Raw genomic sequence first — 57,671 nt, forward strand, 5'->3', positions numbered from 1 at the left:
CCTTTTTTATGATATTCGCATCCGTTTTATCATTGAAAGGCAAAAATCCTTGACTTTCATTCAATTTTGTTAAAATCGTAATGGCATCATTTGGTATTTCTTTATACGCTTTTTTATTTGGACTTAAAATAAGTTTTCCGTCATTTCGAATTTCCGATATTCTGGCATGAACTTTTTCACCGCAATGAATATCGGAATCTGCATCTTTCATGAGTATCAATCCATGATACAGATTTTCAATAGCCACAAATGCTCCAATTTCCGGATTAATTTGATAAACATAACCTTCTACCCATTCTCCGACTTTATGAGTGGAACCAACCTTTAATAACGGATATATCTTCATCGTGGCACATAGGCGATCACTTTTATCAGTGTAAAGATTCACAAGATAATCTCGCCCCTTTTGAACCTTAAGGGTTTGTTCATTATAAGGTAATAAAAGGTCCTTCTCCAGGCCCCAATCTAAAAACGCTCCAACTTTTGTGATATCCACCACTTTCAGTGCAGCAAATTCGCCTAATTGAATTTTAGGGCGACGCGTTGTTGAAATGAAGCGATCCTGGGAATCCCGATATACAAAAACCTCCATCTCGTCATTTACCCGAGCCGTCTTGGGGACTTCTTTTTCCGGTAGCAATATCGCATTCATTTCATCATTTCCATCAGATAAATAGGCTCCAATGGCTGTAATCCGTTCTATTTTCAGTGTTTGTACTTTACCAACTTCTATCATTTTACTTAACCTCTTTTATTTTAGTAAACCAGTAGAACCCTCTAACATGAGCCTCACCTGGGTTTCACATACAATCGCCAAGTAAGAGTAAAAAGAGGGCGCGTTCATCACACACCCCCATCTTCACACATTATTTCATGTTTTTTAATTCTCTGCGATTTTGTTCAATTTTTTCATTCATTTCCTTGAGTTGCAGCTGAAAACTATACAATAGTTTATCGGTATAATTTTGCGTCCCAGATTTTAATGCTTTCGCACTGGCATTGGCATTTCTCAATATTTCATTTGCCTGCGTTGTTGCCGTTTTTGTTATCTCATTTGTATCAATTAATTCCTTAAGACGCTTATCCGCTTCTGCTTTTATATGATCGGCTTCGCTTTGAGCGGTAAAAAGAATCTTTTTTCTTTCGGCAACTATTTTTTTTGCTTCTGCTAATTCTTCCGGCATTGAATCACGAATTTCATCAATAATTTCTATTAGTTCTTCAGGATCTATCAAAGCTTTGCTTGAAAAGGGCAGTGTATTCCCCTTTTCCACAACTTCTTCTAATTCTGCTAATAAGTCAATTACCCTCATTTTATACATCCCTCCTCATATTTCTTTTGCAACGCAATTTCAACTTTTGGGGGGAGAAAATCAGATACGTCCCCCTGAAATTTAACAAGCTCTTTTACTAATGTCGAGCTTAAATAAGAATGCTTATTGCTTGATATCATAAATAATGTTTCAATATCATTATCAAGATGCTTATTTGTTAATGCCATTTGAAATTCGTATTCAAAATCTAAAAAGGCGCGAAGCCCCTTGACAATAATATTGGTGTTTCTTGATCTAACATAATCGATGAGGAGGCCGTCATAAGAATCGACTTCAACATTGCCCACTCCTCCGATACAATCATTAATTAACTGTACCCGTTCCTCACAGGTGAAAAGATAATCTTTACTGCTGTTAACCATAACACAAACAATCACCTTATCAAATATTTTGGTTGCTCTTTCAATCATGTCAAGATGACCTTTTGTTATGGGATCAAAGCTCCCTGGATAAACTGCAATTTTCTCACTCATAATTCTCCCCAGCATAATAACTAACTGTTGTGATGCCATATTTTTTTGATTTGTAACACATTAAATTCTTTTTTTCTATTGGCATTATAACAGATTTTTTCGATTCTATCACTAACTTTCCATTTCCCGAAAGAATTTCTTTTTCAGAAATCGTTTCTATAAAGCTTATTGTTTCTTCGCCTTGAGCATATGGAGGATCCATAAAAATAATATCACAGTTCACTTTATTTTTATATAACCATTCCAAACCTTTTTCCGCAGATAAATTAAATACTTTTGCCCTGGTTTCATAACCGGTTAAGGCCAGGTTTTTTTTTATAATCTGAATACTATCCCCCGACAGATCAAAAAAATAAGCGGTTTCCACTCCACGGCTTAAGGCTTCAATTCCCATTGCTCCTGTTCCTGCAAAAAGATCCACAAAAACTTTTGCTTCTCGCACCTCACTCTGAAGACTGTTGAAAATTGCGCCTTTTACTTTATCTGTTGTTGGTCGTATTTTTTCTCCTGGAAAACTCATTAATTTTTTTCCACGCTTTTCTCCTGCTATTACCCGCATTTTCCCTCCTAAGTAAACGATACCTCATCAATATCCTGATAAAAGGATTGCAGCACTTCATTGCGAAAGTTCATCATCTCTTTTTCGTTTGATTGAAAAATCATATCAGCGATTATTTTTGTATTTTTTATTAAAGTAAGCTCTTCCATTGGGTTAAGCAACCCTAGTTTCGGAAGCCCGTGCTGTTTAAATCCGAAATAATCCCCTGGTCCCCTTAAACGAAAATCTTCATCCGCAATTTTTTTTCCGCTGCTGTTATTTACAATAACCTTCATCCGAGATAAAGTCTCTTTGCTTTTTGAATTTGTAACAAGGAAACAATAGGATTGATGTTTACCACGGCCAACTCGACCGCGAAGCTGATGGAGTTGTGAAAGACCAAAACGATCAGCGCTGAGTATCACCATGGCACTTACATTAGGAACATCGATACCGACTTCAATGATACTAGTAGCCACCAAACAATCAATTTCTCCCTGATTAAAGGCCTTGATGATTGATTCCTTATCGTCATTTTTCAAACGTCCATGCAGACAGCCAATCTGGTATTTCGGATTCATTTTCTTTTTCAACTCATTGTATACCGTCTCGGTATCCCGTACTTCCTCCATTTCTTCTGAAGCCTCTATAAATGGACAAATGACAAAGGTTTGTCGACCTTTAATCATTTCATCTTCTAAAAAAGCGACTATTTTATGGAGCGAAGCTTCATCATAACAATATGTTTTTATAGGTTTTCGGCCTTTTGGCAATTCATCAATATAGGAAACACTCAAATCGCCATATAAAATCAGAGACAATGTTCTTGGAATAGGGGTTGCGCTCATCACCATGGTATGGGGTAAATTTCCTTTTAATGAAAGCTGACTTCTTTGTTTAACACCAAAGCGATGTTGTTCATCCGTAATCACCATACCCAGGTTATAATACTCTAGCGATTCTTGAATAAGAGCGTGAGTCCCTATAATGATGGAGACTGCTCCTTTAGCGACCCGATCAAGAATCTCTTTTTTTTCTTTTGCCTTGATACTCCCAGTAACGACTTCAACACTGATACCCATGTTAACCAACAATTCTTTAAAGTTTCTTCCATGCTGTTGGGCTAAAATTTCGGTTGGCGCCATATAAGCCGTTTGGTAGCCATTTTGTGCCATTAAACAGGCAGCAATAATTGCAATAATGGTTTTTCCTGAGCCAACGTCGCCCTGAACCAATCGATTCATTACCTGTCCACTTTTTATATCTGCGATCATGTCGTCAATCACAGCTCGTTGACTCTTTGTTAGTTCATAAGGCAGATTATTCATCAAAATGTTGATTCCCTCAAATGAGGTGATGATGATATCTGAAACCTTTTTCCCCCAGGAATTTGACATGATTCCCATATTTATTTTAAGCGCCTCATTAAATTTCAACCGCTCGATCCCTCGTAATACTTCATCTGCCCTTTTGGGAAAATGAATGGCTTTCAAAGCAGCTTTCAAATCCAGCAGGTTTTCTGATCTTCGAATCGATTCGGGAAGATGATCCGCAATTTCCAAGTCATCACTAAAAATCTGAGTTAAGATTTTGGGAATTGTATTATTGGGAATTCCTGAAATATGCGAATAAACCGGTGTTAACTCAAAGAAACTTCCCGGATTATTCACTGATACAAACTGCGGGTTCATTATTTTCATCATGGCACCCGCAGTTTTGATTTTCCCATAAAAGTAGTATTCCTGATATTCATGTAAGGTATTTTTTAAATACGGCTGATTAAAGAACACCGCCGCAATTTTTTTATCTTCCCACAATAGCGATAATGTAAAAATTGAAAGGTTTCCACGAATGCGCTGAACTCGACCTTTATTTAAAACTTGAGCCTTAATGGAGACCTCGGACTCTTCATAAATGTTATCTGTAGATCCTAAAACATTACGATCGATATATTTTCTGGGATAAAAACTCAAAAGATCTCCAATCGTTTTTATGCCATGTTTTTCCAAGGCTTCTTTTCGTTTTGGTCCAACACCTTTTATGTTAATGAGTGAATCTTCCCACTTCATGACAGCATCCCCATTTCAATGTGCAACGATCAATACTACTCTACTGAGACAATATAATAATACAGAGGTTGTCCTCCGTAATGAATTTCAACGTCACAATCTTCAAAAACTTCGGTAAGTTCATCGGCTAAAGCATTTGCTTCTTCTTTTGGGGTATCCTTCCCGTAATAAATAGAAATAAGTTCACTGTCCTCGTTGACCATCGAAGTTAATAAATCTCTTGTCACTTTTTGGATACTTTTTCCTGTGAATTTAATCTCACCATTAGTTATTCCAATTACATCTGACTTTTTAATTTTCAATCCATTGATTTTCGTATCTCTAACAGCATAGGTTACTTCTCCGGTTGCCACATTTTCAATTGCTGCTGTCATCGCCTCACGATTCTCTGCTGCCTGAGCTTCTGGCGAAAATGCCAACATCGAGGCAATACATTGTGGAATCGATTTTGATGGGATTACAATAACTTGCTTGTCTGATATTTCACTCGCTTGTTTTGCCGCCATAATAATATTGCTGTTGTTCGGAAAAATAAAAATTGTTTCGGCATTTAATTGATCCACTTCATTTAAAAAATCCTGGGTACTCGGATTCATTGTCTGTCCGCCGGAAATAACCTGCGTGACTCCCAGATCTTTAAAAAGTTTTGTTAATCCATCACCAGGCGAAACGGCAATGAAGCCGTATGGTTTTGGGATCGTTTCTGTTTTTGTTCCTTTATCTTCAAATTGCTCCCGCATATTATCTATTTTTAATCGGGTTAAACTGCCCAGGCTTCCAGCCCGCTCCAGAGCAAGACCGGGATGATCCGTATGTAAATGGACTTTGACAATCTCATCATCCTTAATAACTAAAACACAATCGCCCAGGGTATTAAAGTATTCTCTTAACTCATCATCATTCACTTCTAAAGCATTTTTGATAATGAACTCGGTACAATAACCAAAGGTTATGTCTTCAGCTTTCATGTAAGAATCATCCACAAATTTATCAAGACTGCCTGAATTGATTTCAATCTCAACTCCGAGTTCTTCATTTATTAATGCTTTCAGAGCACCTTCCACGATACAAATAAGACCTTGTCCACCAGCATCGACTACGCCTGCTTCTTTTAACACCGGCAGCATTTCCGGAGTTTTTTGCAAGGTTGCTTTTCCATGGTTGATCACATCCAACAAATATGTTTCCAGCCCATCATAGTCATTTATTTTCGCCATCGCAAACTCGCCCATTTCCCGGGCAACGGTAAGGATCGTGCCTTCCGTTGGTTTCATAACGGCCTTATATGCCACGTCTGCTGCCAATTTAATGGCATTTCCCAACAATCCCACATCCAGGTAGTCCTGACCTTTACAGCCTTCTGCAAAGCCGCGAAGCAGCTGCGATAGAATAACGCCTGAATTTCCTCGAGCGCCAATAAGAGCCCCTGATGATGCCGTTTTAGCTACGCTATAGACATTTAAAATTTCTATTTTATCAAATTCTGATACTGAATGGTTAAAGGTTAATGACATATTAGTTCCGGTATCTCCATCTGGAACTGGAAAAACATTGAGCTCGTCCACAATTCTCTTGTTGATTTCTAAATTCTTTGCACCATACCGGAACATTTTTACTAGCATCTCTCCGTCAATTGTCTGAGTTTTCATTCTGTCCTCCATTTATACGCGCACGCTTACGACATTTACACTGATTCGTCTTACCTTCAATGATGTTTGTTTTTCAACCTGATATTTCACATTAGAAATAATATTTTCTGCAACCACCGATATTTTTATGGCATATTCAATAATCACATAAAGATCGATAATTAGATGATCCTCTTCAATCTTAACGCCTACCCCTTTGTTTGCCTGATCCCCTGAGAGAATTTCGATCAAACCATCCTTGCCCCGTTTGTGGGCCATTCCAACTAAACCATAACACTCCATCGCCGCATTTCCGGCAATATCTGCAATGGCCTTTCGCGTAATATCAATGTATCCTAGATCATTAATTATTTTCATCGAATTTACTCCTTTGTTTTTTCTTTCTCTATTTTACATAATTATCTTCATGAAGTCAAAAATTCTATTGCTTTATTTTTATTTTTCATGATATAATACATTTTGTTTTATAAAAGGTAAGCGTAAGGGAGGTTATGTCATGGCTAAAGAATGTTTTGTATGTAAAAAAACCGTTGTTTCTGGCAATCAGGTCAGTCATTCAAATAAGCACAGTAAACGAGTTTGGAAACCCAATCTGCAGAGAGTAAAAGTTGTAGTTGAAGGTACGCCACTTCGAGTCAGTGTTTGTACACGTTGTTTAAGATCCGGAAAAGTTGAACGAGCTTAGGCTCCTTCATTTTCGGTAAGATAGTGAAAGAGTCTTTTTATGAGGCTCTTTTTTCTTTATCTAATAAACGCTTCAATCTTCAGATATAATAACCAGCAGCAGCCCCTTTTCAAAGGCGATTTTTTGTTCCTGATGAATGACAACATTACTGATTCCATAAGGCTTATTCATCGTCATTCGTCCATTAACGATCGGGTATTCAAAACCACTAATATTTATTTCCTCAACATCTCCCCCAATGGGCAATAAAGAAACCACTGTTCCGATGGGAAATTCAAAAGTTTCATTTTCTTTGATTAAAAATATAATGTTTTTCTCGTTGACGATCTTTCCTTTTATTCCGACATCCAGAAAGCACGTCAATAAAAAAATATTCCCTAAACTATGATCCAGCCGAGATCCCAGCGCACCTAAAATGGTCACTTCTGAGGCGCCCATTTTGATGGCGTGATTAATGGCAAGTTCGGTGTCTGTTTTGTCTTTTCTAACCGGATAACGTTCGTATTTAACATTTCGATAAAATGCTGTTGTTTCCCGACTGATGGAATCCATATCACCTAAAATAATATCTGGCATGATATTGAGTTTTTTTGCAAAATTCGCTCCACCATCGGCACAAATAATGTACGGCTGATTAATTTTTTTTATATACGCTTCGTAAAATTCCAGACTGGTATAGTCTCCATTTGTAAAAATAATCACATTCATCTGAATTGGTCCTTCTTTATTTCCTCCAGCAAACTCACATAATGTTCGTATCGAACTGAACTGATACTGCCGTTTGTTACTGCTTTTTTTACAATACACCCTGGTTCTTCATTATGAAGGCAACTTTTAAATCGACATTCTCCTCTTGGAAAGTCAGGAAAATAATCTCTTAGTTCTTCCGGTTTGATCATCTCTGATAATTTGTATGATGAAAATCCCGGCGTATCAAGTAAATAACCACCATTTTTTGTCTCCAGCAGTTCAACATGACGAGTTGTATGCTTTCCTCTTTTTAGTTTCATACTGAGGGCGCCCGTTTCCATGGTCTGATCCGCACACAGATAGTTTGCCATCGTTGACTTCCCAACACCTGATGGTCCTGCCATAAAAGCTGTTTTACCGCCTATTTCCCGGATGATTTCATCCATTGCCGCTAAATCATCGTTACTGAAAAAGAATAGCTTATAAGGGGTTTTTTCGTATATTTCTCTTAATGTCCCTTCCTCATCAGCACTTATTAAATCTCGTTTAGTAAAACAAATGACTGGTTCCACATTCTGAATTTCCGAACTGATTAACAGCATATCTAAAAGCAAAAGATTTGGTTTTGGATTTTTCATTGAAAAAACAATGAGGCCAATGTCAACATTGGCCACAGGAGGTCTTATAAATATATTTTTTCTTGGGAGAATGGATTCAATCATCCATTCTCCCGGGTTATCCGATTGAATCATCACTTCATCACCAACAGTTGGAATGATTTTTTGATGTCTTAATACGCCTCTTGCCTTACATTCCAAAACTTCATCGGATATCTGAGTTTTTACATAATAAAATCCGCCGATTCCCTTTATTATTTTTCCAATCACGCTTTTGTCTGATATCAAGTATCAAACCTCCTTGTTTTTAAAAATCAATATAACTGGTACCAACGCTGGTACCATCAATAAACACTTCATAAATTTCTCGACCAACTCCCTCTGCATTCACAGAGAAGGTGTCATCTGACATATTTGTTCCTTCATATATCGTTTTTTCACTTTTATCATCAGCATACAAGACAACCTTGACTTTGACCGATTTTGTCGGTTTTGTTTTGATATAATCACTTAAGCTAATACTTATTTTCTGAGTTGATATTTTTCCACTGCTCTCAACAAGTGCTACATCCGAACCAGAAACTGCCTGGGTTCCATCACTTGGCGATTGTCTGATCACCATTCCCTGAGCATACTGGGTACTTGTTTCATAGGTTATTGTTCCCATTGTTAATCCGGCATTGGTAAGGCTGCTTTTGGCATCCGCTTCAGTTTGACCAATCACGCTCGGTACCGTTACAAGATTTTCACCTTTACTCACAGAAATGGTCACTTTTGTGCCTTCATTAGCCGTTGTATTTCCGGTTGGACTCATTTGAAATACAATATCCGCGTTATAGTTGCTGTTGTATTCTCTTTTTATTTCACCAACAACAAAATTTGCTGTTTCAATCGCTTTAACGGCTTCAGATTCGCTCATTCCGATGACACTCGGTACTGTTCCGGTTTTGACACCAAGGCTCACCGTTACTTTTACCGTTTTCCCCGTTTTTATTGCTGTTGCACTCTCGGGATTTTGGCTGATCACCAGCCCTGCCGCAACATCGGTATTGTAAACTTCTTTTTCATCTTCGAGCGTTAAGCCGACTTTTTGAAGTGCTGCCGTCGCCTCGGCTACTGTTTTACCTTTGATATCCGGTACAGAAACTGTTTTTGCCGAAAAAAACGTATAGGCAACGGCTCCCAAAGCAATTAGAGCAACAGCCGCTAAAACTGAAAACAAAATAATCTTGCGTTTCTTTTTTCGTTTAGCTGTTTCTTCAGGTGTTTCATAATAATAGTCATCATCATCTTCGTCTTCATCCTGATGGACCGCTTCATGACTTCCTGTATTCTCGACCTGAAACAATCCTTCGCGAATAATATGAGTGTCATTCCCCCCGTTCATCAGGGTTTTTCCGTCTCCACCACCGGCATTTGAGTTTTCCAAAATTGTTTCCAGATCTTCCATGAGTTCATCTGCATTTTGATACCGATCATCCGGTTTTTTCATGGTGAGCTTTAACACAATTTGATTTACACTTTCAGGTATGCTCGGTTCTAATTCTTTTGGCGGAACAATCTGTTCCTGAATATGTTTAATGGCAATCGTTACGGTATTTTCTTCATCAAACGGAAGCTTTCCAGTTAATAATTCATAGTACAAAATTCCCAATGAATAGAGATCTGACCGTTCATCAACAAATCCCCCTCGGGCTTGTTCAGGTGAAATGTAATGCACCGATCCCATGGTTTGATTCGTCATGGTTACCGTTGAACTGGTAATGGCTCTGGCTATGCCAAAATCTGCCACTTTCGGGACTAAATCACGTGTTAGTAAGATATTGTGCGGCTTGATATCACGATGAATAATTTTATTTTCGTGGGCACATCGAAGCGCATTTGATATATCCATCACAAATCGTGTTGCTTCGACATAGTCTAAGCGGCCCTTTTTTACGAGGTATTGCTTGAGCGTAATGCCATCCACGAATTCCATAATGATATAATAAATATTATCTTGAACCCCAACATCATATATTCCCACAATATTAGGATGTGACAAACAGGCAACGGCCTGGGATTCTCGATCAAATTTTTTAATAAACTGTTCGTTTTCAGTGTATTCTTCTCGGAGTACTTTCACCGCTACGTAACGGTTTAGTTTAAGATCCCGAGCCTTATAAACGTAGGCCATTCCGCCTCGTCCAATGAGCTCCACAATTTCATATCGTTTTCCTAAGGTTCTACTGAGCATCTGGCACTCCTTCCAAAGGCTTGAATAACACAACGGTTATGTTATCTCTGCCCCCATTTATATTTGCTAAATCGATCAGTTTTTTGGCCGCATCTTCTAAATTATTTTCAATCACGATAGCCCTCATATTAGTATCCGAAACCATATTAAAAAGACCGTCTGAACATATCAGGTATGTTGCATCTGGATTAATTTCATAACGATAAAAATCAACATTGACCGAATTATCTGTTCCCAAGGCTCGGGTAATCACATTTTTCTGCGGATGAATTTCTGCCTCTGCCTGGGTTATCTTGCCTTCATCCACCAAGATTTGCACCAATGAATGGTCTTTTGTTAAACGAATTATTTCATCATTTGTTATGCAATAGGCGCGACTGTCGCCGACGTGACAAATACATAAAAAATTGCCATCGACAATGCACATCGTTAAAGTTGTTGCCATCCCTAAACGGGCGGGCTCGTCATCTCCAATTTTTTTCAATTCTATATTGATGTCCTTCACAAAAGACATCATTTCTTCCGGATCAAAATAATTGCGGATCCTGGATAAATTACTTTTTATAAAATCAACTGCGGTTTTACTTGCAATTTCTCCGCTGCGATGTCCGCCTAAACCGTCCGCTACTGCAAAAACATAAGAAATTCGATCAACATTTTTTATCGTTGCTGCCAAATAGGCATCTTGATTTACCTTCCTTAATGACCCAACATTGGATCCATAGGCACATTTCATAAACTCACCTTATCCTCACATCTTTTTTTTCGAAGCTGACCACAAGCCGCATCAATTTCTCTCCCCATTTTTCGTCTCATGGTAACATTTATTCCCCGTTTTTCCAACTCTTTAAAAAAATAGTTCAACCGGCTGCTTTCTTTATAAGCAACTTCTTCAATTTCATTTAAGCCAATAAGATTTAAGTGATTTTGAGAACCTTTCAGTAGTTTTACCAGTCCATCAATATCTTCATCCCGGTCATTATATCCATCCATTACTGCATATTCATAAGTGATTCGCCGTCCTGTTTTCTCAAAATACTCCTGACAAGCAGAAATCAATGTGTCCAATTTATATTTATTTGCAATCGGCATTATTTCTTTACGACGTTCCTGAAATACGGAATGAAGAGAAATAGCTAGATTTATCTGAAGATTTTCTTGTGCTAATGCCTTAATTCCCGGCACGATCCCACAGGTGGACAGACTAATTTTTCTTTGGCCAATCCCAAAACCATCATTGGCAATATGAATAAATTTAAGAACCTCCTCATAGTTTTCAAGTGGTTCGCCTATTCCCATGATCACAATATTTGATATCCGAAGATCATCGTTTTTTTCCACTAAAAAAATCTGATCCAATATTTCGCCGGCAGTCAGATCGCGAATCTTGCCGCCTTTTGTTGATGCACAAAATTTGCAGCCCATATTGCATCCAACCTGTGTTGATACGCAAAGTGATGCCCCATGCTGGTAATGCATTAAAACTGTTTCGATGTATTGTTTATCAAAAAGTTCAATTAGAAATTTCTTTGTGCCGTCATGGTGATCTTCCTGTATCTGTGCAATTCTACCATGAGTCAATTGAAAATCTTTTGATAATTTCTCTCTAAGCTGATTTGAAAAATTCGTCATTTCATTAAAAGCTTCACTTCTTTTTTCATAAAGCCATTGGAACAGCTGATCTCCACGATACTTTGCCTCTTTACGATCAACCATCAGGGTTTCACATTCTTTTAGATCTTTTCCGAAAATATTTTCCTTCATGTTTTGCCCCCCAAACTTCTGACGAAGTATTATCTTCAATGAGCTTTCTTTACATAGACTAATCTATTATATCAAAAAAACTGCTTTTATACAATTTTTTCAAATTTTTTTCTCTTTAAATTGCTATGGTATAAAAATCATTGTTTTATAACAACCGACAATAAAGACGATTTACGCGTTTCACTGTGGTTCCAGCCAGTCTATCCCTGAGTGTTTCGTTTGACAACTGACTTTGTCAAAATTAAATATAAAAGCTGCATTATTTCTAAGGCAGCTTCAAAGTTTTGCAAGAACTCATTTTTATTTTTTTAGCAAACACATAAAGAATGCATCACTGCCGTCCATTAATGGACTGGTATAGGTATAAACCCTGTCATTTTTATCTGGAATCACTTTAAGTTCCGGAAACTTCAGTAAAAGTTTATTTATTTGATTTTCATTTTCGTCTTTGTTTATTGTGCAAGTTGAATACAAAAGTTCTCCGCCCGGTTTTAAATAATTAACCGCGTTTTCTAAAAGTGTGCTTTGAATTTTTACTAAGTCTTTTCTTCCCTCTTTGGTGCCATGATACTTTATTTCGGGTTTTCGTCTAATGACGCCTAACCCGGTACAAGGAACATCCAGTAAAATTTTATCAAAAGATTCTTTATCTCTCGCCAAAAATTCACAGCCATCTTGTTCTTCCAATAAGATATTCGAACAATCCAATCGCCTCATTGCCTGTCTGATCAATTTCAAGCGATTGGGAAAGATATCCCGGCCAATAATTTCACCTTCATTGTTCATCAGTTGGCTAAGATAGGTCGTTTTTCCGCCAGGTGCTGCGCACATATCCAAAACCCTTTGGCCAGGCTTAGGATTGAGACGTTCAACCGTCAATAAAGCGGCCTGATCTTGAATTACAAAAAATCCTTCTTTGTATAAAAAGGTGTCTTCTATATTGTTTTCGAACACTCCCAAATTATTTAGATGAATTGCCTGTGGTGACAACGTCCCGGGAACCGCTTCAACACCAAGTTTTTCGAAATTTTCTATTAAATCTTGTCGGGATGTCTTTAATGTATTACACCTAATCGTAAACGGCGGTTTTTCATTAAGCAGTGGTATGATCGCTTCTGCCTCTAGTTTTCCATAGGTCTCATAGTATTTATGTACGATCCAAAGCGGTACTGAATAACGAACCGATAAGGCTTCCTTTTCATTTTTCCAGTTTTCAAACTTAAATTCTTTGCCATCCTTCTCAATTTTTCTCATGATATTTCTCAAAACACCATTAATAAATCCCTTCGCTTGTGGCTGAACCGCAGCTGCCAAATTAACCGATTCATTGACGATGGCATAATTGGGTATCTTATCTAGAAAATATAGTTGATAAATGGCTATTCTCAGAATTTCACTGACTTCCTTGTGAAGTTTATTCACCGGTCTGCTGCTATGCTGTTTAATAATATAATCTAAATAAATTTGATTTTGAAGGCACCCGTAAACAAGATTAAGGAAAAGGCGTCGATCCTCATCCTTCATTGGATTCTCAGACAATGTCTTTTTAATTTCAAGATTTGAATAAGCGCCATCATAATTAATTTTCAGTAGAGTTTCTAATGCTTGTTGTCGAATATTCATCAATCCCTTGAACCTCTTAGTATTATTAATCGTAACAGCGTTAATAAAGACATTAGCGCGGCTGCAACATAAGTCAAGGCGGCGGCTCGCAATACTTTTTTTACGCCCACTTCTTCCCCCGGCAGAATCAGATGATTATCCGTCAGGGCTGCAATCGCTCTTCTGCTGGCATTAAATTCTACTGGCAAGGTGATGACGCTAAATAACAGCGCGAGTGAAAAAAGAATAATTCCAAAGTCCATGAACGCCATTCCCCATGATGTCTGTGCAAAGAAAAATCCCAGAAAAAACAAAGGCCAGGCCAGATTTGAAGCAAATCCGGTAATTGGAACCATAAAGCTTCTGAAACGAAGCGGCCAATATCCTTCTTTGTCCTGAATCGCATGTCCTGTTTCATGGGCTGCCACTCCGACGGCGGCAATGCTCGCCTGTTGGCCAACCCCCTGAGATAAACGCATCACTTTACTCCTTGGATCATAATGATCCGTTAAATTACCCGCTACATTCTCAATACCAATCATACTAAGTCCATTACTATTTAATAATGTTCGAGCCGCTTCAGCACCGGTAACACCAGTTTTGGTTGCAACTTTACTGTATGCTTTGTAAGCACTACTTACCTGATATTGGGCAAAAGCAGCTAAAATCACTCCTGGAATAAGTATTAAAAATGTCCAATCAAATGGTATAAAATACATCTGTTATCCTCCTAGTATTAAGGGTCGTTTATAATTTCATAATGTCAATTATTGTATCATGGTTTTCTAAAGAACTTCTTAGTCTATTTTAAAATTGTTCCAATTTGCATGGATTTCCCACGAAGAAAAACGGTTGACTTCATTCTTTTTTTTCCTGGCGCTTGTATATCACCGATTATTAATGCTCCATCTTTTGTCTTGACAATCATTCCTTCTTTATCATTGGCCATCAGCACAGTTCCTGGTGTTTCTTCACCTTCCCAAGTCATTATCTTTGGAGAAAAGCATTTTATTTTTTCTTCTTTATAAAACACGTAAGCACCAGGATGCGGATCTGTTCCATTTATTAATGACAAAATAGCTGAACTTGTTTCGTTCCAATTAATGTGTCCGGTATCCTTCTGTATTTTGTCCGCATAACTAGCCTGTTCTTCATTCTGGGGAATCGGTTGTGCCTTGCCTGTTATTAAATCTTCCAGCGTGATCATTAACAACTCAGCCCCGGCTGTAGATAATGCCTCATGCAGAGCTTCATAAGTTGTTGTTTCCGTAATTGGACATTCTGCTTTGGCTATCATATCACCAGTGTCCATTCCCTCACTCATTTGCATGATGGTTACTCCTGATTTTGGCTCACCATCAATGATAGCCCGTTGAATGGGTGCCGCGCCGCGATATTTAGGCAGCAGCGAACCATGGATGTTCAAAGAACCATAGGGGGGCATTTCCAGAATTTCTTTTGATAAAAGCTGTCCATAAGCAGCGACAATAAAAACATCCGCCTGATAGGTTTTCAATTGCTCAACAAATTCCTGCTCTTTAATCTTTTCCGGCTGTAAAACCGGAATGCCAAGCTCCACAGCTTTTGCTTTTAATGGTAGGATTTCTATTTTTTTTCCTCTTTTATTCGGTCGATCTGGTTGACACACAACGGCGGCCACCTCGTAGCCGGACAAAACCAATTTTTCCAGAGCCGGAACCCCAAAATCTGTTGTTCCCATAAAAACAATTTTTAAATTTTTCATTCTATTACGTGATCAATAAATAAAATGCCATCAAGATGATCTAGTTCATGGCATACTGCTCGGGCCAACAAGTCTGAACAGCTCAGTTGAAAAATTTTGCCTTCAATATCAGTCGCTTCCACAACCAATGATTGCGGACGAGAGACTTTTCCAGAACGTTCAGGTAAACTTAAACAGGCCTCTTCATCAATCACTTCGCCATCTGTTGAAAGAATGCTTGGATTGATAAATGCGACCGGGCCATCCCCGACATCAATCACAACGATTCTTTTTAAAATACCGACCTGCGGCGCTGCCAAACCAACCCCATCAGCAGATTTCATCGTTTCAATCATATCTTCACTTAAAGTTCTTATTTTTTCATTAACGTCTTGAATGACCTTTGATTTTTTTCTAAGAATTGGGTCATCATCGATCCTTATTTGTCTAATTGCCATTTATTCCTCCTGATTTTTGTTTATGGATTAATCTGAATTGAAACTTTTGACTTCAATTTTTCAATTACACCCAATTTAATTATTTCCATCATGATATTCTGAAATGTGCTTAAATCCAATATTTTTAAAACAATCTGATACTTCACATTACCGCCTTTCGTAATGCCAAGGCGAATCGGTTTATAAATCGCGTGCCAGTCACCAGCCTTTTTGAAATTGCTCTTTAGCGCAACGTACAATTTAAATGCATCATTTTCTGTTTCTTTTTCATTTTTTTGAAATACCCCAAAAACAATCATATTGACGATTGGCGGATATTTCATTACTTTTCGATAACGTATTTCTTCCCGATAGAATTCCTGGAATTCTTCATTGACGATTGAATAAATCGTATCATTTTCCGGTTCGTTTGTTTGAATGAGTCCAACCGTTTCATTTCCCATTGTTTTCTCGAAAAAGCGGCTGTATGTTTGATAAACAGTTTCTGATGCCCGATAATCCCCTTGATTGAGATCCTGATCAATCAAAATAGCGGCTGTTAAACCGACGTGAAAAAAGCTGAAATGATTGATCAACACCTGGGTTCCGATAAAAATATCAATTTCTCCGTTTAATAACGCTTGATTTGTTTTCTTTATTTCCGATCGATTTAAATTTCCCTGCACTGTTTTGATTCGGGCATTTGGAAATATTTTTTTTATATTTTCTTCTAGTTGATCAATACCAAGACCCAGATACCGAATTTTATCGCTGCCACAAACAGAACAGTGAGCTGGAATCGCTTCTTGATGTCCGCAATAATGACAATGCAAAGCATGATCATTTATAAAATATTTTAAAGAAACGTTGCAGTTCGGACATTTTATAACATGTCCGCAATTTCTACAGAAAATACTATTCGCATAACCCTTATTATTAATAAAAAGCACGCTCATGCGTTTCTGTTGTAAGGACCGTTTAATCTGTTTAATTAATTGACGGCTCAATACACTCATGTTGCCACTGTGTATTTCTTTCTGCATGTCTATAATTTCAATTTTATTCTGACGCTTCTGCGGTTCTCCAATTTGAAGTTTGTTTAGTACTTTGTTCTCAATTAGATACCAAATGGCTATCCTCGGCATATCATCTGCCAAAATATAAGCTATTTTCATTATTTCACTAATTTTTTTGGCAATATCTGTAATGTGAAATTTAGGAGCCGATATGGTCGTATGTGACGAATCATGTTCATCATCAATAATAATAAGCCCTAAATTTTTAAATGGTAAGAACAAAGCAGATCCAACCCCAATAACTACTTGGATGCGGCCACTTTTAACATTTTCAAATAACTCAAATCGTTCTTTTGGCGTCAGTCGGCCATGAAAAACGCCTACTTTTTCTCCAAAATATTTATAGAACATTTCCATCCGCTGAAATGTCATATTCACTTCAGGGAAAATAACGACAACGGATTGATTTGCCTTTATTTTGTCTTCAATTGCCTTAAAAAACAAACGGTATTTACTCACTGCATCAAAGACATGAAAGAAGATTCCATGGTTTTTTTTTATTAACTGGTTGTATTTGTGATACTTTGTTTTTTCTTCATCGGTGAGGATAACCGCTGGTCCATTAATCTTATTAAATTCTGAAAATGCACCCTTTTCTCCCTGAAATAAAACCGCCGTCCTGGTTACATAGGCTTTTAAGATCAGCGGCTCTAAGCTTTTATCAAAACGAGTGGAGCACATTTTCAGTTCGGCTCCGCTCATATCCTTGCAGTTTAAATATTCAAGAAGCATTCGCTGCTTTTTTCCCAATTTTTTATCATTCTGAAGTAATTGACGTCCAGTTTCCGTTAAATGATAGGTATCGTGAGTCTGCTCTTCATTCGCAAAAATGGTTTTCCAAGTTTTAACTGAATCAATCACTTTTTTTTTAAGGAGCTGATCTAATATAACTTGGTTATCCTGTTTTACTTTTCTATGTGAAACTACTTCATTTCCCGTGTTAAAATAATGATTCATAAACCAATTCTCATTTAAATCCAGAGAAAAGTTACCTTGATTTTTAAAATAATTAATTTCCTGAATGGTTTTAATGCCCATGGTGAAATAAGAAAGGGATTCATAAAATAAAGAACAATAGCAGGCCTTCATCCAAAGACACAGTTCTATTTGTTCTTCATTTAAAATTGCTTCTTTATCAATGTTTTCTTTTATTTTTTTTATTTTACCCGTATAATCAGATGCCTCTTTTACGACAGTGACAAAACCTTCTATCCTGCGATTTCCAATGCCAAAGGGAACCACCACACGCATTCCTTTTTTTATTATTATTTCCAGTTCTTGGGGAATAACATAATCATAGGCATGATCTATGCGCTTGTTCTTTTGATTTAAAAAAACCTCCGCAATTTTCACAGTACCGTCAATCCTATGCCTTTATAAACGATGAGACTTCAATTTTCTCATCAACAAACAATATCATGTCTGATTCATCCTTATTATTATCTTCTTCTGATTCTGATTCTTTTTTTGGTGCCAAACGAATCATATCTTCTGCTATTTCATTGGTTGCAATCGTCACCGGGTTGTCAATTTTTATTTTCACAAGGGGTTCATCCCCCTCAACTATCTCTCTCGCTCTTTTTGCCGTTGCATTCACCAGCGAATACTTATTGCCCGCTTTATTTATTAAATCATTTAATGCTGGATATCGCATCTTTACCTCCCAAGTATATCTTCAATTTTATTTTTCAATCGTTCTGTTCGACATTTTTCAGCCGTTATAATACTTTGAACTCTTCGTGCTGCATCTTCAAGGTCATCATTGATAACGATATAACTATAGTCGTCAGCATTTCTCATTTCTTCATATGCGCAGTTTAGTCGCATTTCCATTTGTTCCTTACTTTCAGTGCCCCGTTCTTCAATTCTTCGTCGTAATTCCTGCATTGACGGTGGCACAATAAAAATGTAGATTCCTTCTTTGTAATTACTTCTCACCTTTGCTGCACCTTGAATATCAATCTCCAGAATTACATCATATCCGGATTCAAGTAGGTTTTCAACATAATCTTTGGGTGTTCCATAATAATTTTCATAAACCGTCGCATACTCTAAGTATTGTCCCTGCTTAATTCTTGTTTCAAAACTTTCTTTTGAAACATAAAAATAATCGCGTCCCTGTTTTTCATAATTCCGTGGTTTTCTAGTGGTTTCAGAAATGGAAAGACGCAGATCCGGATTTTTTTGACATATTATCTTACAGACACTTCCCTTTCCTGCACAGGAAGGTCCTGATATCACGATAAGAATACCTTTTTCTCTTTCGAAAAATAGCTCCGACAATTGCTTTTTATTTACTTCCTGGTTTTCAATTGGACAATCACTCATAGACTTAATAAACACCCCTACTCAATATTTTGAATTTGCTCTCTTATCTTTTCGATTTCGCTTTTTACATCTACAACAATATTTGCTATCGCTAAATCATTGGCTTTTGATCCAATTGTATTAATCTCTCGATTTATTTCCTGAATTAAAAAATCCAATTTTCTTCCAACCGGTTCAGTTTCATCTATAATGCCTTCTAATCGTTCTAAATGACTTTGCAGACGAGTTAATTCCTCATCAATATTAAGTTTGTCCGACATAAGTGCAACCTCTGTCAATAAACGTTTTTCGTCTATATCAATGGATTCAACATAAGAAGATATTTTTCCCCGCAGTTCTTCTTTGTATCGCTCAAGCATATCCGGACTTCTCTTTTTTATTTCTATTATATAATCTCGAATCACCTGGCATCGATTTGTTACATCATGTTGTAGGGCGCGTCCTTCCCTTTCCCGACTTGCATCAACTTCCGCTAACGTCTTTTGTAAAATCGGTTCGATCTTAACCCAAATACTTTCATAATCATCATGATCTTCTTCAATCATCATCACATCGGGAAATTTTGAAATTAATGATAAACTCAAGTCATCACCGATCATGGAATCAAGCCTGCGGATTTCATTTAAAACGGAGATATAGTTTTTTGCTAAATCACGGTTAAAAACAATCCGTTTGTTTTTTGCTCCTAGTTCAGTATATTTTATGAAGACCTCAATTCGCCCTCTTGAAATGCTTTGTGAAATCGTATTTCTGATTTTTTCTTCAATCGGATTAAGTGTTTTGGGAATTTTTATGAAAAAGTCTCTAAAACGATGATTAATTGTCTTAATTTCAATTGAACAATCCACTTCTTCATCACGAAAATCTTTTCGTCCAAAGCCTGTCATACTTTTCATGGCGTTTCTCCATTTCTACTAAAATCTGCTATGTTAATTTTTCTTTTAAACCATTTTACCGGGTTGCCTCTATATTAAGTGCTTCCTCAAGAAACCTTGCTATCTACATTTTGATCGGTTTTTCTAATCTTTTGATCACCGTTAAAGATAAGTAGGTACCCGTTCCACTTTCCTCAGTAAAACCAACACCCCTTTCCCTCATGATCACATTAATATGTTCACACCACCAAGCCTTCACAAATTCACATTGCTTTTAATATCCTTTTAATATCCTGTGAAACTCATTAAGTACTATCTCTCATATATCTTATTATACACTACATAGTTACTTAATTTATACACTATATCGAATTCTTCTTAAAAAGTCAAGAATCCACCCTACATTTGTTGTTGAATTCAATATCCATTTAAATTTTCAACTGTGATCATCTTTTATTTTTTTAAAAGACTTTTACATCTTAGCAGAACATGATAAAATCAAGCCAACAATTCGAAAGGAGCATCATTAATATGGCTTACGACGGCGTTACCCTGTATCATTTAATTAAAGAATTTAAAGTCCTCTTAACTGGAGGCCGAATTCGAAAAATATATCAACCGGAAACTGATGAAATTAGGATTCTGGTCAATATAGGCAAAGAAAATTATCATGTTCTCCTCTCTGCCAATGCCAGCAATCCCATGGCTTACATCACCAAAACAAAGAAAGAAAACCCCAGTGCTCCGCCAAGCTTTTGCATGGTTCTGCGAAAATATATTCTAAATGGCACCATTGTTGACATTACCCAACATGAAACGGATCGTGTTTTGGAGATATCAATCTCCTCAAAAAATGAATTTAATGATACGGTTATTCGAAAGCTTCTTGTGGAAATCATGGGACGAAACAGTAATATTATCCTAGTTGACGAATCCCAGAAAATTCTGGATTCAATGAAAAAGGTCGGTTCAACTTCCAGTCGATATCGCCAAATTCTACCCGGCCGGGATTACATTTATCCACCTGAAAACAACCGTTTGAATTTTTTAAAGTTCGACACCGATTCCTTTAACAACATCCTTCTTCTCAATCAGGATGTGACGGTTGAAAAAACATGCATTCAGGCATTTTTAGGAATTAGTCCTGCTATTGCCAGGGAAATCGCCTTTAGAAGTGGGATTAATCCCAACAGCAGTATATCTGAACTCAGCAAAAAGCAAGAACAATATTTTTATAAAGGTTTTTGCCAGGTTATTGATTCTTTCAAAGAGAGCGCTTATCCTAATATAATTTACCAGAATCGGAGAATGGTTGACTTTTCAACCATAGACCTTCACCATTTACGGGAAGATTATCACCGTGAAACATATTCAAGTGTATCTGAGATGCTTGAAGACTATTACTATAAACGTGATAAAGCAATCCGTTTCAAAACACGAAGTGCAAATCTCCGCCATCAACTGGATACCCTTCTTAAAAAGAATGTTAAAAAATTAAAAAATTTACATCTTGATGAGGAATCATCCCATAAAAGTGAAAAATACAAACTCTATGGCGATTTGATTACCGCTAATATTTATGCCCTTGAAAAAGGTCAGGAAACTGCCACTCTTATTAATTATTATGACTCTGATTGTCAAAGCATTGAGGTGCCGCTAAAAGTCAACCGAACACCTGCTCAAAATGCTCAAAGTTATTATAAAAAATATAATAAGAGTAAAATTGCATTACAACACTTAAGCGGCTATATCAAGGAAACCGAAGATAAAATTTACTATTTAGAAAGTCTCATCAATGGACTGGATCAATCCACTGAACTCGATGAGCTGGATGAAATTCGGCATGAATTTCTTCATTCCGAGTTTAACAAAAAAACACTTTCCAAAGAAGATAAAAAAAAGCAAACGCCTTCAAAACCCCTTCACTATCTTTCATCCGAAGGTTTTCATATTTTTGTCGGAAAAAACAACTACCAAAACGATTATATCTCCACAAAAATGGGGAAAGATGAAGATTGCTGGCTTCATGTAAAAGATGCCCCCGGCTCTCACGTTCTTATTATGGCAAATGGACGTTTCATTCCTGAGAAAACCGTTTTGGAAGCAGGAGTTTTAGCCGCTTTTTACAGCAAATCAAAAAATTCCAGCAATGTGCCGGTGGATTATCTCGAATTCAAATATTTGAAAAAACCGAGCAAAGCAAAACCTGGGATGGTCATTTTCACCAATCAGAATACTATGTACGTCACGCCCAGCCAGGACGCCGTTGATGCCATGGAAATCGTCATCGATAATAACTAGAAAACAAACATATTCCCTAAGGGCGATCACGGATCGCCCTGCCAAACAATAGCCGTGTTCGATTTCATAAGGCAACTGTTTTTCCTTGAAAATAATGACTTTTGCTATTTTAATCCTTTTAAAAGTTCAATGAAATTTTCCGGTAAATGAGCCTTAAATATAAGGTTTTCCCCCGTTCTGGGATGAACAAAACCCAGCGTATGGGCATGCAAACACTGTCCCTGTGTTTTAAAGGGATTTTTTTTGTCCCCCTTGCCATACAGCGGATCTCCTGCAAGGGGATGCCCGATTTTTTCCATGTGTACCCGTATTTGGTGAGTGCGCCCTGTTTCAAGCTGAAAGCGTACAAAAGTATATTGAGCAAATCGTTTGATCACCTCAAAATGGGTGATCGCATCTTTCGAGTTCTTTTCGACCACCGCCATTTTGATTCGATCCACAGGATGTCGCCCAATGGGCATGTTCACGGTTCCTTTATTGGGTTTTATCACCCCCTTAACAAGACCATAGTACTGCCGCAGAATGGTATGCTCTTTAAGCTGCTCAGACAACCCATGATGGGCACAGTCCGTTTTCGCGATCATCAATAGTCCAGAGGTATCTTTATCAATTCGATGAATGATTCCCGGTCGCATAACACCGTTAATATTCGAAAGATTCTTGGTATGGTATAAAAGCCCATTTACAAGGGTTCCCTGATGATTTCCCGGGGCCGGATGAACCACCATTCCCTGAGGCTTGTTGAGTACAATGACGTCATCATCTTCATAAATAATATCTAAAGCCATATGTTCCGGCACGATATGACATTCCCGAGGTTCTGGAATTGTAAGGGAAATATTTTCCCCACCTTTCAGGTGATAACTGGCCTTCTTTTTTTGACCATCTATCAACACATTTCCTGCTGTTATCAACCGTTTTACATATTCTCGTGAATAATCACCAGGCAATGTACAGCAGAATTGATCGAGGCGTTGATCACTTTCTAATGGCACTATGTAGTCAAATTGCTGTTTATTCATTAATATTTCTCCCTTTTATTGCCCATCAGATGTACTTATCAACTTCCACTCGGATATTTCCTTTTTTTGTTCGATCTTCCATGCTGATAATCTTGGCTTTGCCTTTCCCTCTTAAAGAAATGATATCTCCGGAATTGATTCGAAAATCATTCTTGTTAATTTCAGAATAATTAACCCGAACCTTTCCCTGTTTAATAAAAACCAAGCTGTTTTGCCGGGAGAATCCCCAAATTTTATTAATAATGCCATCCATTCGATTGGATGCAACAACAAATGAAACACGTTCGAAATTTTTATCAAGGGCCATCATTTCAGATGATTCTTTAATTTGTATTTTTATTTCTCGACCTTTCACTTTATTAAAATTTATCCATAAAAAATCCTGGAGCCTTTTATTTGCAATCAATTGGACTCGCTCTTCACCAACATTAATATCACCAATACTTTCTCTGGTAATGCCTAGGTGCATCAGTTCTCCAAGAATATTGCGATGATCAAGAGACATTTTTTTCTCAAACTCGATCGCAAAAATCGGCCATTCCAAGTCTTCTTCATTCACATAATCTGGAAAAATGCACAACATTTTTCTTTCCGCATCCTGGCAACCTCCAAAAAACAGATAAGGGACACCATAATTTTTTATGGTGTCCGCTATCTTTTGCTGGAATATTTCATCGTAGAAATCAAAAAAACGGGGTGCAAAATTATTATTGCAGGCATCTACCACACGTGATAATAAAAAAACATCTTTTTTTTCTGTCATAAGACATCCTTTCATATTTCCGAAATTCATCCTCATCTTAAAAGATAAGTGTAATTATCTTTTGGTAAAGGGGATAGAAAACCATTTGTAATAACAGAATTGCAGCAAAAGGAGAAAAGTCAATCGGTCCAAATACTGTAAATCGGCGTAATGGTGACAGGATCGGTTCTGTCAGACCGTAAATTGTCTTTACAATAATATTGTCTGGATCCGGTCTCACCCAGCTAAAAACGATATTAACAAAGATTAAAACCGTAATCAGCTCAAACAAATAATATCCTGCTGTTATAAAAATTCCCTGAAGCATAGGCAATCCTATTCCATGTCCTCATCCCACTCCAAGATTGGTGCATTAAAATCGACATCATCTCTTTCGGGATTGGTTAATACTGATACTGCTTTGGGAGCTAAAATGAATACATTATCCGCGATTTTATTAATTGAACCATCCAATGCGAACAATGCGCCACTTAAGAAATCAAAAATCTTACGGCCATTTTCATAGTCGGTATTTTTCAAGTTTAATACGACTGTTTTGTTATTTCGAATTTTATTACAAATACTTGGAGCATCTTTAAAAACTTCAGGTTCTAACACTAATACTTCCGGACCTTCATCAAAGGATAATTCACTATGTCGTGATGTCGATGTTTTTTTTGCTTTTGGCGAACTGAATGCACTCTTGTTATCTTCAGTGTGGTCATCATAAACATCCTCTTCATAGATTTCATCGTAACCATCCTCATTATCCACTTCCATACCAAAAACCTTAATAATTTTATCCTTAAATTTTTCTGCCATCATATATCTCCTAACTACTAAATATTTTTCGTCCAATTCTTATCATATTGGAACCCTCTTCTATTGCAATTGTGTAATCATCAGTCATACCCATGGACAAGTAAGTCATTTGTATAACGTCGTCCAAAATTTTCTCTTTTATTTTATCATAAATTCTTCGTAATTCCACAAAAATATTCCGAATTTCTTCATTATTTTGTGTTAACGGACCAATTGCCATAAGGCCTTTTACTTTGACATATTTATACTTAGGAATCGCTTTTAGCACTTCCTCCAGATCTTCTATCAAAATACCTGATTTACTATCTTCTCGAGCTAAATTTAATTGCAGTAATACCGACGTAACCGTCTCTTGTTTTTTGCTTTCCTTTTCAATTACATCCAATAATTCGAGAGAATCGACTGAATGTATCAGAAAAGTTTTTCCAATCAAGTACTTCACTTTGTTTTTTTGTAAATGTCCAATAAAATGCCAACGCGGTTCATTTCCAAATTCTTCGTATTTTTTTAAAAAATCCTGAACCTTGCTTTCGCCTAGATCATGGACCCCCGCATCCAGCACTGCTTTTGTATCTTCAATGCTGTGATACTTGGTGACAGCAACAAGCGTTACATTATTTGGAATCTCTGCTTTTATCTTATTAATATTATCAGAAATCACACTTTCACTTCCTTATGGATGAATGCTTATTCGCATTCCACTACCTAAATTGGGATTATCTATTTCTTTCAATATTGCATCCCCATTGTTATATTTTTCTACCGAGACGGCTAATGAATTTTTAAAATAGTCTTTTGTAACAATATTTACTTTTGTTTCACCATTTTCTTTAAATACTGCACTTTTAGGTATTTCAAATGCATTGTAATCTTGAATGTATATTGCTGCATCCCCAATAACCACATCAGAAAAATCATTGACATAATCTTTAACCATCAGCACAATTATCTTTTGATTACCCTCTGTTACAATATCAACAAAATAACCAGAATATATTTTTTTATTATACTCAAACCGAAGTTCCGGAAAATAATAAAGTTGATCGATCCGTTTGATTAAAAAATCATAATATTCTTGATTAATTCCGCTATCTGCAGTCCCCATCATCTCAGCTTTAAGAGAAAGCACTTTATCCTCTCCCATTATACTCTTATCTTCTGGAATTGTAAAAGCAACATAGACATGATCGTTGTTGACCACTTTAAAAAGACTTTCTGATTCTTGATCAATCTTGCTTACTGAATCTAAAAAAGCAGTATTGATATACGGCAATATGTTTTCATCTAATGTTTTTTCAACCGGTTTAATCGTTGTATAAACGTAACCACTCGAAAGCATTCCTAAATTATTAAGCGTTATCTCTTTTTCTTGTCCGCCGAGTAAACCAACAAACTTCTGACGCTTTGCCTGCAACCCATTCAAGTCAAGTCCCATGTATTGAACCGATTCAATTAGGAAATTTTTGCGTTCCCGCTCAGTTTCCCCAATCTGACTTGTAATACTGGTCATCCCCTGATAATTTGTAACAATATCTCCAACAATTCTGCCCCAGTTATTATAATACTCCTCTGAAATGATTGTATCAATCACTTTGATTTGTTCATTTAAATAATCTGTATTGACAACTTTTGGCGTATTGGTGAGCGGTTGATATCCATTGGCCTTTTCGCCCTCAGATAGTGAGAGATCACTGGCTGAAAAATTATCAAGTATTCGATAATCAACATCTTTAAAAAAATACATTTCTGTTTTATATGACTCCGTATACTCTTTCTTCTCAAGAAGCATACTCATACTACTACGATAACCTGAAACAACAATTATCGCTACAATAAAAAAAAAACGATGCCAACAGTTGTTTTCTTTAATGAATTGACTCGTCTATTATTTTTCCGTTTTACTTTTCCCATATTATCACCTTATAAAAAAATGGTCTGAGTGAGAGGATTTGAACCTCCGGCCTCTTGACCCCCAGTCAAGCGCGCTACCAAGCTGCGCTACACCCAGACGGTAAACATATTATAATGATTAATGGCCTATTAATCAAGTTATTTTTCATTTTTGTTCATTTAGCTCAGTAAAATTTAGTTTGAATTAAGGGTATCTAGTTTCTTAACTCACAGATACCCATTATATTTTTATCTCATTCCTCATTAAATCGAGTTCTTTTATGTTATTTTTATATTAAATCTCATCAACACTGATACCAAGATCAATCAACTGATCAAGCTCTGCTTCTGCGGGAGCATTCATCATCAGGCAACCATGATTTTGCGTTTTGGGGAACGCAATAACGTCACGAATATTATCACTATCCGTAAGCAGCATAACCAATCGGTCTAATCCAAATGCTAAACCGCCATGAGGAGGTGTTCCATATTTAAGGGCTTCCAAAAGAAATCCAAATTGTCTCCATGCCGACTCTTCGGTAAAGCCCAAAGCTTTAAAAACTTTGCTCTGAATTTCCTGGTTGTGAATACGAATACTCCCACCACCAAGTTCGACGCCATTAATAACCATATCATAAGCATCTGCCCGGACTTTTAACAGATCCGTTTCAAGATATGGTATATCCTCCGCTAATGGCATTGTAAAGGGATGATGCTTTGCAGTATATCGACCCGCTTCAGCATCGTACTCCAACAAAGGAAAATCAGTGACCCATAAAAAATTATATTGATCATTTAAATCATAGTCCAGTTTTCTGGCTAATTCCAATCGCAACTGTCCCAACGCATTACAGACAATTTCATTGGTATCTGCAATAATGAAAATCAAGTCGCCTGGTTCTGCATTGGTTCTGTCAAAAATCGCCTGTTTTTCGGCATCAGAAATAAATTTCAGAATTGGTGACTTCATTTCGCCTTCTGAAACATCGATCCATGCAAGCCCTTTTGCTTTATATATTTTTGCAAAACTTTCAAGTCCTTTAATAGCCTTTTTACTTAGCTTATCCTGAGCTCCTTTGGCATTGACTGCCCGGACGCTTCCGCCTTTTTTGATTGCCCCTGAAAAGACTTTAAATTCAGAATCTTTAACAATATCTGACAAATCCATAAGTTTCAACCCAAAACGTGTATCCGGTTTGTCCGAACCGTATTGATCCATAGCTTCCTGATAAGTCATTCGCATCATCGGAATCTGTACCTCAATGCCTTTGATTTCTTTCATTATCCTAGCAATCATACCTTCACTGATGGCAATTATATCGTCTTTATCAACGAAGGACATTTCCATATCGATTTGGGTGAACTCCGGTTGACGATCCTGCCTTAAATCTTCATCTCGAAAGCATCTGGCAAGCTGATAATATCGATCTATACCGGAAATCATTAAAATTTGTTTGTATAATTGAGGTGACTGTGGCAGTCCAAAGAATTTTCCTTTTTGCACCCGCGACGGCACCAGGAAATCTCTCGCTCCTTCTGGAGTAGGTTTAGCAAGTATCGGCGTCTCAACTTCGCAAAAGCCTTGTTCATTTAGATAATTTCTGGCAATCGCAGCAGTTTTTGCACGGGTCATCAATATTTTCTGAAATTTCGGTTTTCGCAAATCAAGATAACGGTATTTTAGGCGTACCGCCTCATTTGTCTGATCATTGTCTTCAATATAAATCGGCGGTGTTTCAGCTGTATCAAGAATTTTCAACTCTTGTATTTCAACTTCAATTTCACCGGTTGGAATATTTGGGTTAACATTCTGTTCGGTTCTTAATACGACTTTGCCCTTAATCTTTAAGACATATTCATTTCTAACCTTTTCAGCCGTTTCAAACGCTTCCGGTTTTTCTTCATTAACGACGAGTTGAATCTTGCCAGAACGATCTCTTAAATCAATGAAGAGAACCCCCCCAAGATTACGACGGTTATCCACCCATCCTGACAGTTCAACAATTTTTCCGACATCATCTGCTTTTAATTCGCCACACATGGCATTTCTATAAAAAGTCTTCATTCTACCTCCGATATATATATACATTTTTATCATCTTAACTAACCTATATATTATAATGATGTTCTTACTAAATTGTCAAGTATGATTCCCCCAAAACAAAGGTTTAAAGTAAACTTTTGAACAAAAACAAGTATAAAAGAACCTACTTGTTAAGTTTCTTATAATCGTTCGCAACCAAAAATATTGGAAATTCTAAAAGCCAATTCTTTATCCTTTAGCATAATAAACACCGCAGATAAACAATTGGCCCTAATATTTTTATTTTTTTGCAATGAAAAGCTCATACATTTTAAGCTTTTTCATAACAATCTCTTCAAACCGATCATTATAAGTCTTGACGTCTTTCACCGTAAAAACTTTTTGGATACAGTCATTAGTTGGTTCATAGAGGTTTCCAGTTGAGCCGGCACCGATCCCAATGGTTGACTGACACTCGGACATCATCATGATATTGTATATCCCTTCATGTCCAGGTTTTGCGTAACCAATATTCTCACTGTTGCCTCTTGTGTATTTTAAACGGTATAAATAATAGGGGTCGTAGGTTTGTTCATGCAAACAATTTTTAACCGTTTGATAGAATTCCTCTCCATATCCTTTACTGACAACAATACCATTCTGATTTTTTATTTCAGAACCTTTTTTTATCGAAAGATTATGAATTGTTATATTCTCCGGATCGAATGATATCACTTTTTTTAAGGTATCGAAAAAGTCATCCGGACCTTCATCACCCAGACCTATAATAAGATCCATATTCAACGTTTCAAAACCAATTGATTTTATTAGCGCTACCTGTTTTTCAACCAAGCCCTCTTCCCACGGCCTTGCAACTGCAAGCATCGTTAGAGGATTCATCGATTGCGGATTGAGGCAGACTCGCTGAACACCATGTTTTTTGGCAACTTCCAATTTTTGCTGAGTAATCGTGTCCGGACGTCCGGCTTCTAAGGTATACTCTCTAAGATTGGAAAGATCAAAAGAACTTTCCAAGACTGTCATCAAACTGTCTAACTGCTCTGCCCTTAGAACAGTTGGTGTCCCGCCACCAATATAAAGCGTATCAACAGATATTTCCAATGTCTTAAATAGTTTTCCAACTCGATCGGCTTCTAACAGTAAATTATTGAAATACGCATTTAAATTAATTCCTTTTTTGTCAACAATGGTTGAAACAAACGAACAATAAGCGCATTTAGAAGGGCAAAGCGGAATTCCCACATAAATACTCACCCGTCTCTTGCCATTACAATCTATTTCTGGAATCATAAAAGGTTTTTGTTTTTCAGCCAGATCAATCAGGAGTTTTGCCCGATCACTGCTGACCCGATAATCTTCTCTGAATTTTTTTTCGATTTTTGGGGAATCCAATCCCATCTCAAAATATTTTCGTGCCATTTTTACAGGCTTTATTCCGGTTAATGTACCCCACTGAAGATTTCTCTCAAAATATTCACACAGAAAATCATAAAGAAACCCCTTGTAAACGCTGTTATCAAGGGAGTCTTCAATACTCTTAAACGGGAACCGCCGTACTAATGATTTCTTGTCCTTCCAGGACAAAGACAAAACAACGCGATCCCCTTCATTTTTTTGAGAAAGTACACCTTCTGCTTCACCCTCCAGAATATTTTTAACGCCTGGATCAAAGGCCTGATATAATTCATGAAAATTGTATTCCAGCGATGGACGCTCTAAATCAAAACGAAGAACTCTTATATCCATTCTCCTATACACATCCTTTAAAAAATGGATTATGTGCTTTTTCGTAGCCAATGGTTGTATTTTCCCCGTGTCCAGGCAAAACTTTTGTATTATCATCCAAAACAAACAGTTTTTTTTGGACGCCGCTTAGCAATTCTGCCAGATCACCATCAGGAAAATCAGTTCTTCCAATCGATGTGTTGAATAAAGTATCTCCTGCAAAAAGCGTATCACCTACTAAGAAACACACGCCGCCTTTTGAATGGCCAGGCGTATAGAAGACTTGAATATTCATGTCTCCTACCTGGATTTTTTCGCCTTCAGATAAATAGCCATCTGCCGGTGCCAGATCAAAAGGCATCCCAATCGCCGTTGAAAGATTTCTCCCGGCATTGGTTAGACAATCGGCATCACTTTTATGAATCAGAACCTTGGCTCCTGTTATCTCTTTGATTTGACTAACACCGCCAATATGATCAAAATGTCCATGAGTTAACAATATATATTTAACCTTTAATTTATTTTTTTCTATGATTTCGACAATCCGTTGATCCTTAAATCCGGGATCAATCACTGCCGCTTCTAGAGATTTTTCATCCCAAAAAACATAGCAGTTTGTTCCCATTTGACCAAGGGATTTTTTAATAACTTTCATAATTTCTCCCTAAAATTGTTTTTCACTGTCCAGTAATAATGTCACCGGACCATCATTAATGATCGATACTTCCATTTCTGCCTGAAAAATTCCTGTTTCAACTTTTTTTACCGGCTGTTCTCTTATTTTTTTAACAAAAAGATCATATTTTTTCTGTGCTTCCGCCACCGATCCACTGCGAGTGAATCCCGGTCGTCTTCCTTTTCTGCAATCACCATAAAGTGTGAATTGTGAAACCAACAGTAATTCACCCGCACTATCTAAAATTGAGAGATTCATTTTTCCATCGGAATCATCAAAAATTCTCAAATTGACTATTTTATTGATTATATAATCCATATCTGCTTCTGTATCATCGGATTTTATACCCAGAAGCACGTTCATCCCATAACCAATCTTGCCAATGCTTTCATGATTAACCCGTACCTCTGAAGATGCTACCCTTTGTATCACTGCCCGCATCATTTCTCCTTACACTCTGTATATCTGAATAATTTCCTTGATTTTACTTAAATTTTTAATGAGCAAATTTAGCTCTCGACGGCTCTTTACCTCCAGGGTTGCCGTAAAATAGTCATATTCGTTTTTTTCTGTTTTTACATTCAGCGCCGTAACCGGAATTTTCATTTCAAGAAACATTTTTGAAATTTCTATAATCGTTTTGGGTGATTCATTTGCTTTAATATGAATTTCTGCTGTAAAAGACCCGGTACTGAATTTGTTCCATTCGACTTCCACTATTCTTTCCGGATCACTTAAATTTAAAACGTTGGAACAATCAGCACGATGAACGGATATTCCCCGTCCTTTTGTAATATACCCAACTATTTTATCACCAGGCACCGGATTGCAGCACTTCGCAAAATGCACATCAATCTCATTGTGTCCGGCAACGATGACTGTGCTACTGGTTTTCTTTTGTTCTTTTTGAGGTTTTTTAAAGACGATTTCTTCGACTTCCTCTGAAAATTCCTTGGGAAACAGAAGACGCATCTTTTGCAATACCGTCCCCGTTTTGATCCCGTTGTATCCTATTGCTGCGTAAAAATCATTAAGACTTTTATAGCCGCATTTTTCAGTAAGAATTTCTAAATTAGCTAAGTTTAAAAGATTGGAATGCTGTAGTCCTTCCCGTTTTATCTCCCGTTCAAGTACTAAGCGTCCCTTTTGGATGTTCTCATCTTTTTCTTCTTTTTTAAAATATTGTTTAATCTTATTTCTGGCATGAGGACTTTTTACAAAACTCAACCAATCCCGACTGGGACCATTTGAGTTCTTTGATGTCATAACTTCGACAATATCGCCGCTTTTTAATGGGCTGTTTAACGGCACAATCTTATTATTGACTCGCGCACCAACACAATTATTTCCAATATCACTATGAATCCGATAGGCGAAATCCAACGGACATGATCCTGCCGGCAACGGAACCACAGCTCCCTTTGGAGAAAAAACGTATACCTCGTCATTAAGCAGATCCACTTTTATCGTCTCTACCAGCTCACCGGCATCTTCTGAATCTCTTTGAAGTTCAAGCATTTGACGAAGCCAGGACATCTGCATTTCATATTTATTGTCCTTCGCATCTTTTGAATCGACTGAATCCGTCCGCCCTTCTTTATATTTCCAGTGGGCAGCAATACCGTATTCTGCTGTTTCATGCATCTCTCTTGTTCTAATTTGGATTTCAAAGGGTTCGCCTTTTGGCCCCATAACGGTTGTATGAATCGACTGATAGAGATTTGGTTTTGGCATGGCAATATAGTCTTTAAATCGCCCCGGTATTGGTGTCCATTGGGAGTGGACAACCCCTAGAACACCGTAACAGTCTTTTAATGAATCCACAATCACCCGAACTGCAATAAGATCATAGATTTCATCAAAACTTCTGTTCTGCTTTTTCATTTTTCGATAAATACTATAAAAATGTTTTGATCGGCCATAGATTTCTGCATTTGTTCCAACTTTTTCAATTTCTCGTGCTAATACTTTGATCACATCAGCAATATAAGCTTCTCGGGCACTTTTCTTAATTTTAATTTTATGAACCAAATCATAGTAACCTTCGGGATCCAGATATTTCAACGATAAATCTTCAAGCTCCCATTTTATCGTTGAAATTCCCAGACGATTTGCCAATGGAGCATAAATATCCAAAGTTTCTTTAGCCTTCTCAATTTGCTTCGATTCACGCATATATTCCAGTGTTCGCATGTTATGAAGTCTGTCAACTAATTTTATTAAAATGACTCGGATGTCTTTTGACATTGCTAAAACCATTTTACGCAAATTTTCGGCCTGGCTTTCTTCTTTCGATTGAAAGCCTATTCTGCCTATCTTAGTGACGCCTTCAACTAAATCAGCTATATTTTCATTAAATGCCTCTTTAATATAATTATAGGAATAAATGGTATCTTCAATTACATCATGTAAAAGGGCAGCTACAATTGTTTCAGTATCCATCTGCATTTCTGCCAAAATATAGGCAACAGAAACCGGATGAATTATATAATCTTCCCCTGAAAGTCGCTTCTGATCCTTGTGAGCTTCCTTGGCAAGTTCATATGCCTTATAAATCATTTCGGTATCAGCATCTGGATTGTTTGCTTTTACTAGGTTTATTACATTGTCAATTTTTCCTTTTACTGCATCATTTTCCATATTGTATCTGCCTTTTTTCTATTTTAAAAAAATTTTAATAGGGATAAGTCACAATTGAATGAACAAAATAATCTTTTAGTAAATCACGGCCGCCCAATTCTGTGAGTTCGATCAGCGTAATTATCCCGGCAATCTCCCCCCCCAGCTTTTCGATAAGCCTTGTGGTTGCCATCAATGTTCCGCCTGTTGCGAGGAGATCATCCACAACAATGGCCCGATCACCTGGTTTAATTGCATTTTTTTGTATTTCAACAATATTTGATCCATATTCCAGATCATACGCTACTGAAGAAACTTCACCTGGCAATTTCCCGGGTTTTCTAACCGGCACTAAACCCGCTCCAATTAAATAAGCCAGCGGTGTCCCAAAAATATAGCCTCTTGCTTCAGGAATCGCCACCAAATTTGCATCCAAAGCCTTTGCAACCTTTGTCATTTCATCAATGACATATTGAAAAGCTCTGGGGTTTAAAATCAAGCTGTTAATATCCTTAAAGCTAATCCCGTCTTTGGGGAAATCTTCATACACCTGAATTTTATCTTTTAGATCCATCTCTTCTCCCTCACTCGTCACTTATTATTTTTTCTAATTTTATCATTAGTTTCGTATTTTGAATATCCTTTTTTTCATTGGCTGGAATTATTTTAGAGAAAACGATCTCATTCTTTATGCCATATGCAATCAATCCTGCTTCTCTTAGTATCTCACAAGACATTAGCACATGAAATGGTGAAACATTCTGACTGCCTTCACCGACCTTTTGGATTGGCACTCCATATTCTTCACTCTTTTTTAAAAGAACATAAATTTTGCGAATCATCACGACACTTAATTTCAGTTCTTCTAATAAATTCTCATTCATTAATATTTCAATTTTTTGTTTCGGATTTTCTTCCATAACAATTGTTTTTACCAACTGCATTGCCTGATTAACTTGCCAAACAGGATTCAGCTTAATGTCTTTTATCTGCAATTGCAAGGTTGTATTGCCGCGATACTCATTCATATCCAATCGACAAACTAACATGACGCCATTGTAATCTCCACCTAAAACATCAACTTGAGTGGAATAAAAGTCTCCCAGTCCGAAACCAACAGCTTTTAAACCATTTTTTAGACTCAAGCGCAAATGATTGTTTTCTCTGCCCATCGTTCCCATGGATATTGTCGTGACATTATTCATCAGAAACTGGATTCCCGGATTTCCCAATCCACAGGGCTCAAATAATGCCAATTCATCTAAAGTCGCCCAAGTGATGTCCGCTTCGTTTATTTGTGCATCGTAATACACTTTTTTTATCAACTGTTTTTTTATATCAACCGATTTTCCATAGTCAATGACTTTCGCTTTCATCATTTCGATGTTTTCTTTTTTGATGCTGAAACCAGCCGCTTGCTCATGTCCGCCAAAACTGATAAAGAGTTCTTCGCATGATAACAGTGCTTCAAAAATATTAAAGCCATCCACACTCCGGCAGGATGCTTTTCCTACTCCATCCTCAACACTGATCGTAATAACTGGGTTATAATACTTTTCCTGAATCCGGCTTGCTACGATACCAATAACACCGGCATGCCAATTTTCTCCCACAACAACGATAATTTCATCCTTATAAAGTTCTAATGAATCCACTGTTTGCAAAGCTTCTTCGAAAATTTTACTTTCTAATTCCTGCCGTTTTTTATTTTCATCACGTAGGAAGCATGCCGTTGACATTATTTTTTTAGTATCTGTTCCTATTAAAAGTTCCACAACATGGTCTGCTTCACCAAGACGTCCGGCGGCGTTAATTTTCGGACCCAGCACGAACCCGAAATGCCAAGCTTTTAAAGTCTTCAATTCGCTGACTTCCATCAAAGCCTGTAGTCCTGGGTTTTTAGGACCATTATTAAGATAATTCAATCCTAATGACACCAAACAACGATTTTCATCCTGAAGGGGAACGAGATCAGACACAGTCGCTAATGCCACGCATTCAATACTTTCCTGGAGATCTATGACTACATCGAGTATTTCACCCAATGCCTGAACAAGTTTGAATGCCACACCTGCTCCGCATAGTTCTTTAAATGGATATGCAGCATTTGGTACCTTTGGATTAATGATTCCATAAGCCTTTGGAAGGCTTCCATGACATTCATGATGATCTGTGATAATCACGTCACATTTTTTTTCATTGCAAAAATCGACTTGTTCATTTGCTGAAATTCCATTATCCACTGTGATTAATAAAGTCACGCCTGCAGCTATTATATCCTGAAGGGGAGAAATGTGTAGTCCATATCCTGTAACCAGACGGTTAGGGATAAAATAAGTCACATCAAATTCCTGTTCTTTCATGAATTTTAACAGAATTGCCGTACCGATTGTCCCATCTGCATCATAATCTCCGTAGATACATATTTTTTCATTATTTTCTCTGGCATCAATAATACGCTTTACAACTTTTTTCATGTCTTCAAATAAAAATGGATCATGCAGATCGTTTAAGCTTGGTTCTAAATAACGACGTCCCTCTTCGATGGAGGAACACCCTCGATTGATGAGAAGATCTGCAGCTAAAGCACTTAGCCCAAAACTACTGATTAAATCTTCTTCCAATTTTGTCCTGTTTTCTTCTCTGATGTTGTTTCTTTTGTTACGTAATATCCATTTTGTTTTTACTGTCATTACTCGACCTCTGAATTATTTTCTAGGTGTTCTATCCTTAATGGATAAAAACAAAGCGCCAGAGATATTTCTCTGACGCTTAAGCTTATTCAGCTTAAATTAAACTTTTGTCCCGCTTGTTTTTAAGCTCTTTTTATGTTGATACGTTTTAATGACATACCAAAGAGCCCCAGCGTTGAAAATAGAAGAATACGTTCCAATAACGACCCCAACCATTAATGGCAGTGCGAAATTCTGGATAGCCGGCACTCCAAAAATATACAGTGATGTAATCGCAACGAATGTCGCCACGGAAGTAAAAATACTACGTCTCATCGTTTGTGTTACACTGGCATCCAACAATTCTCCATAGGCATACTTCCCAAACTTTGGACGATTTTCCCGGATACGGTCAAAAACGACAACGGTGTCCATAATGGAATAGCCAAGGATTGTTAAAATTGCTGCAATAAATGGTGAGTTCACTTGAATTTGAAAAACTGAATAGACACCAACAACAACAATCAAGTCATGAACCAATGCCATAATAGCAGTTATACCAGAGATAAGTTCAAATCGAAAAGTAATGTAGATCAGCATTAATGCAACCGCAACAACAACGGCTTTAACAGCATTAGTAGCCGCCTCCGCTCCAATTGAAGCATTCACCGTATCAACCGATATTAAATCAGTATTCTGCAGACTATATTTGTCTTGAAAACCTGAAAACAAAGCCTGACGCTCTTCCGTCGTAAAACTTTTTTTAGTTGTAATAACGACCTCGGTTTGGGCGTCACCTGCATAGGTCACATCCGCACTTGGATCAAACTTATCTACAATAGCACGAGCATCGGCATTTTCAAAAGGCGTATGTAATTCAATACTAATAATAGTTCCGCCGATAAAATCGATTCCAAAATTAAGTCCCTGAATCAAAAGCGAACCTAAACTAATGGTAATCAATACTAGGGAGATACCAAACCATATTTTAACATTTTTTGCGATATTTAAATTCTTTTTCATAATGGCTCTCCTCCCTATAGTCCGTAAAAAGCATTATTGTTAAATAATCCTGTTTTGACCAAAATTTTTACTAACTGTTTCGTAATAACAACGGCCGTAAACATACTCACCAAAATACCCAAAATCAAGGTGACTGCGAAACCCTGGACGCTTCCGCTTCCGAGAAAGAAAAGTACAAATCCGGCAATCAAAGTTGTTGCATTTGAGTCGATGATTGTCCCAAGCGCTCTTTTAAAACCATTATCGATGGCCGTCAGCAATGATTTTCCAAGTCGGGATTCCTCTTTAATTCGTTCGAAAATGAGAACATTGGCGTCCACCGCCATACCAACCGTAAGAATCAGTCCGGCAATACCCGGAAGGGTTAACGTTACATTTAGCGCTGTCATAAGTATCAACAAAATCATGATATATATAATCAAAGCTAAATCAGCTAATACACCAAATCCTCGGTAAGCAAGCAGCATGAAAATAAGCACTGCGCTAATTCCAATAATACAAGCATGAAAAGTATCATTTAACGAATCTTGTCCTAATGTAGGACCAATCGTCTGAACTTCTACTGGTTCAAGCGTTACTGGAAGGGCCCCGCCGCGAATTAATTCAGCCAAACTTCCGGCTTCATCAAGACTCGCCTGTCCTTCAATCACTGCCTCGCCATTGGTAATTGCAACATTAACTGTCGGCGAAGAAATAACTTGATCATCCAATTTTATTTTTATCACTTGCCCGATATATTTTTGTGTCGCATCAGCAAAAAGCTTGGTTCCTTCTTCATTGAATTTAAGAGTTACCACCGGCTTTTGTACTCCGCTGCTATCTGTTTGCATAACACCCTTGGAATCTTCAATGTCTTGTCCTGTCAGAATAACTGAATCATCCGGGCCTAAAAACTCAAGCTGAGCCGTTTTCCCAATGAGACTCAGTGCTTCTTCCTGGTTGCTGATTGACGGAATCGAAACACGAATTCGATTATCACCCTGTTTCGTAATGGTCGGCTCGGAAACCCCGATGGAATTAATTCTTTGACTAATTGTTGAAATTGTCGAACTTATTTCATCAGATGTTACCGCTCCTCCATCAGTACTTGTGGCTTCTAAAACAACGTTAACCCCTCCGGTCAAATCCAAACCATACTTAATTGTGTTTTGAATTTTACCAATATCATACACGTTAACGGTAAAGCCGACGAACAACACATATGCTGCAACAATAATAAGCAGGATAATACCTATTAATTGGGCTATACTTTTCTTATTTACTTTCTGTTTATCCACACGCTCTCCTCCTTCGTTCATTCACAATTTTGTGAATCAAATTATATATTTTTATTCAATAACAGACTCAATTGAACTTAATCGGGACCATACTTTTTCGTTTTCCAAGACATCCATAATCAATATAATACCCCGACCATGCCTTTCGCCGATTATTATGATACGGCTTGACCTATACAATAATTATATAGGGTTGTCCGTAAATTGCCAACATGAACATTTCCAGTTGGACTTGGCTCAAAAGGATCTCGTACCATTTATTCCTCCATAATTAATTAATTTAACAAATTTTCCAACTTGCTATGGTTGATAACCTTAACTATTTTGTCCACCGCTTCACAGTTCTTCAACCTGCTTATTATAGCATTAATGAATAAATTAATCATTTTTTTTTTCATTTTTTTCAATCAACTGTGCATTACGTACAATCGTTTTTTTTCCTCGCCATCCAGCAGCCGTTTTTCCAAATCTTTCTTTAAAGATTTTATTTGTCATTACTAAAATATCTTCAATGTCGGGATAAGCTAATTCAGGACTTGTCCAAAATCGTCTTTCACTTGTCTTTTTCAAATCCTTGTTATAAGGGCAGACCTGCTGGCATAGGTCACATCCATAGAGGTAAGTTTCGACTCTTTTTTCTTCATCAGTTGAAAGCATCTTTTTTTGTGTTATAAATGAAATGCATCGTGCCGGATCAAGGGTATATCCTTCACCTAGAGCCTGATAGGGACATGCATCCAGACAACGACGACAATCCCCACAGCCATTGGAAATTTTTTGTGCTGGATTAAATGCTATCTCAACATCCAGTAAAACTTGACCAATAAAAAAGTATGACCCTAACGTTTGACTGATCAGAAGATTGTTTTTCCCGAAGAATCCTAATCCGGCACGATAGGCCGATCCTCGATCTACCAAGGGACTGTTATCGACAAATACTTTATAGTTTATCCGCGGCTTCCCTTGAGCGGTTAAATTTTCATTTATCTTCTCCATTAAATGATTCATTAAATTTCCAAGGACTACATGATAATCTTCGCCCCAGGAAACGGATGCCAGGTTAACTCTTTTTTTGTCATCTCTTGGTTTCTTGAGCTTTTGATAATTGCTAACTCCGATAACAATTCCTGATTTTGCATTTTGAAAGAAGTGTTGATAATTGATTCGATCTTTAGGCTGTCCACCTTCGAATCCGGTAATTAAGCCGGCCTCATCTCTTTTTATTAGATATGGAAGACACTCAACCAGCGGTTCAACCGAAAAAAAACCGATGAGATCGATTCCTAAATCAAACGCAATTTTTCGAATTTCTGCTTCCATCATTTTTTCTTGTCCGCCTTTTTTAATTCTTGCTATCAAAGTGAAAAGAGCTACCCTGAGGAAGCTCTTAACTTAATATCCATCGTATGCACAAACTAAACTATTCATGTCTATTTTAATACCGACTCGATTAGTTTCCAGGATTCTTCTTTTCCTAATTTTGTTTCAGAAGAAAAAAGAATCACTTCACGAGAATTTTTCAAATTTAAAGTTTTAGCTATTTGATTCATGGATTTTTTTTGATTTGTTCTTGAAATTTTATCAGCTTTAGTCCCAATAATTACAGGGTTTAATTCATAATATGTTAACCATTCATACATCAGGAAGTCATCTTCCGATGGTTCATGTCGGGAATCAATGAGCTGAAAGATCATGACAACATTTTCTCTTTGCCTTAAGTATTTTTCAATCATCTTTCCCCATTTGTCGCGTTCAGATTTGGATGCTTTCGCATAACCGTAACCCGGCATATCAACAAAACGAAAAAGGTCATTAATTTGATAAAAATTCATTGTTTGTGTTTTCCCGGGCTGCTGGCTCGTTCGCGCCAAGCTTCGACGCTCAATTAACGTATTGACAAATGTTGATTTACCAACATTTGATCGTCCAAGAAGAACAACTTCGGGAAGATTATCACCAGGATACTGCGCTTCCGCTACAGCACTGATGACAATCTCCGCTTTATTTACTTTCATAGTATCTCCATTTCTAACGAGCCCGGCCTAATTGCTCTGTTTCAATTGATTAAAAACTATTTCAATTACCTCACTCATGTTTGAAACAGACTGGATGTGCAAAGCCTCCAAAACAACTTTTGGAATATCTTCAAGATCCTTTTCATTTTCTTTTGGCAAAATAATTTCCTTGATTCCCGCGCGATGTGCAGCTGTTAGTTTTTCCCGCAGCCCTCCAATCGGAAGGACACGGCCTCTGAGCGTAATTTCACCAGTCATCGCCAGATTTTGTGGGACCGGCTTGTTTGTTAATGCCGATATTAGCGCAGTCGTAATAGTGATTCCCGCTGAAGGACCATCTTTGGGAACAGCGCCTTCCGGGACGTGTAAATGCATATCCTTTTTAGAATAAAAATCAGGATTAATTCCCAGCACCTCTGCCTGGGAACGAATATAGCTAATTCCAGCCTTGATCGATTCTTTCATGACATCACCAAGTTGGCCGGTAAGTTCTGTTTTTCCAGTACCATCCACAACCATCACTTCAATCTGAAGCGTGTCTCCTCCAACGGATGTCCATGCCAACCCATTTACCACGCCAATTTCTGTTTTGTCACCAACCGTTTCATACGAGTATTGATGTTTTCCTAAAAATTTCTCAAGATTTTTTTTAGTTATACTAATACTTTTTCGGTCATTTTCAACTATTTCTTTAGCGGCGACTCGACATATTTGCGCAATTTTACGTTCAAGCTCACGTACTCCAGACTCCCGGGTGTGATACTCAATTGTATCTTTGATAACCCCTTCACTGAACTTGCAGGTTGACTTTTTCAGCCCATGAATTTCCAGTTGCTTGGGAATGAGATATTTTTTAGCAATCTCCACTTTTTCACTTTCAACATATCCATTCACATCAATGACTTCCATTCGATCCAACAATGGTCGTGGAATCGTTGATAGTGAATTAGCCGTTGTAATAAATAGAACCTGGGACAAATCAAAAGGGAGCTCTAAATAATGATCGGTAAACGTGTTGTTTTGCTCAGGATCTAATACTTCAAGTAAAGCAGAAGCCGGATCCCCATTAAAATCTTGTCCTAATTTATCAATTTCATCTAAAAGGAAAAGAGGATTTCTAGTTCCACACTTTTTGATATTATAAAGAATTCTACCTGGAATTGCGCCAACATAAGTTCGACGATGGCCTCTAATCTCCGCCTCATCTCGCATTCCCCCCAATGACATCCGCACATATTCACGGTTAAGGGCTCGGGCAATGGACTTGGCTATTGATGTTTTTCCAACCCCAGGAGGTCCAACTAGACAAAGGATCGGTGATTTTAAATTTTTTGAAAGTTTTAATACTGAAATATATTCCAAAATTCGTTCTTTGACGTTTTTAAGGCCATAATGATCTTCATCCAATATTTTTCTGGCAACAGAAACATCAAAGGTCTCTTCTGTTAATGTGTTCCAGGGTAAATCCAAAATCCATTCGATATAGGTTTGGATCAGGCCAGCTTCTGAAGAACCTTGGGGTACCTTATTCAATCGGTTGATTTCGCCTAAAACTTTGTCACGCACCTCATCATCCACATCAAGGGCTTCTAAACGATCTTTATAAACGTCTAACTCATTTTGGACATCGCCTTCACCCAACTCATTTTGAATGACTTTAATCTGCTCACGCAAATAGTATTCTCGCTGATGCTTATACATTTCACTGCGGACTTTCTCGTCGATGTTGTGTTCGATCTTTATCATTTCAACTTCTTCGACAAGAATTTCATAGGCAATAACTAATCGCTTATTCACATCCGTTTCTTGAATTAATCGTTGACTGTCTTCTAAGTCTAAAAATAGATTGGCTCCAATGATGTCAATAAGCTGATCAGGATCATCTAATGAATCCATTGCCAAAATCAAATCGGTCGCAACTTTTCTTGTAACATTCATGTAATTTGCAAAAGATTCTCGAATCATTCGTATGAGCGTTCTGTTTTCCTTTGTGTCATAGAATACTGAATGGATCGGATTTGTCGTAACTAAAAAATATGGTTCCAAACTATCAAACTCGACAATTTTTCTTCGCTCCTGAACTTCTACTAAAACACGGACAAGATTATCCGGCATTTTTAACAGCTGCTTAACTTTTACCTTACAACCGATGTTAAAGAAATCATCAGGCGTGATATCTTCTTTAATCACTTCTTTTTGAGTGACTAAAAATGCCATTTGATCCCTTTCCATTGCTGCTTCAAGTGCTTTGACAGATTTTTCCCGACCAACATCAAAATGAACAACCATCCCAGGGAAAACGCTCATTCCGCGTAATGGTATCAACGGTAGGGTTTCTTTCTCCTGAACAAATAATTCGGGTTCAGTCATACCTACTCGGCCAGTTACTTCATCTGTAATTTCTTTTTCTTCGATACTCAACTTTATCAGCTCCTTACTTCTTTCGTTATAAGACTATTTCTTCAAGAAACCAAAAGAAATACGTTTTGCGAGTTTCTCTGTGGTTCGCGGGCAATCACTAAGTAAGTACATGCACTCATTTGCCGCATTGCCTTCACTTAAATAAAAGGCCGTACAAAAGCTTCAAATACACGGTATTGACTACCAATAAGTAATTGGACTTTTTGAACGGCCATGAAAGTTATCCGGCTATTAAGATACTACATCACTGCTTACATCTACACATTCATTTTTCTGTCCTAAAATCATAATTGGCTCCACTTGTTTTTCAACAACATCCTTTGTTATGATTACTTTTTGAATGTTTTCGTTAGAGGGCACCTCAAACATAATATCAAGCATGATATTTTCAATAATTCCGCGAAGACCTCGAGCACCTGTTTTAGCATCGAGTGCTTTTTTTGCAATCGCAACTAACGCATCCTCTTGAAACTCAAGCTCAACGCCTTCAATTTTAAACATTTTTACATATTGTTTAACCAGAGCATTACGTGGCTCTGTCAATATTTGAATTAAAGCTTCTTCATCCAAATGTTCAAGCGATGCAATCACTGGAATTCTCCCAATAAATTCAGGGATCAGACCATATTTCAATAAATCCTGGGGTTGAACTGTATTCATTTTTTCATCGATGAGTTTTTCTTTTCCCTTGCGAATATCAGCTCCGAAACCCATTGAACTTTTCTCGGTCCGCTGTTCAATCACTTTATCGATGCCATCAAAAGCGCCACCACAAATGAATAAAATGTTGTTGGTATCAATTTGAATAAAATCTTGATGAGGATGTTTGCGTCCTCCCTGCGGCGGAACATTAGCCACCGTTCCTTCTAGAATTTTAAGCAACGCCTGTTGAACACCTTCTCCGCTGACATCCCGTGTTATGGATGGGTTATCACCTTTTCTTGCAATTTTATCAATTTCATCAATATATATAATTCCCTTTTCTGCTTTGGGAACATCAAAATTAGCAGCTTGAAGGAGTTTTAATAAAATATTCTCGACATCTTCACCAACGTATCCGGCTTCCGTTAAAGATGTTGCATCGGCAATGGCAAATGGAACATTTAAAACCCGCGCCAGTGTTTGCGCTAGAAGTGTTTTCCCTGAACCTGTCGGACCAATCAATAAAATATTACTTTTTTGCAACTCAACTTCAGCATCGGTCTCTTCCATGGAAGTAATGCGTTTATAATGATTATATACCGCAACGGCTAATGCGCGTTTTGCCCTATTCTGAGCAATAACATACTCACTCAATTTTTTCTTTATTTCTTTTGGTTTCGGAACATCTTCAAATACTATTTCATCTGGTAAATTATCTACGTCCATAATCTCTTCACAGAGTTCGATACATTCATTACAAATGTAAACACCTGGACCAGCAACCATTCGCTTAACCTGAGACTGGCTTTTACCACAAAAGGAACATCGAGCATTTTCTATGCCATCTTCATTTCTTGCCATTTTTAAGCCTCCTATCTTGAAACAAGGATCTCATCAATCAATCCATAGGTCTTAGCTTCTTCAGGGTCCATAAAATTATCACGATCTGTGTCCTTAGCGATAGTCTCTAGTGGTTGTCCCGTTCTCTCACTAAGAATTTCATTTAGTTTTTCTCTCGTTTTAATCAAACGTCTTGCATAAATCTCAACATCTGTGCTTTGTCCTTGTGCACCACCTAGCGGTTGATGAATCATAATTTCACTATTAGGCAACGAAAAGCGCTTCCCTTTTTCTCCGGCTGTCAACAAAAATGCTCCCATTGACGCCGCCATGCCAACACACAAAGTCGAAACGTCACATTTAATATAGTTCATCGTATCAAAAATAGCAAAACCAGCCGTTACTGATCCTCCTGGGCTATTGATATATATTTGTATATCTTTTTCTGCATTGTCAGCTTCTAAAAAAATTAGTTGCCCAACAATAAGTGACGAAAGGTTCTCGTCAATCTCTCCATTTAAAAATATAATTCTTTCTTTTAATAATCTCGAAAACAAATCATAGGATCTTTCTCCACGACCGGTTTGTTCAACAACCATTGGCACCAGACTATTTGAAATCAATGATTGAGTTGTTTTACTTTTTAGCATGAACACTTTTTCCTGCTTTCTGATTTAATTTACTCTGCACTCTTAACAGTGGCAGCATCGATCAACATTTCAATCGTTTTACGTCGAATGATATTTGCTTTTATGTATTCTAGCATTCTTTCCTTAAGACCTTTTTTATATTCCTCAAAATCATGGCCATATGCATCTGCAAATACTTTTATTTCTTCATCAAGCTCTTCTTCAGTTGTATCGATTGCTTCTACCTCGCCAATTTTTGAAAGAACTAATTCCATGCGAATGTTTCGTTCAGCATCGCCTTTGAGACTTTTTCTAAAATCTTCACGATTTACATTGGTGTATTTGAAATAATCGTCAAGTGAAAGTCCTTGTTCCTGCATTTGTTTTTCAAAATTCTCTATATTGTGATCAACTTCTTCTTCGATCATAATGTACGGGATATCGATTTCTGCATTATCGACTGCAAAATTTACTGCTGTTGCTTCAGCTGTTTTCTTTAGCTCATCAGCTTTTGCTTCTTTTAAACGGCTTTCAATATCTGCTTTCAACTCATCCAACGTATCAAATTCACTGGTGTCTTTAGCAAATTCGTCATCTAAAACAGGCAGTTCTTTTTCCTTAATTGATTTGACCAGTACTTTAAATACGACTGCTTTTCCTTTAAGATCTTCTGAATGGTAATCTTCCGGAAATGTTATATCAATAATTGCTTCTTCTCCAAGCTTCGCACCGATGAGTTTTTCTTCAAACCCTGGAATAAAAGTCCCACTGCCAATGATTAAATCATAATCTGTGTCTTTTCCGCCGACAAAAGGTTCATCATCTAAAAATCCTTCATAATCAATTGTAACGGTGGCACCATCTTTAACCTCACCGCTTTCCAACGTAATCAAGCGTGCGTTTTGATCTTGCATTTTTGCAAGTTCTGTACTCATTTCTTCTTCAGTAATTATTGCTTCCAGGGAATTGACCTCTGCACCTTTATAATCACCCAAGGTGATTTCTGGTTTTACACCAACCTTAACAATAAAGGTGGCGCCGTCTTCTTCACTAATTTTTTCAATATTTTCTAGATCAGGACGGGTCACTGGCTTAATTTCTGTTTCTTTCAAAGCACTTTCATATGCGGGTCCAAATGCAAAATCAATAGCATCTTCCATAAAAACATTTTTTCCATAATGCGCTTCGACGATGCTTTTTGGTACCTTACCTTTTCTGAAACCAGGAACTGAAAACCGCTTTTTGTTTTTATCGTATGCTTTTTTGACAGCCTTTGAGTAATCCTCAGGACTAATTTCAATTTTTATGGTTGCAATATTCTTTTCAATACTTTCTACTGTAGAACTCATGTTATCCTCCGTATCTTTCACTATAAATTATATTCACATTCAATTTTAACAGTATATCATAGGTATATTTTCATATCAAGAACGAAAATACACGTGTTTAAGAAATCTTAGTACTTTGCAAACAAAGGGAGCTGTCGCAAAACTCTGATCGAATTATCCGAGCGTCTATCATCATTGTCACGCGCATTGAGTGGACACCCTTTGGTGTTCGCTCAATGCGCCTCAATGGATAATGAGCAACAACAGACAATTTAACAGATTTAAGTAAAACCATGAATTGGTTTTACTTTATTTTGCAACAGCCCCTGAGCTTGCCGACAAAATAATCACAATCATATTCAAAATCGCAATTATTTCATTACTCTATATACCTCAAAACGGCCTGGCATAGCCTTTACTAACTTATGGGCTATACTTTTAATTTAATCAACCGCCTAAATATGCTTGTTGGACCTCTGGATTAACCAATAAATCGCTGGCATTTCCAGAAAGTTTTATATATCCCGTTTCCAACACATAGGCACGATTGGCAATGTGTAAGGCTTTGTTGGCATTTTGCTCGACTAAAAGCACCGTTGTCCCAGCCTCATTGATTGTTTGAATCATGTCAAATATCTCATCGACTAAAATTGGCGCCAGACCCATTGATGGTTCATCCAATAAAATAAGTCTTGGTCGCGTCATCAGTGCTCTACCCATCGCCAGCATTTGCTGTTCACCGCCACTAAGCGTTCCGGCAATCTGCTTGACTCTTTCTTTAAGACGCGGGAAGCTTAAAAATACTTTTTCAATATCTTCTTGTATTTGCACCTTGTCCTTACGAATATAAGCACCCATCTGCAAATTTTCATATACTGTCATCTCTGCAAATATTCGTCGTCCTTCTGGAACATGGGCAATACCTAGTGCCGGAATTTGATAAGCATGAATTTTGTTAAGATTTTCACCTTCAAAAGTTATCATCCCCTCACTTGGTTTTAAAATACCAGAAATTGTTTGTAAAATTGTTGTTTTTCCAGCTCCATTAGCCCCAATGAGGGTAACAATTTCTCCTTCATTGACCTCAAAACTGATACCCTTTATTGCATGAATTTTTCCATAATGCACATTTAAATCTTTTACTTTAAGCATCTGCGGCCTCCTAATTTCCCAAGTAAGCACGAATAACTTCAGGGTTTTTCAAAATTTCATCTGGAGTGCCTTCTGCAATTGTTTTACCATAATCCACAACAATGATACGTTCACAAATTCCCATTACCAGTTTCATATCATGTTCAATTAATAAAACAGTAATATCGAACTTATTACGTATAAAATGGATTGTCTCCATTAATTCCGCTGTTTCGGCGGGATTCATACCGGCTGCAGGTTCATCCAACATCAAAACTTTAGGTTCTGATGCCAGAGCGCGGGCTATTTCTAATTTTCTTTGCTGTCCGTAAGGTAAATTTTTTGCAAGTGTATCAGCATATTCTCCCATATCAAAAATATCCAAAAGTTTCACACATTCTTCATGCGCTTTCTTTTCTTCTGTCCAAAACTTTTTTGTTCTAAACATTCCTTGAATCATATTATAATCAATAAAATTATGATATGCAATTTTCACATTCTCAAGGGCTGTTAGATCTTTAAAAAGACGAATGTTCTGAAACGTTCTACTCGCTCCCAGTCTAACAATATCATGGGGCGTTTTTTTGAGAATACTTTCATCATTCAAAATAATTTCGCCGCTTGTCGGCACATATACCCCTGTAAGCATATTAAATATTGTTGTCTTCCCTGCCCCGTTTGGTCCTATTAAACCAACTAATTCGTTGGATTGCAATTCAAGATTAAACTGATCAACGGCTGTTAGTCCCCCAAATTGCATCGTAATATTTTTTGCTGCCAGCACTGTCATCGTGTTTCACCTCCGTCAATCGAGTTTTTAATATCTTTTCGGAGAATGAGGGAGTCGATGAATTTTGTAAGCGAAAATTCTGATCGCCCTAACATTCCTTGCGGTCGGAAAATCATCATAACAATAAGTGCCAATGAATAGACAAGCAACCGATATTCAGCAAATCCTCGCAGCATTTCCGGAAGCACCGTTAATACAATTGCGGCGACAATCGAACCAGTAAGACTTCCTAGTCCCCCAAGCACTACAATAACAAACATTTCTATCGAAAACATAAAACCAAACTTACTTGGTTCAACGAAAGCCTGATAATGGGCATATAAAGCTCCGCCAATTCCAGCAAAAAAGGAGGAGACCGTAAATGCCAGAACCTTATAGCGTGTCGTCGGAATTCCGGCAGCTTCTGAAGCAATCTCATCTTCCCTAATTGAAATAATGGCTCTTCCCTGTTTTGAACGTCCAAAGGTAAACATTAAAATTATAATGACGATTGTTATCCAATATACATTATTAAAATTAACCAACTTTGTGATCCCTTTTAGTCCAGCAGCTCCGCCGGTTGGCTCAAAATTTATGAAAAATATGCGTATAATTTCAGAAAAGCCAATCGTTACAATCCCCAGATAATCTCCGCGGAGCCTGAGTGTCGGGGTTCCAATCAGAAATCCCATGATACCGGTTACCATTCCGCCGACCAGCATTGCCAAAATTAACACAATAATATTAGGCAATGGGAATCCGGTATCCATCAGTGCGATTGAAAAATACGCCGATGAATACGCGCCAATAGCCATAAAGCCGGCATGTCCAAGGGCCATTTCACCTAAAAATCCAGCAACAATATTTAAACTCATCGCCATAATAATCATGATGCAAGTCATGATTGCAATTCCCATAAAATATTTATTCATTACCTTTGTTTGTATCAGTATGAAAAAGACAAGATAAAGAGAAATAATTGAGATGGTGTTTATGATATAAGCTTTTCTTTTGTTTTTATCCATTTTTTACACCTTCTCTCTTGTGTTTTTCCCAAGTATTCCTGTCGGTTTGAAAAGCAACACTAAAATCAGGATGATATAAACAATCGCATCTGCCCAAGTCGTTGACAGGTATGCCTTTGTCATAGTTTCCACCATACCAATGATGAACCCCCCCAGCATTGCTCCCGGTATTATTCCAATCCCACCTAATACAGCGGCAATGAAAGCTTTTAACCCTGGCATTACCCCCATCGTCGGAAAGACCTGAACATATGCAACACTATAAAGAATTCCGCCAAGAGCCCCTAAAGCCGAACCCATCGCAAACGTTAAAGAAATGGTTCGGTCAACATTAATTCCCATAAGAATCGCAGCGTCCTTGTCTTCCGATACGGCACGCACGGCGCGACCCTGTTTTGTTTTTCTAATATAAAGATCCAGTAGTACCATAAAGAACAATGACAGACCGATGGTTACCAATGTGGTTGAGCTGATTTCTACTCCGCCTAGATTGATAATTGTTTCGGGGAAAAGTTTTGGCATTACTTTTGGATCCGCCTTAAAAATAAGCAGGGCCAGATTTTGCAAAAACAAACTCACCCCAATTGCCGTGATAAGCGCTGATAATCTGGGTGCATCTCTAAGTGGTCGATATGCAATAAATTCAACAGCAACGCCAGCCAAAGCCATAATAATCATTGGCACCAAAATTACAGCCCATATTGGCATTCCAAAACTGGTAGCAAAAATAAATGCGAAATATGCACCGAACATCATGATTTCACCATGGGCAAAGTTTATAAGTTTAATAATTCCATATACCATGGTATAACCGATTGCGATGAGCGCATAAATACTCCCTACATTTAGCCCGTTGATCAGCTGTTGCAGAAATAAATCCATGATGTTTCCTCCTTTTATCGAATATACAATAAAATGGATATAGAAGAGATTTTACTCTTCTATATCCCCTTTGAAAGTTATTTTAATTTGTTAATTAACGACTACTTGTTTACTATTGTTGTTTCAAACTTGAGTTGACCGCCATCAATTTTTATTATTGTAACTTCTTTATCCTTAGGATTGCCTTCCGAATCAAATTTCAGAGTTCCGGTAACCCCAGTGTAATTGGTATTGTTAAGTGCCGTAATAATAGCTTTTGAATCAGTTGAACCAGCCGATTTAATAGCTTCTGCCATAGTATGAACAGCATCATAACCTAAAGCTGCAAAAGAGTTTGGATCTTTATTACTGTTTGCGGCTTTGTATGCCTTAATAAAGTTTTGAACCGTTTCAGATGGTGAATCTGCAGCATAGTGATTTGTAAAGTAGTTACCCTGCGCTGCATCAGCGTATTCTGTTTGAACGCCATCCCAGCCATCAGCTCCAATAAATTTTGCTGTAATTCCCATTTCTTTGGCTTTTTGAAGTATTGGTCCAACAATTTGCACATAATCGGGTACAAAGACTACATCTGGATTCAATTCTTTAATCTTCGTTAATTGAGCACTGTAATCTTTATCTGAAGCACTGTATGATTCTTCATCGGCAATTGTTCCGCCATTTGCAGTAAACGCTCCTTCAAATGCAGCGCTAACTCCTTCTGAGTAAGGATTTCCCTTGCAAATCATGACCGCTGCGGTCTTTGCACTTAGATTACTTGTTGAGAAATTAGCAGCTGCCACTCCTTGATAGTCATCTAAAAAACAAGCTCTGAAAATATTTGGTGCATTAGCCGTTACATCTACTGCTGTTGCAGTTGGTGATAATACCGGCATGTTGTCCTGAACCATAATATCTTTCATTGCCAAAGTTTCACCGCTTAGGACACCACCAATAACAGCAACCACCTGATCTTGATCTCTTAATCGGTTATAGGCATTGATCGCTTCGGTTTGATCACCTTTAGAATCATATGCTATTAATTCAATATTTTTACCATTAATACCTCCTGCGGCATTAATCTCTTTCACTGCTAAATCTGCACCTGCTTTTGCTGAAGTTCCATAAATAGCAGCATCCCCACTCAATGGCCCAATGAAGCCAATCTTGATGGTATCTTTACCGCTTCCTGATGATGAACATCCGGCAAATGTAAAAATCGAAGCACAAAACAATACAGCTAGCAAAACACTTACAACTTTCTTTTTCATTTTTTTCCTCCTTTTTCTTTTCATAATTATTCATAATGATTATCATAAACCATTCTTAAGGAAAACACAAGAAATAATTGTTTCAAAATTATGCTTCTTTCAAATACTGCTTACCATAATCACATAGCGTCTGCAGCTTACATTCAGCACATTTTGGATTACGTGCAACACAGCATCTTCTTCCATGCCATATTAACCAGTGATGCGCATGTGACCACTGTTCTCTGGGAATATTTTTCATCAATTCTTTTTCGACTTCTAAAACCGTTTTTCCCTTTGCTAAACCAATACGCTTTGAAACACGAAACACATGTGTGTCAACGGCAATTGCCGGAATATCAAATGCATTGCTCATAACCACATTGGCTGTTTTACGTCCAACTCCTGGCAATGATATTAATTCATCCATACTTTTGGGAACAATCCCATCATATTCACTTAAAAGACGATCACATGTTAAAATGATATTCTTTGCTTTTATATTTGACAAACCACATGATTTTATTTTTTCAAGCAATCCTTTTTCGCCGAGCAATAAAATCGTTTTAGGTGTATTGTAACAACGGAACAGATCTTTTGTCACAATATTAACGCGCACATCTGTACATTGAGCCGAAAGGATGGTTGCAATCAACAACTCAAAGGGCGTATCAAAATCCAAGCCACATTTTTCCAGCCCGTAAAGGCTTTCTAATGTGGCTAAGACTTGTTCTCTATTCTTCTTCGTCATTTAATCATGCAGAATCAAGGCCATAAAAACCAAATTCTCCGTTCCGTTATTTATTACACTGTGAAAGCTTTTGTCTGGAGTTACCATCACATCCCCAGGCACTACCTTAATTTGTTCCTCATTATCTGTCACAATTCCACTTCCACTTAGAAAATAGAATATTTCCTTTTCATCAATATGTTGATGATTTCCGATGGAATCTCCTGGTTTGATTATTATTTCAGCATATAGGCGAGCATTTTTACCTAAATTTTCATTTTTCAAGACATGGGTGATTTCAATTTCGCCCTTACCATCGCGCATATTTTTTTTTACTTCAATTTCCCTAGCATTTTTATTAACAATCATTGGTCTCCTTTCTTTGTGTCATTATTGGAGTTCGTTGTCGGTGTTGTTGGCGTTGTTGGTGTTGTCGGCGTTGTCGGTGTTGTCGGTGTTGTCGGCGTTGTCGGGTCGGTCGTTGGTGTCGTTGGATCCGTCGTCGGCGTCGTTGGATCCGTCGTTGGTGTCGTTGGATCCGTCGTCGGCGTCGTTGGATCCGTCGTTGGTGTCGTTGGATCCGTCGTTGTCGGTGTTTTTGGCGTCGTTGTTGTTGTCGGCGTCGTTGTTGTCGTTGTCGGCGTCGTTGTTGTCGTTGTCGGCGTCGTTGTTGTTGAATCCGTCGTCGATGAAGTACTGCTCTTCACATCTTCTTCTGAAGTACGATCTATAGTTGTCGTTGTCAACAAATCCTGATTAATGATCTGTCTTAAATAACTTCCGTATATTGTGGCTGACATATAACTTCCTCCACCAATGACGTAATTATCTGGACTTCCAAGCCATACTGTTGTCGTCAAATTTCCTGTTATCCCAGTAAACCATAAATCTTTATCATCATTCGTCGTACCGGTCTTCCCTGCCGTTGGATAAATCTGCGCTGCTCCACTCCCGGTACCATAGGATACCTCATCGGTTAGAATACTCATCATATTGGTCGCTGTAGTATCTGTCATAACCTTACGCGTTGCCAGTTTAGCATCAGCTTTTGTATAGATTTCAGTCCCATTAATTTGGTCAATTTTTTTAATGCAATAGGGTTGATTATACACCCCTCCATTATTGAAAATATTGAAAGCCGCAGCCATTTCATATGGTTTTATTCCATAAGTCATTCCGCCAAGGGCCGTTGCCAGATTGTAATCATCATCTTCAAACGTTGAAATTCCCATTTTTTGCATAAAAGAAATAGAATTGTCAACGCCGAACATATTAAATATTTTAACAGCCGGAATATTATAAGAGTTAACTAAAGCTGATCTAACCGTAACATTCCCATGATAGCCGTAATCATAGTTATGGGGGGCATATCCATTAAAATCGACGTAAGCATCCAAGATAGTCGTTGACGGCGTGATTAATCCTGCCTCCATAGCACCCGAATAAAAAAGTGGTTTAATATTGGATCCCGGCTGTCTTGGGGTATCGGCCATATCGATCTGGGTATTTCCCCCATAATAGGCGACAACACTCCCATCTAAATCAAGGGTTACGACTGCACCTGTTTCATTATCTAAGCCGTATCCCTCTAATCCAGAGGTCAAGCTGTCAATGGCATCAGTCTGGGCCTTTGAATTAATCGTTGTATAAATACGATAGCCTCCGCTAGCGATCGTCTCTTTAATATAGTCAAGCGCCTGATCTTTTGTAATACCACGTTCCTGCATAACGGATGATGCTTTTGTCTCAGCATACTCATCCAATGCCTTGCCAACAAATGCTTCATATCCATCAACAATTTGATTATCCGTATTTAAAGTTTCTGGATCTCTAATCGTTAATTCTGTAGCCGCTGCTGCATCAGATTCTGCCTGAGTAATGTATTTTTCTTTAACCATTCGGGCTAGAACTTCAAGCTGACGTTTTTTTGCAGCTTCAAAATTAGTATTGGGTGCATATGCACTCGGTGCCTGCGGCAGGCCTGCAAGCATTGCCGCCTCAGCAAGATTTACTTCTGAAACAGGTTTGTTGAAATATGTCTCAGAGGCTTCTTGGATACCATAGGCCCCAGAGCCGAAATAATATTCATTAAAATACATTTCCAAGATTTGCTGTTTTGTATATTTTTGTTCTAATTGAAGGGCAATTGATATTTCCTTCATTTTTCGAACAAGAGACTGACTAAAGGTTTGCTCTGTCGCTATATCTGGTAGAAACAATACTCTCGCCAGCTGCTGAGTAATGGTACTGGCACCTTCACCAGCGTTATGAGTAACAAGGTTTGCAAAGAAAGCACGCACGATCCCATAAATATCAATGCCAAAATGGTCATAAAAGCGGGAATCTTCTACCGAAATCAATGCCTGTTGCAGTTGTACCGGTATTTGATCAATTGTTACATTGGTTCGATTTTCTGTGTATAATTCTGCAATAACTGCATTATCGGCAGAATAAACTTCTGTTTTATCTTTTATCTGGTATGTATAGTCTGATATATCTACCCGATTGGCAGCATAAATCGAATAGCAAACACCCACTGCCAAAACTGCTAAAACTAAAAAAACAACTAATATTTTGACCCATATGTGTTTTTTCTTTTTACGTCTTTTTATACCTTTTGTTTGTTTTTCGCTCATTCTTTCACCTTTTCTATTTATATTCTTTTAGACGATTTCTAAGGTCTTTCAACTCATTATTCAGATCCGCTTGAACATACAAATGCTTCTTCATAGGTAAAGATAAATTAAGCGATTTTGCATGAAGTGCTTGATGTGACATTCCAAATTGTTTTTCTTTTTCATTTCCATCACAATTATATAAAGGATCTCCGATAATCGGATTGCCGATATGATGCAGATGAACCCGTATTTGATGGGTTCTTCCGGTTTCTAAAATCACTTCTACCAAAGATGCCTGATTATACTCCTCAAGCACTTTGTAGTGGGTGATTGATGGTTTTCCCTTATTCATTACAACTCGTTGAATACTATTTTCAAAAGGTTGTCCAATCGGTGCATCAATAATCCCTTCTTTACTCGGAAGCTTTCCATTAACAAAAGCATAATACACTTTTTTCACACTTCCCGCATTCATTTGTTTTTGCACATAATGGTGAACGTATTTATTTTTTGCAATTGCTACAACCCCAGTCGTATCCCGATCCAGCCGGTTTATAAAACGAATTTTTGCAGATACACCACTGTTCATCCAATAATAGCTAATATAATTTGCTAAAGTATCCAACTGATGACTTTTAGTCGGATGTGTCACACAAAAGGCTGGTTTATTAATGACTAACAATTCATCATCTTCGTATACAATATCTAATTGTCCTAATACAGGTTCCCCATCAATTGCTTCACAAGGCATTTGAATTTCAACAGTGTCCCCGGCTTTAATTTTTTCACCAAGCTGACACTCTTTGCCATTCAAACTAATTTTTCCAATTCTTTTAATTTCTCGAATTAATCGACTGGAGTAACTATAACGCTTAACTAATTCTTCACGTAATAATTCTTCATGGATTTCTAAAATAGGGTACTTATAAACAAGACCGATAACGATACCTCCCTGGTGAATTGTTTGATGATCAGGTGAACTATAATTGCTAAATAATTTGTTGAAAAGCCAGCTTTAAGCCACAAGAAACATGCTTTGCAAGTTTCTCTTCGTTCATAAGCAATCACCAAGTGAGTGCAAGCATCCATTTGGCGACTGCTTACGCAAATAAAGTTCTAAATAATAAATAAAATCACAATCTACATTATACCCTAAAAAATAAAAATTTCATTAGAAATATTTCATCATATATCACTTTTATTTGATTAAATCAGTTTTTCCTGTTTAAAGCTTAAATAGGTTCCTCGCCCAATAACAATATGATCCAAAACAGGAATTCCCAACAACTCACCGGCATCGCATAATCTTTTGGTAATATTTTTGTCTTCCACACTTGGTTCTGGATCCCCTGATGGATGATTATGGGCCAAAACAATCGCTGCCGAGTGTTGCCTGATTGCTTTAACAAAGACTTCCCGGGGATGAACCAGGGAAGCATTGAGTATCCCCATACTGATGCCCTCAATTTTTATAACTTTATTTTTTGTATCTAAAAGAATAATCTTAAAGCACTCCTGTTTTAAGTACTGCATTTCTTCCATTAATAAATCTGCAATATCCTGAGGCGTTGTGATTTTAACATCAACGATATCCTTTTGTTTCATTCGAAGGCCCAGCTCAATCGCTGCTTTAATTTGGCAGGCTTTGACGATGCCAATTCCTGCTAAATTTGGATTTCTTTGTAATTCCAGAATATCCACTTGATGAAAATATGATAGATCATTGTCTAAATACTGCATGATCTTTCGGCCAACTTCTATCGAAGTTGCTTCTCGAGTACCCGTACGTATAATAATAGCCAGCAGTTCCGCATTACTTAAACTTTTTGCACCAAATTGTATCATTTTTTCTTGAGGTCGCTCATCCTCTGGCATTTCTTTAAGAGAAGCGTGACTGACAGACTTTTCTTTCAATGTGAGCCTCCTAATATTAATATTATTCACATCCTACCAGATTACTTAACTATTTTACACAAGTTTCCTAAAATTCTCATTAAGAAAATTTATGTGTCATACCTTCTCAAAAAAGTTCACTGAAATAAAAAAGTGGGAAACTCTTTAACGAGCATCCCACACAGAAGGTAAAACTATCATCTAATATTTCAATTGCGACGTAATTATGATTTTACTTGTAATCATTATTAGGAATTAAACCAAAAATGCTTTATATCCTTTATAACACATATACACATCGACTTTTGATGCCAATTCAAAGGGTGCATGCATACTTAATAAAGCGGGCCCGCAATCCAGCACATCCATACCATATTTTGCTAATATATAGGCGATGGTCCCTCCGCCGCCAAGATCCACGCGGCCAAGTTCACCCATTTGCCAAACCACACCTGCATTATCCAATGTTTTTCTCATTTTTCCCATAAACTCTGCATGAGCGTCATTTGAACCGGATTTACCACGCGATCCGCCATATTTCGAAAGGACAATTCCTTTTCCAATATACGGTGCATTATTCTTATCGTGTGTTCCTGAAAAATTCGGATCG

54 protein-coding genes, 1 tRNA gene and 1 pseudogene (2 of these 56 cut by a window edge) are annotated in these 57,671 nt (G+C 37.5%); 2 read left to right on the forward strand and 54 right to left on the reverse strand.

Annotated features, from left to right (window positions below; translation table 11 throughout):
- The 7 genes from FZC41_RS06610 to FZC41_RS06640 all read right to left on the reverse strand — a co-directional run.
- On the reverse strand, nt 1-736 hold the 5' portion of the coding sequence (locus tag FZC41_RS06610; protein ID WP_148566614.1) for a CvfB family protein. The gene continues 104 nt to the left of window position 1, outside the view; the window shows 736 of its 840 coding nt (coding positions 1-736); it begins with the start codon at nt 734-736; its stop codon lies beyond the left edge, outside the window.
- Nucleotides 737-866: 130 nt separating this feature from the next.
- On the reverse strand, nt 867-1,313 hold the full coding sequence (locus FZC41_RS06615) for a hypothetical protein (RefSeq protein WP_148566615.1): 447 nt from the start codon (nt 1,311-1,313) through the stop codon (nt 867-869).
- Nucleotides 1,310-1,807 (reverse strand): pantetheine-phosphate adenylyltransferase, encoded by a 498-nt coding sequence (gene coaD / locus FZC41_RS06620; RefSeq protein ID WP_148566616.1) that lies wholly within the window; start codon nt 1,805-1,807, stop codon nt 1,310-1,312. The genes FZC41_RS06615 and coaD overlap by 4 nt, the downstream gene beginning before the upstream one ends.
- The gene (gene rsmD / locus FZC41_RS06625; RefSeq protein ID WP_148566617.1) at nt 1,800-2,366 is read right to left on the reverse strand and encodes a 16S rRNA (guanine(966)-N(2))-methyltransferase RsmD; all 567 of its coding nucleotides are present in this window, start codon (nt 2,364-2,366) and stop codon (nt 1,800-1,802) included. Before rsmD ends, coaD begins: the two co-directional genes overlap by 8 nt.
- Nucleotides 2,367-2,374: 8 nt before the next feature.
- Entirely contained in the window at nt 2,375-4,414 is a 2,040-nt protein-coding gene (recG, locus tag FZC41_RS06630) for an ATP-dependent DNA helicase RecG (protein WP_148566618.1), read from the reverse strand.
- Between the two features lie 35 nt (nt 4,415-4,449).
- Complete coding sequence (locus FZC41_RS06635; RefSeq protein WP_148566619.1) at nt 4,450-6,063, reverse strand: DAK2 domain-containing protein; 1,614 nt, start codon at nt 6,061-6,063, stop codon at nt 4,450-4,452.
- Between the two features lie 12 nt (nt 6,064-6,075).
- Complete coding sequence (locus FZC41_RS06640; RefSeq protein WP_148566620.1) at nt 6,076-6,420, reverse strand: Asp23/Gls24 family envelope stress response protein; 345 nt, start codon at nt 6,418-6,420, stop codon at nt 6,076-6,078.
- A gap of 139 nt (nt 6,421-6,559) precedes the next feature.
- On the opposite strand from FZC41_RS06640, the gene rpmB reads away from it, so the two are divergent.
- Nucleotides 6,560-6,748, forward strand: coding sequence for a 50S ribosomal protein L28 (gene rpmB, locus FZC41_RS06645; protein ID WP_148566621.1), 189 nt, complete (start codon nt 6,560-6,562; stop codon nt 6,746-6,748).
- A gap of 72 nt (nt 6,749-6,820) precedes the next feature.
- Here the strand turns inward: rpmB and FZC41_RS06650 are convergent, their stop codons facing one another.
- The 13 genes and pseudogenes from FZC41_RS06650 to FZC41_RS06710 all read right to left on the reverse strand — a co-directional run bounded on the left by FZC41_RS06650 (nt 6,821) and on the right by FZC41_RS06710 (nt 20,117).
- Nucleotides 6,821-7,456: a thiamine diphosphokinase gene (locus tag FZC41_RS06650; protein WP_148566622.1), complete on the reverse strand. Its 636-nt coding sequence runs from the start codon at nt 7,454-7,456 to the stop codon at nt 6,821-6,823.
- Entirely contained in the window at nt 7,453-8,343 is an 891-nt protein-coding gene (gene rsgA, locus FZC41_RS06655) for a ribosome small subunit-dependent GTPase A (RefSeq protein WP_207725029.1), read from the reverse strand. Before rsgA ends, FZC41_RS06650 begins: the two co-directional genes overlap by 4 nt.
- Nucleotides 8,344-8,362: 19 nt before the next feature.
- A complete protein-coding gene (pknB, locus tag FZC41_RS06660; RefSeq protein WP_148566623.1) occupies nt 8,363-10,291 on the reverse strand; it encodes a Stk1 family PASTA domain-containing Ser/Thr kinase in 1,929 nt (642 codons plus the stop codon).
- Nucleotides 10,281-11,027 (reverse strand): Stp1/IreP family PP2C-type Ser/Thr phosphatase, encoded by a 747-nt coding sequence (locus tag FZC41_RS06665; RefSeq protein ID WP_148566624.1) that lies wholly within the window; start codon nt 11,025-11,027, stop codon nt 10,281-10,283. The genes pknB and FZC41_RS06665 overlap by 11 nt, the downstream gene beginning before the upstream one ends.
- The gene (rlmN, locus tag FZC41_RS06670) at nt 11,024-12,055 is read right to left on the reverse strand and encodes a dual-specificity RNA methyltransferase RlmN (RefSeq protein ID WP_148566625.1); all 1,032 of its coding nucleotides are present in this window, start codon (nt 12,053-12,055) and stop codon (nt 11,024-11,026) included. The genes FZC41_RS06665 and rlmN overlap by 4 nt, the downstream gene beginning before the upstream one ends.
- A gap of 300 nt (nt 12,056-12,355) precedes the next feature.
- Nucleotides 12,356-13,678 (reverse strand): 16S rRNA (cytosine(967)-C(5))-methyltransferase RsmB, encoded by a 1,323-nt coding sequence (gene rsmB, locus FZC41_RS06675; RefSeq protein ID WP_148566626.1) that lies wholly within the window; start codon nt 13,676-13,678, stop codon nt 12,356-12,358.
- The gene (locus tag FZC41_RS06680) at nt 13,678-14,376 is read right to left on the reverse strand and encodes a zinc metallopeptidase (RefSeq protein WP_186855137.1); all 699 of its coding nucleotides are present in this window, start codon (nt 14,374-14,376) and stop codon (nt 13,678-13,680) included. Before FZC41_RS06680 ends, rsmB begins: the two co-directional genes overlap by 1 nt.
- Before the next feature lie 83 nt (nt 14,377-14,459).
- Nucleotides 14,460-15,401: a methionyl-tRNA formyltransferase gene (gene fmt / locus FZC41_RS06685; RefSeq protein ID WP_148566627.1), complete on the reverse strand. Its 942-nt coding sequence runs from the start codon at nt 15,399-15,401 to the stop codon at nt 14,460-14,462.
- Nucleotides 15,398-15,838: a peptide deformylase gene (gene def, locus FZC41_RS06690; protein ID WP_148566628.1), complete on the reverse strand. Its 441-nt coding sequence runs from the start codon at nt 15,836-15,838 to the stop codon at nt 15,398-15,400. The genes fmt and def overlap by 4 nt, the downstream gene beginning before the upstream one ends.
- A 20-nt stretch (nt 15,839-15,858) precedes the next feature.
- Nucleotides 15,859-18,246, reverse strand: coding sequence for a replication restart helicase PriA (gene priA, locus FZC41_RS06695; protein WP_148566629.1), 2,388 nt, complete (start codon nt 18,244-18,246; stop codon nt 15,859-15,861).
- A 124-nt stretch (nt 18,247-18,370) separates the two neighbouring features.
- A pseudogene (gene rpoZ, locus FZC41_RS17795) lies at nt 18,371-18,547 on the reverse strand (DNA-directed RNA polymerase subunit omega); the annotation flags it as partial.
- Nucleotides 18,548-18,549: 2 nt separating this feature from the next.
- The gene (gene gmk / locus FZC41_RS06705) at nt 18,550-19,221 is read right to left on the reverse strand and encodes a guanylate kinase (RefSeq protein WP_148566631.1); all 672 of its coding nucleotides are present in this window, start codon (nt 19,219-19,221) and stop codon (nt 18,550-18,552) included.
- A gap of 17 nt (nt 19,222-19,238) precedes the next feature.
- Nucleotides 19,239-20,117: a YicC/YloC family endoribonuclease gene (locus FZC41_RS06710; protein ID WP_148566632.1), complete on the reverse strand. Its 879-nt coding sequence runs from the start codon at nt 20,115-20,117 to the stop codon at nt 19,239-19,241.
- 510 nt (nt 20,118-20,627) lie between these two features.
- Between FZC41_RS06710 and FZC41_RS06715 the strand changes: the two genes are divergently transcribed.
- Nucleotides 20,628-22,397 carry an Rqc2 family fibronectin-binding protein gene (locus FZC41_RS06715; protein WP_148566633.1) on the forward strand — a complete coding sequence of 590 codons (1,770 nt, stop codon included), beginning with the start codon at nt 20,628-20,630 and terminating at the stop codon, nt 22,395-22,397.
- A 104-nt stretch (nt 22,398-22,501) separates the two neighbouring features.
- Here FZC41_RS06715 and FZC41_RS06720 read toward each other — a convergent pair whose 3' ends face one another.
- The 34 genes from FZC41_RS06720 to FZC41_RS06885 form a co-directional block, all read right to left on the reverse strand.
- The gene (locus FZC41_RS06720; protein WP_148566634.1) at nt 22,502-23,419 is read right to left on the reverse strand and encodes an RluA family pseudouridine synthase; all 918 of its coding nucleotides are present in this window, start codon (nt 23,417-23,419) and stop codon (nt 22,502-22,504) included.
- 25 nt (nt 23,420-23,444) lie between these two features.
- A complete protein-coding gene (locus FZC41_RS06725; protein ID WP_148566635.1) occupies nt 23,445-24,182 on the reverse strand; it encodes a YlmH/Sll1252 family protein in 738 nt (245 codons plus the stop codon).
- A gap of 37 nt (nt 24,183-24,219) precedes the next feature.
- Nucleotides 24,220-24,489, reverse strand: a complete 270-nt coding sequence (locus FZC41_RS17875; protein ID WP_148566636.1) for a YggT family protein — start codon at nt 24,487-24,489, stop codon at nt 24,220-24,222.
- 8 nt (nt 24,490-24,497) lie between these two features.
- Nucleotides 24,498-24,986 carry a cell division protein SepF gene (locus FZC41_RS06735; protein WP_148566637.1) on the reverse strand — a complete coding sequence of 163 codons (489 nt, stop codon included), beginning with the start codon at nt 24,984-24,986 and terminating at the stop codon, nt 24,498-24,500.
- A 7-nt stretch (nt 24,987-24,993) separates the two neighbouring features.
- Nucleotides 24,994-25,644 (reverse strand): YggS family pyridoxal phosphate-dependent enzyme, encoded by a 651-nt coding sequence (locus tag FZC41_RS06740; protein ID WP_148566638.1) that lies wholly within the window; start codon nt 25,642-25,644, stop codon nt 24,994-24,996.
- Nucleotides 25,645-25,656: 12 nt separating this feature from the next.
- Nucleotides 25,657-26,778 (reverse strand): biotin/lipoyl attachment domain-containing protein, encoded by a 1,122-nt coding sequence (locus tag FZC41_RS06745; RefSeq protein ID WP_243136665.1) that lies wholly within the window; start codon nt 26,776-26,778, stop codon nt 25,657-25,659.
- A gap of 136 nt (nt 26,779-26,914) precedes the next feature.
- Nucleotides 26,915-26,991 (reverse strand) — tRNA-Pro (locus tag FZC41_RS06750).
- A 177-nt stretch (nt 26,992-27,168) separates the two neighbouring features.
- Nucleotides 27,169-28,938, reverse strand: coding sequence for an aspartate--tRNA ligase (gene aspS / locus FZC41_RS06755; protein ID WP_170253886.1), 1,770 nt, complete (start codon nt 28,936-28,938; stop codon nt 27,169-27,171).
- A 258-nt stretch (nt 28,939-29,196) separates the two neighbouring features.
- Complete coding sequence (hemZ, locus tag FZC41_RS06760) at nt 29,197-30,663, reverse strand: coproporphyrinogen dehydrogenase HemZ (protein ID WP_170253887.1); 1,467 nt, start codon at nt 30,661-30,663, stop codon at nt 29,197-29,199.
- 4 nt (nt 30,664-30,667) lie between these two features.
- Nucleotides 30,668-31,297, reverse strand: coding sequence for an MBL fold metallo-hydrolase (locus tag FZC41_RS06765; RefSeq protein ID WP_148566640.1), 630 nt, complete (start codon nt 31,295-31,297; stop codon nt 30,668-30,670).
- Nucleotides 31,298-31,306: 9 nt separating this feature from the next.
- Nucleotides 31,307-31,759: a D-aminoacyl-tRNA deacylase gene (gene dtd, locus FZC41_RS06770; protein ID WP_148566772.1), complete on the reverse strand. Its 453-nt coding sequence runs from the start codon at nt 31,757-31,759 to the stop codon at nt 31,307-31,309.
- Between the two features lie 9 nt (nt 31,760-31,768).
- Entirely contained in the window at nt 31,769-33,958 is a 2,190-nt protein-coding gene (locus FZC41_RS06775; protein ID WP_148566641.1) for a RelA/SpoT family protein, read from the reverse strand.
- A 34-nt stretch (nt 33,959-33,992) separates the two neighbouring features.
- Nucleotides 33,993-34,511 carry an adenine phosphoribosyltransferase gene (locus tag FZC41_RS06780; protein WP_148566642.1) on the reverse strand — a complete coding sequence of 173 codons (519 nt, stop codon included), beginning with the start codon at nt 34,509-34,511 and terminating at the stop codon, nt 33,993-33,995.
- A gap of 10 nt (nt 34,512-34,521) precedes the next feature.
- Nucleotides 34,522-36,630 (reverse strand): single-stranded-DNA-specific exonuclease RecJ, encoded by a 2,109-nt coding sequence (recJ, locus tag FZC41_RS06785; protein ID WP_148566643.1) that lies wholly within the window; start codon nt 36,628-36,630, stop codon nt 34,522-34,524.
- A gap of 99 nt (nt 36,631-36,729) precedes the next feature.
- A complete protein-coding gene (gene secF, locus FZC41_RS06790; RefSeq protein WP_148566644.1) occupies nt 36,730-37,632 on the reverse strand; it encodes a protein translocase subunit SecF in 903 nt (300 codons plus the stop codon).
- A gap of 14 nt (nt 37,633-37,646) precedes the next feature.
- The gene (gene secD, locus FZC41_RS06795; protein ID WP_148602097.1) at nt 37,647-38,909 is read right to left on the reverse strand and encodes a protein translocase subunit SecD; all 1,263 of its coding nucleotides are present in this window, start codon (nt 38,907-38,909) and stop codon (nt 37,647-37,649) included.
- A 155-nt stretch (nt 38,910-39,064) separates the two neighbouring features.
- Nucleotides 39,065-39,166, reverse strand: coding sequence for a glutamate--tRNA ligase family protein (locus FZC41_RS17725; protein ID WP_279235172.1), 102 nt, complete (start codon nt 39,164-39,166; stop codon nt 39,065-39,067).
- Nucleotides 39,167-39,287: 121 nt separating this feature from the next.
- The gene (gene queG, locus FZC41_RS06805) at nt 39,288-40,232 is read right to left on the reverse strand and encodes a tRNA epoxyqueuosine(34) reductase QueG (protein ID WP_148566646.1); all 945 of its coding nucleotides are present in this window, start codon (nt 40,230-40,232) and stop codon (nt 39,288-39,290) included.
- Nucleotides 40,233-40,339: 107 nt separating this feature from the next.
- Nucleotides 40,340-40,924 carry a ribosome biogenesis GTP-binding protein YihA/YsxC gene (yihA, locus tag FZC41_RS06810; RefSeq protein WP_148566647.1) on the reverse strand — a complete coding sequence of 195 codons (585 nt, stop codon included), beginning with the start codon at nt 40,922-40,924 and terminating at the stop codon, nt 40,340-40,342.
- A gap of 27 nt (nt 40,925-40,951) precedes the next feature.
- Nucleotides 40,952-43,345, reverse strand: coding sequence for an endopeptidase La (gene lon, locus FZC41_RS06815; RefSeq protein ID WP_148566648.1), 2,394 nt, complete (start codon nt 43,343-43,345; stop codon nt 40,952-40,954).
- Between the two features lie 231 nt (nt 43,346-43,576).
- Nucleotides 43,577-44,848, reverse strand: coding sequence for an ATP-dependent Clp protease ATP-binding subunit ClpX (clpX, locus tag FZC41_RS06820; protein ID WP_148566649.1), 1,272 nt, complete (start codon nt 44,846-44,848; stop codon nt 43,577-43,579).
- Nucleotides 44,849-44,859: 11 nt separating this feature from the next.
- Nucleotides 44,860-45,477: an ATP-dependent Clp endopeptidase proteolytic subunit ClpP gene (gene clpP / locus FZC41_RS06825; protein ID WP_148566650.1), complete on the reverse strand. Its 618-nt coding sequence runs from the start codon at nt 45,475-45,477 to the stop codon at nt 44,860-44,862.
- Nucleotides 45,478-45,506: 29 nt separating this feature from the next.
- The gene (gene tig, locus FZC41_RS06830; protein ID WP_207725030.1) at nt 45,507-46,805 is read right to left on the reverse strand and encodes a trigger factor; all 1,299 of its coding nucleotides are present in this window, start codon (nt 46,803-46,805) and stop codon (nt 45,507-45,509) included.
- Between the two features lie 426 nt (nt 46,806-47,231).
- On the reverse strand, nt 47,232-47,936 hold the full coding sequence (locus FZC41_RS06835; RefSeq protein ID WP_148566652.1) for an ABC transporter ATP-binding protein: 705 nt from the start codon (nt 47,934-47,936) through the stop codon (nt 47,232-47,234).
- 10 nt (nt 47,937-47,946) lie between these two features.
- Nucleotides 47,947-48,705: an ABC transporter ATP-binding protein gene (locus tag FZC41_RS06840; protein ID WP_148566653.1), complete on the reverse strand. Its 759-nt coding sequence runs from the start codon at nt 48,703-48,705 to the stop codon at nt 47,947-47,949.
- Nucleotides 48,702-49,709: a branched-chain amino acid ABC transporter permease gene (locus tag FZC41_RS06845; RefSeq protein ID WP_148566654.1), complete on the reverse strand. Its 1,008-nt coding sequence runs from the start codon at nt 49,707-49,709 to the stop codon at nt 48,702-48,704. Before FZC41_RS06845 ends, FZC41_RS06840 begins: the two co-directional genes overlap by 4 nt.
- Before the next feature lie 3 nt (nt 49,710-49,712).
- Entirely contained in the window at nt 49,713-50,591 is an 879-nt protein-coding gene (locus FZC41_RS06850) for a branched-chain amino acid ABC transporter permease (RefSeq protein WP_148566655.1), read from the reverse strand.
- A gap of 101 nt (nt 50,592-50,692) precedes the next feature.
- On the reverse strand, nt 50,693-51,841 hold the full coding sequence (locus FZC41_RS06855) for an ABC transporter substrate-binding protein (RefSeq protein ID WP_243136666.1): 1,149 nt from the start codon (nt 51,839-51,841) through the stop codon (nt 50,693-50,695).
- A gap of 88 nt (nt 51,842-51,929) precedes the next feature.
- A complete protein-coding gene (gene nth / locus FZC41_RS06860; protein WP_148566656.1) occupies nt 51,930-52,571 on the reverse strand; it encodes an endonuclease III in 642 nt (213 codons plus the stop codon).
- Nucleotides 52,572-52,919, reverse strand: coding sequence for a cupin domain-containing protein (locus FZC41_RS06865; protein ID WP_148566657.1), 348 nt, complete (start codon nt 52,917-52,919; stop codon nt 52,572-52,574).
- A complete protein-coding gene (locus FZC41_RS06870) occupies nt 52,916-55,186 on the reverse strand; it encodes a transglycosylase domain-containing protein (RefSeq protein ID WP_148566658.1) in 2,271 nt (756 codons plus the stop codon). The genes FZC41_RS06865 and FZC41_RS06870 overlap by 4 nt, the downstream gene beginning before the upstream one ends.
- A gap of 13 nt (nt 55,187-55,199) precedes the next feature.
- Nucleotides 55,200-56,129: an RluA family pseudouridine synthase gene (locus FZC41_RS06875; protein ID WP_148566659.1), complete on the reverse strand. Its 930-nt coding sequence runs from the start codon at nt 56,127-56,129 to the stop codon at nt 55,200-55,202.
- Nucleotides 56,130-56,374: 245 nt separating this feature from the next.
- Entirely contained in the window at nt 56,375-57,082 is a 708-nt protein-coding gene (gene radC, locus FZC41_RS06880) for a RadC family protein (protein ID WP_148566660.1), read from the reverse strand.
- Between the two features lie 234 nt (nt 57,083-57,316).
- Nucleotides 57,317-57,671: the end of an aminopeptidase gene (locus tag FZC41_RS06885; protein WP_148566661.1), read on the reverse strand. It continues 1,079 nt past the right edge of the window; only the last 355 of its 1,434 coding nucleotides appear in the window; the start codon falls outside the window, past its right edge; it ends in the stop codon at nt 57,317-57,319.

The sequence above is a fragment of the Acetobacterium paludosum genome, from assembly GCF_008086595.1.
Classification (GTDB): Bacteria; Bacillota; Clostridia; order Eubacteriales; family Eubacteriaceae; genus Acetobacterium; species Acetobacterium paludosum.

What these genes read in the sequence shown, in the direction of transcription:
- yihA (WP_148566647.1), bottom strand. Translation starts at nt 40,924, where the DNA reads ATGAAAGTAAATAAAGCGGAGATTGTCATCAGTGCTGTAGCGGAAGCG.
- FZC41_RS06840 (WP_148566653.1), bottom strand. Translation starts at nt 48,705, where the DNA reads ATGACAGTGCTGGCAGCAAAAAATATTACGATGCAATTTGGGGGACTA.
- FZC41_RS06665 (WP_148566624.1), bottom strand. Translation starts at nt 11,027, where the DNA reads ATGAAATGTGCCTATGGATCCAATGTTGGGTCATTAAGGAAGGTAAAT.
- FZC41_RS06835 (WP_148566652.1), bottom strand. Translation starts at nt 47,936, where the DNA reads ATGCTTAAAGTAAAAGATTTAAATGTGCATTATGGAAAAATTCATGCA.
- FZC41_RS06710 (WP_148566632.1), bottom strand. Translation starts at nt 20,117, where the DNA reads ATGAAAAGTATGACAGGCTTTGGACGAAAAGATTTTCGTGATGAAGAA.
- FZC41_RS06715 (WP_148566633.1), top strand. Translation starts at nt 20,628, where the DNA reads ATGGCTTACGACGGCGTTACCCTGTATCATTTAATTAAAGAATTTAAA.
- rsmB (WP_148566626.1), bottom strand. Translation starts at nt 13,678, where the DNA reads ATGAATATTCGACAACAAGCATTAGAAACTCTACTGAAAATTAATTAT.
- FZC41_RS06615 (WP_148566615.1), bottom strand. Translation starts at nt 1,313, where the DNA reads ATGAGGGTAATTGACTTATTAGCAGAATTAGAAGAAGTTGTGGAAAAG.
- FZC41_RS06765 (WP_148566640.1), bottom strand. Translation starts at nt 31,297, where the DNA reads ATGAAAGTTATTAAAAAATCCCTTGGTCAAATGGGAACAAACTGCTAT.
- aspS (WP_170253886.1), bottom strand. Translation starts at nt 28,938, where the DNA reads ATGAAGACTTTTTATAGAAATGCCATGTGTGGCGAATTAAAAGCAGAT.
- recG (WP_148566618.1), bottom strand. Translation starts at nt 4,414, where the DNA reads ATGAAGTGGGAAGATTCACTCATTAACATAAAAGGTGTTGGACCAAAA.
- FZC41_RS06865 (WP_148566657.1), bottom strand. Translation starts at nt 52,919, where the DNA reads ATGATTGTTAATAAAAATGCTAGGGAAATTGAAGTAAAAAAAAATATG.
- FZC41_RS06845 (WP_148566654.1), bottom strand. Translation starts at nt 49,709, where the DNA reads ATGGATAAAAACAAAAGAAAAGCTTATATCATAAACACCATCTCAATT.
- FZC41_RS17725 (WP_279235172.1), bottom strand. Translation starts at nt 39,166, where the DNA reads ATGGTACGAGATCCTTTTGAGCCAAGTCCAACTGGAAATGTTCATGTT.
- FZC41_RS06725 (WP_148566635.1), bottom strand. Translation starts at nt 24,182, where the DNA reads ATGACAGAAAAAAAAGATGTTTTTTTATTATCACGTGTGGTAGATGCC.
- hemZ (WP_170253887.1), bottom strand. Translation starts at nt 30,663, where the DNA reads ATGGATATAAGAGTTCTTCGTTTTGATTTAGAGCGTCCATCGCTGGAA.
- FZC41_RS06735 (WP_148566637.1), bottom strand. Translation starts at nt 24,986, where the DNA reads ATGATGGCAGAAAAATTTAAGGATAAAATTATTAAGGTTTTTGGTATG.
- FZC41_RS17875 (WP_148566636.1), bottom strand. Translation starts at nt 24,489, where the DNA reads ATGCTTCAGGGAATTTTTATAACAGCAGGATATTATTTGTTTGAGCTG.
- FZC41_RS06745 (WP_243136665.1), bottom strand. Translation starts at nt 26,778, where the DNA reads ATGAGTATGCTTCTTGAGAAGAAAGAGTATACGGAGTCATATAAAACA.
- dtd (WP_148566772.1), bottom strand. Translation starts at nt 31,759, where the DNA reads ATGCGGGCAGTGATACAAAGGGTAGCATCTTCAGAGGTACGGGTTAAT.
- rlmN (WP_148566625.1), bottom strand. Translation starts at nt 12,055, where the DNA reads ATGAAGGAAAATATTTTCGGAAAAGATCTAAAAGAATGTGAAACCCTG.
- FZC41_RS06870 (WP_148566658.1), bottom strand. Translation starts at nt 55,186, where the DNA reads ATGAGCGAAAAACAAACAAAAGGTATAAAAAGACGTAAAAAGAAAAAA.
- rpmB (WP_148566621.1), top strand. Translation starts at nt 6,560, where the DNA reads ATGGCTAAAGAATGTTTTGTATGTAAAAAAACCGTTGTTTCTGGCAAT.
- secF (WP_148566644.1), bottom strand. Translation starts at nt 37,632, where the DNA reads ATGAAAAAGAATTTAAATATCGCAAAAAATGTTAAAATATGGTTTGGT.
- FZC41_RS06780 (WP_148566642.1), bottom strand. Translation starts at nt 34,511, where the DNA reads ATGGATCTAAAAGATAAAATTCAGGTGTATGAAGATTTCCCCAAAGAC.
- pknB (WP_148566623.1), bottom strand. Translation starts at nt 10,291, where the DNA reads ATGCTCAGTAGAACCTTAGGAAAACGATATGAAATTGTGGAGCTCATT.
- FZC41_RS06680 (WP_186855137.1), bottom strand. Translation starts at nt 14,376, where the DNA reads ATGTATTTTATACCATTTGATTGGACATTTTTAATACTTATTCCAGGA.
- FZC41_RS06635 (WP_148566619.1), bottom strand. Translation starts at nt 6,063, where the DNA reads ATGAAAACTCAGACAATTGACGGAGAGATGCTAGTAAAAATGTTCCGG.
- clpP (WP_148566650.1), bottom strand. Translation starts at nt 45,477, where the DNA reads ATGCTAAAAAGTAAAACAACTCAATCATTGATTTCAAATAGTCTGGTG.
- nth (WP_148566656.1), bottom strand. Translation starts at nt 52,571, where the DNA reads ATGACGAAGAAGAATAGAGAACAAGTCTTAGCCACATTAGAAAGCCTT.
- queG (WP_148566646.1), bottom strand. Translation starts at nt 40,232, where the DNA reads ATGATGGAAGCAGAAATTCGAAAAATTGCGTTTGATTTAGGAATCGAT.
- FZC41_RS06775 (WP_148566641.1), bottom strand. Translation starts at nt 33,958, where the DNA reads ATGGAAAATGATGCAGTAAAAGGAAAAATTGACAATGTAATAAACCTA.
- gmk (WP_148566631.1), bottom strand. Translation starts at nt 19,221, where the DNA reads ATGAGTGATTGTCCAATTGAAAACCAGGAAGTAAATAAAAAGCAATTG.
- rsmD (WP_148566617.1), bottom strand. Translation starts at nt 2,366, where the DNA reads ATGCGGGTAATAGCAGGAGAAAAGCGTGGAAAAAAATTAATGAGTTTT.
- tig (WP_207725030.1), bottom strand. Translation starts at nt 46,805, where the DNA reads ATGAGTTCTACAGTAGAAAGTATTGAAAAGAATATTGCAACCATAAAA.
- coaD (WP_148566616.1), bottom strand. Translation starts at nt 1,807, where the DNA reads ATGAGTGAGAAAATTGCAGTTTATCCAGGGAGCTTTGATCCCATAACA.
- clpX (WP_148566649.1), bottom strand. Translation starts at nt 44,848, where the DNA reads ATGGCAAGAAATGAAGATGGCATAGAAAATGCTCGATGTTCCTTTTGT.
- FZC41_RS06850 (WP_148566655.1), bottom strand. Translation starts at nt 50,591, where the DNA reads ATGGATTTATTTCTGCAACAGCTGATCAACGGGCTAAATGTAGGGAGT.
- fmt (WP_148566627.1), bottom strand. Translation starts at nt 15,401, where the DNA reads ATGAAAAATTTAAAAATTGTTTTTATGGGAACAACAGATTTTGGGGTT.
- FZC41_RS06650 (WP_148566622.1), bottom strand. Translation starts at nt 7,456, where the DNA reads ATGAATGTGATTATTTTTACAAATGGAGACTATACCAGTCTGGAATTT.
- recJ (WP_148566643.1), bottom strand. Translation starts at nt 36,630, where the DNA reads ATGACAGTAAAAACAAAATGGATATTACGTAACAAAAGAAACAACATC.
- FZC41_RS06640 (WP_148566620.1), bottom strand. Translation starts at nt 6,420, where the DNA reads ATGAAAATAATTAATGATCTAGGATACATTGATATTACGCGAAAGGCC.
- FZC41_RS06720 (WP_148566634.1), bottom strand. Translation starts at nt 23,419, where the DNA reads ATGAATAAACAGCAATTTGACTACATAGTGCCATTAGAAAGTGATCAA.
- FZC41_RS06855 (WP_243136666.1), bottom strand. Translation starts at nt 51,841, where the DNA reads ATGAAAAAGAAAGTTGTAAGTGTTTTGCTAGCTGTATTGTTTTGTGCT.
- def (WP_148566628.1), bottom strand. Translation starts at nt 15,838, where the DNA reads ATGGCAATTAGACAAATAAGGATCGATGATGACCCAATTCTTAGAAAA.